Origin of the sequence: Polaromonas sp. SP1 (assembly GCF_003711205.1) — a bacterium.
GTDB lineage: Bacteria > Pseudomonadota > Gammaproteobacteria > Burkholderiales > Burkholderiaceae_C > Polaromonas.
In genome coordinates, this window is sequence record NZ_CP031013.1 from 1,959,643 (window position 1) to 2,017,313 (window position 57,671).

Sequence of the window (57,671 nt, forward strand, 5' to 3'; positions counted from 1 at the left end):
TTCATAAAGAGACGTGTCAATGAAATGCGCTTTGGTCGGTTCCCGTTTTTTCGCAGCCTCGGTATTTGAGGCGCTACGCAAAGAAGAAGGCATTGAGTTCACCAGCATCGTCGCCCCCGCTGAAGACGACAGGCTGGCCGTCGCCGGCCGCGCCGCCGGCATCCCCGTGCATGTGCTGACCAACCCCAAGATCGTGCCCGGCGAAGCGATTGCCGAAGGCACCGAACTCATCATCGCCGCGCACACGCATGCCCGTGTGAGCGACGACGCCCTCGCACGCTCGCGCCTGGGCGGCATCGGCTACCACCCCTCGCTGCTGCCACGGCACCGCGGCATTGCGGCCGTCGAGTGGACGATTCTGGAAGGCGACCCCATCGCCGGTGGCTCCGTCTACCACCTGGCCGACGGCTGGGACGCCGGCGCCATCGCCGCGCAAGACTGGTGCTTTGTCAAAAAAGGCGAAACCGCCCGCGAACTGTGGGAGCGCGCCCTCGCGCCCATGGGCCTGGCGCTGCTCAGCAAAGTCGTTCACCACGCCCGCCTGCAAGGCAACTTGCCCGCCAACGTGCAAGACCCCGCCTTCGCCACCCGCGCCCCCATGCTGCGCAAAGCCGTGGTGCTGACCGAAGAGGTCTCGTCCGCCAACACATCGCTGGTCGTCTCCATCGTCGGCACAGATCGCCAAGGCATCGTCAGCTCATTGGCAGACAAAGCCCAACGCTTCGGCGCCAACTGGGCCGCCAGCCGCATGACACGCCTGGCCGGTGAATTCGCCGGCATGGTCCACTTCGAAGTGCCCCGCGAAAACGCCGACAACCTCGCCATGTCACTGCGCGGCCTGCAATCCAGCGGCCTGCAAGTCGTCGTGGCCAAGAGCGACGGCGCCAACACGCCCGCCGCACTCCGCGTGTTTGAACTCGAACTCGTAGGCGAAGACCGTCTGGGCATCGTCAGCAACCTGACCAAGATGCTCGCCGAGCGCGGCATCAGCATCGAAAGCATTCACACCGACATCGTGCGCAGCGGCGTATCAGGCAAACAGACCTTCAAGGTGGAGGCGCATTTGCTGGTGCCGGCTAAGTTGTCGGTGGAGGCGTTGCAGAAGGAGCTGGGGACGCTGGCCAGCGAGATGATGTTGGATATTGCGTTGGGTGAGAGGCAGGTTGCTGGGCAGTGAGCAGCCCCTATTAGGGGCAGCCAATACGGGGGGTAGTGCTTCCAGGCCCTTTCGCGATCTTTGTGACTAAGCCTTAGAAGTACGGCATTCCCGCCTCACTCATTCCTGTTCTAGCTGACCTGTTTCGATAGTAGTCAACGACTAGATTGGCTGTCACAAGGTAGCGTTCAAAAAACACTCTTAGATTAGTATTACAAATAATTCGCACACACAGTAGTCAGTTAATTGATACAATTCGTCAGATAAATATCCATCTGAATCGAAAAGCACCAATTAAATGTCAAAAACTGACGAAATATCTCAGATAGAGGACGATTTCGCCACTTTAGCGGCGTTGGCGGTTGGGCCGACTCCAGAGAGCGTCCGGCTGATGCTGGCAAAGCTGGTTCGCCGTTATCGCATCACCCATCCAGCCCTCGCTGGCCGTCTGGGCGATGCCCTGCGCACTAGTCAGACTCGCACGGCAGGTCATGCTGTGCTTCGCAAGGCATCCACTTCGCTAATGGGTAATGAGGATCAACTGCCGGTCGACGCCGACTCCCGTAATTCCCTCATTCGAATCTTCGATGATTTGGGCGGCCTGGATGCGCCTTTGCTGACGCCCGAGCTTCAGCAGGGTATCGATGCCATCGTCCGCGAACGGAAGAACCGCAAGCGTCTGGAATCACATGGCATTCCGCCGACCCGATCCGCCATCCTTGTTGGACCTCCTGGTGTGGGAAAAACATTGTCTGCACGCTGGATCGCGTTCCAGCTGGGCAAGCCGTTGTGGGTACTTGATCTCACTACTGTGATGAGCAGCTTGCTGGGAAAGACCGGCAGCAATTTGCGTGCTGTGTTCGATCACGCAAAAGCCAATGAAGCAATTTTGCTTTTAGACGAGGTTGATGCAATCGCTAAGAGGCGCAGCGACGAAGCTGACGTAGGTGAACTCAAGCGACTCGTTACAGCAATTTTGCAAGAAGTTGATGCTTGGCCCGCAACCGGTCTCCTGCTGGCAGCAACAAATCACCCTGAATTGGTTGATCCTGCACTCTGGCGACGCTTCGACCATACCTTCCGTTTTGACACACCTGTTCCGGAGTTAACCGAGGCGGCGATTCGCCGATTCTTTAGAGGTTCGCAGGAGGCGTTCGAAGAAGTCATTCCGCTTCTGTCTCTGGCATTGGAGGGGGTGTCACTGTCAGACGTGGAAAAGGTGGTTGCTTCCTTGCGTCGCCGAGCGCTCCTGGAGAACACAGATCCGGTGGACCTGGCAATGCCGCTGGCAACCGAGTTTGCTCACAAACTGGACAAAAAACAGAGGCTAGTCCTTGCCCTCCGGTTAGCAAAATCACTTCTGCCTCATGAAACGATTCGTGCGCTTACAGGTGTGTCTCGTGACACTATTCGAAAGTACGCTGGCCCGTCTCCAGTACGTGGCCGGCCGCGAAAGGAGAAATGAATGGCAACTCGATTCATCATAGGCCGCGGCGAACTACTGACCTTCGATATTCCACCGCCACTCATGAAGGCCGACAAGGCGCGGCCCTATTCGCTCGAGGATGCGCGATCGCATCTCATGCCGCAAATATTGGAAACAGTCGGGGAGGTTATTCAACTGCCCGATGCGGCATGCCCCGCAGGCTACGCCGTGGCAAAGGTGGACTTGCATCCCACATTCATTGCAAAGAGCTTTTTCCCTCGCGCATTCTTGCGTCAAGCCGGGTTGGTCTCAGTTGGCAGTAAGACGGTGATGACAACGCCGCGCGTGGATCTGCGAAAGACTGCTACCAAGCAATCCGAATCCACGCAGCTTTTCGTAGCGGGCAGACGCGATAGCTTTTCGAGGTTACCAGGAGTCATTGCGGATCTTGCCGAACTCTCGCCACAGGCTTTGCAATTCGCTGAGATTGAGGAATTTTCTTCTGTGCGGCCTACTGACCGGATGCGCACCGGGGTCGCCGACGCAGCAGAGGATGTTTTCGAAGTTGGGTTGCATGTTTTGCCTGATGAAGGCGTGGCATTCACCCAGCAAGCCTTTGTTGAATATGCTCGGGCCTGCGAGTTTCATGTCCACACAGATCTGGCCATTCCGGTGGGCGGCATGCTGTTCGTACCAGTGCGAGGTGAAAAGTCCCGTCTGGCTCAGCTTGCTCTTTTCACCATGATGCGAGTGGTTCGCCCAATGCCACCGTTGCGCAACTTCCGGCCCCTTCTACGTGCCACGTCACTGGCCATCCCTTTCGCTCTTCCCAAGGTAGAACCATTGTCGGACGAGCCATCCGTAGCAGTGTTGGATGGGGGGTTGCCCAACGATCATGTGCTCGACCGATATGTAGGTCAATATGTCAAGTCTGATCCGTCTGCGTCAGACGTCCCCGACTTCCTAGATCACGGACTGGGTGTGACGTCGGCGCTACTGTTCGGAGCAATCGAACCGGGACAGGAGGCGGAGCGTCCTTTTTCTTATGTGGACCATATCCGCATCCTCGATGAAAAAACGGGGCAAGAGGATCATCTCGAGCTTTTTCGCACGCTCGGACATATCGAAGAAGTACTACTGACACGGCAGTACCAGTTCCTTAACCTGAGTCTCGGTCCAGAGCTGCCAATGGAAGATAACGACGTTCATGCATGGACGGCGCTCATCGATGATCTTTTGTCCGATGGAGATACGCTCCTTACTGTGGCCGCGGGGAACAACGGCAAAGAAAGCGCGTTAGGCGGTCTCAATCGAGTGCAGGTGCCTGCGGACAGCGTCAACGCCCTGTCGGTAGGCGCTTGCACGCGCACTGATAACAATTGGGCCCGGGCGGACTATAGCGCCGTAGGGCCCGGCCGCAGTCCCGGCAGGCGCAAGCCCGATGTGGTTGCTTTTGGAGGCAGTCCCAAGGAATATTTCCATGTGGCGGCGCCTGGCAAAAAGGCGACGCTGGCGGCGACGATGGGAACAAGTTTCGCGTCGCCGCTGACGCTGCGTTCGGGCGTTGGTGTGCGTGCTTATCTTGGCGAAGCGATCAACCCTCTTACGATCAAGGGGCTGCTGGTCCATGCTGCGCACGTGCACGGTACCGAATCGCCTGAAGCTGTAGGCTGGGGGCGGATCCCTACGGATATTGGCACCATGATTGTCTGCGGGGATGGCGTGGCGCGCATTATTTATCAGGGCCGGCTAAAACCTGGAAAGTACCTGCGCGCACGCGTTCCCCTGCCCAAGACACCATTGCAAGGCATGGTGACACTGACGGCTACATTCTGCTATGCAAGCCCTGTGGATGTGGAAGATGCTGCAGCTTACACAAAGGCGGGATTGGATATAACGTTTCGGCCGCATACGGGAAAAGCAGCGGGTAAACAGACCAAGTCGCGGTCTTTTTTTTCGAAGAAGGAATTTCGCACAGAGCAGGAACAGCGCGCCGACCTCGGAAAGTGGGAGACCGTCTTGCACGCGAGCGAAAAAATGCGAGGTAGCAGTCTGCATGAGGCCACCTTCGACATCCATTACAACGCACGCGACGGCGGTGCAGTAGCCAGCTCCGGAACCGACCTAATACCGTATGCGCTCATACTGACTGTAGAAGCACCACGCCATCCCGAGATATATTCGGAAATCTTGCGAGCGCACACGGTGCTTAAGGCTGTCGAACCGAGGATCGCTCTGCCAGTTCGGATCAATTCGTAAAGGAGAAAAACATGGGAAAAGCGAAACCTGTGCAACTTCCTAATGGTCGCTTCTGGGAAAAGAAAGGCGATGCGCATCAGCATTTCAAGGACATGCTTGCGCGGTATCCAGTGGGTGAGCGCGTCATGGATGCCCAAGACGAGTCCGATTTGACAGCTCTTCTGCAGGTATATGACAGTGCTGTGCCATCCGGAGCTCCCACAAAGTGTGGCACCGGTGTCGCGTTCTTCTCCAAACAGACCAATCGGGGAGACGGATACTCCACAGATGGGTTTCATGTACACCGCAAGGACGGCACGCAGATCGACTTCAGCTATCCGGATGCACTGACGGTAGCCGCCAATTTGCCGTAGCGGGTCTTCTGGTGGACCTTTAGCCTCTACCTCTTATGGCGCTAACAGATTTCTACGACCTTCGCCAGATTCGCGGAAAGCGCGTATATATCGTTGACGACCACCACAAAGCGCTGGCCGCTTGGGCGGTAGAGCGGCGCGCTTTGGAGCGCCCGCCGACGCTCATCACCGTCGACCACCATATGGACACGGACGATTCCTTCCGAAAGTATGCTTTTCTGAAAACGGAGGGTGCGGGAGAGGACGAGGAGATCGAAGCTATTCGCGCTGAGCAGCTCGCAAAGCTGAATCGGCAGGATGACGCGTCTCTGGCCGCTGCGATTGACATCCTCGCGCACGACGAGCATATCCAAGCGGCGGTGGCGTGCGGCATCCTTGTCCGATCGTTTTCGATCCAGCTTAGTGATGGAGGAGGTTCGGATCTTGGCGAAACACGGCGAGACGGTCTATACGTCATTTCGCATAGGTGCGCGATTGGCTGTGAAAAGCGGACCTATGACGAAGAGTGCGCGCGTCACCACTCGGACCAGATCATCGAGAGCACGTACCTTGAAGATCAGCTCGTCCGCGCAAACGCGCTTGCGGCATCAATTGGTTTGCCCACTGTAGAGACACAGCCATATATCCTAGATATCGATCTCGACTGCTTTCATTCTTGGAGTGCAACGCAGCCGCGCGACGACTCGACGCTTCGGCGACTGATGGCTGGCGCCTTGGCTATTACCATTGCGACCGAGCCAAAGTGCGTTGAAGAACTTTGGCTCGATGACAAATGTGCCCCTGACCATGCTTCGATACTCTCTCGATTGCTGGCAAGGATTTAGGCTTTGGTCGTGACTCACTAAGTCTTACCCCATACTCTTGCGTAGCTAGCTTTTACGTCTGAAATCGCCGGGCGTCATCCCCGCCCAAATTTGAAACGCCCGAATAAAACTCTTCTCATTCCGAAACCCCGAAGCCTCAGCCACCTGCTTGATAGGCTTTGAGGTTCTCAGCAGCAACTCCTTCGCCTTCTCAAACCGCACCTCATCCTTGAGCTGTTGCAGCGAAGCGCCTTCTTCCTGAATTTGGCGGTGCAATGAGCGCGCCGACATATTCAGTGCAGCAGCCAAAGTCTCCGCATTGTGTGAGGCCACCGCAGGGTTCGCCAGCGCTTGGCGCACCTGCTCTACCAGCAACCTGTCGCGCCGGTACTGCAATACCGTTAGCGGCAAGGCTCGCTGCAGCATCTGCTGCAAGGCTTTTTCATCGCGGCGCAGCGGCAAGGCCAGGTAGCGCGCATCAAAGCGGATCTCGGCCTGTGCGGCATTGAATTGCAGCGGCCCGGGGAACATCAGCCCATAGGCTTCCACATGCGGCGGCGTAGCAAACGGAAATCTTGCGCCTTGCAACGGGATGCGCGAGTCCACGTACCAGCAGGCCAGGCCGTGGATGTTGCGCAGTACGTGGACCAGGCCAAACTCTCCGACCTTGCCCGGCTCTTTCTCTTCGACCGTGATGGCCGCTGTGTCGCCGGAGGTGACGACGCGCAGGGTGATGTCGTCGGCAATCAACGCGTGGTGGCGGCACCAGCGTTTGAGGGCCACGCCCAGGTTGGGCGAGCTGATCGATGCGCGGGCGAGCATGCCGTAGCTGCCCCAGGGCAGTTTGCGGCTGAAGGCGCCCAGGCCTTCGTCGCCCAGTTCCTGCATGGCGGCGCCTGAGAGCAGCTCCATCTGGCGGGCGGTGATGTGGGCGTTGGCTTGTTTGAGTTGCGCTGGCGTGATCTGTGCCAGTTTCAGGGCTTCTGTGGGGCTTTGGCTGTGGCGCTTGTAGGCAGCTGCAATGCTTCTAGCAAAGGCCATGGGCGTGGCGGCTTTGGGTGGGCTGGTGGGCTTTGCGGTGGCTTTCGTTGGCATGGTGGCAATTTTCCGCCTCGGTGGCAGGATTTGCAACCTCATTGGCTGTGTCGATGGGGCGGGTTTTCGCTAAGCTGGCTGTTTAGCGCTAAGGTAGGGCACATGCACCCCACGGCCCGGTGCAAGCCGGCCCGATTTCAGCGCCCCTCATTCGTATTTCAGGAACCGCCATGCCCGCTCTGGAGACAAAACTCAACGCCCGTTCCGCCGACTTTCAGGCCAATGCCGCCGCCATGCAGGCGCAGGTAGACGACCTGAACGCGCAAATCGCCAAGGCCGCCCTGGGTGGCGGCGAGGCCACGCGGGCGCGGCATGTGTCGCGGGGCAAGCTGCTGCCGCGTGACCGCGTGCAGATGCTGCTGGACCCGGGCACGCCTTTCCTCGAGCTCGGCCCTCTGGCCGCCAAAGACATGTACCCCGACAGGGACGGCACCGACAGCGCGCCCTGCGCCGGCGTCATCACCGGCATTGGCCGCGTCAATGGGGTGGACTGCATGATTGTGTGCAACGATGCCACGGTGAAGGGCGGCACCTACTACCCGATGACGGTGAAAAAGCATTTGCGCGCGCAGGAAGTGGCCATGCAAAACAACCTCACCTGCATCTACCTGGTCGACTCGGGTGGCGCCAATCTGCCCAATCAGGACGACGTGTTTCCTGACCGTGACCACTTTGGCCGCATCTTTTTTAACCAGGCCAACATGAGCGCGCAGGGCATTGCGCAGATCGCCGTGGTGATGGGCAGTTGCACGGCCGGCGGCGCCTATGTACCCGCCATGAGCGACGAAACCATCATCGTCAAGAACCAGGGCACCATCTTTCTGGGCGGCCCGCCGCTCGTGAAGGCGGCCATTGGCGAAATCGTTTCAGCTGAAGACCTGGGCGGCGGCGATGTGCACACGCGCCTGTCGGGCGTAGCCGACCACCTGGCGCAAAACGACGCGCATGCGCTGGCCCTGGCCCGCCAGGCTGTTGCCAGCCTGAACAAAACCAAGCGTTTCGACCAGGCCCTGCGAACGCCGGTGCCGCCGCTCTACAGCCCGAAGGAGCTGCACGGCGTCATCCCGGTTGATACCAAGAAGCCGTATGACGTGCGTGAGGTGATTGCCCGCATCGTCGACGGCAGCGAGTTTCATGAATTCAAGGCGCGCTTCGGCCCCACGCTGGTCTGCGGCTTTGCGCACATTGAGGGCATGCCCGTGGGCATCGTCGCCAACAACGGCATCCTGTTCAGCGAATCGGCCCAGAAGGGCGCGCACTTCATCGAGCTGTGCTGCCAGCGCAAGGTGCCCTTGATCTTTTTGCAGAACATCACCGGCTTCATGGTCGGCCGCAAATACGAAGCCGAAGGCATTGCCCGCCACGGCGCCAAGATGGTGACGGCGGTGGCCACGGCCCAGGTGCCCAAGTTCACCGTGATCATCGGCGGCAGCTACGGCGCCGGCAACTACGGCATGTGCGGCCGGGCGTATTCGCCGCGCTTCTTGTGGATGTGGCCGAATGCGCGCATCTGCGTGATGGGCGGCGAGCAGGCCGCCGGCGTGCTGGCCACCGTCAAGCGCGACGCCATTGAAGCCAAGGGCGGCAGCTGGAGCGCTGAAGAAGAGGCCGCCTTCAAGCAGCCGGTGCTGGACCAGTTTGGCCACCAGTCGCATCCGTATTACTCCAGCGCGCGCGGTTGGGACGATGGGGTGATTGACCCGGCAGATACCCGGCGTGTGCTGGCGCTGGGCCTCTCGGCCACGCTCAATCAACCGATTCCTGACACGAAGTTCGGCGTCTTCCGTATGTAACCGCAGCAACCACAAAGCACGCCATGGACAACATCTACATCACCCCTGAGCACGAGCTGCTGCGCGACCAGATCGCCCGTTTCATTGCACGCGAAGTCGAGCCCTTTGCTGCTACCTGGGAAGAAGAAGGCTGCGTGCCACGCGAGGTGCTGCGCAAGATGGGTGATGCCGGCCTGCTGGGCCTGATGTATGAATCAGAGTTCGGCGGCGGCGAGGCCGATGCGCTGACCAACCTGGTGTTTGCCGAGGCCTTGTCGCAGTCGACCTTTGGCGGTTTCATCATCACGGTGCTGGTGCATACCGATATGGCCAGCCCGCATTTGTTCCATGCGGGCAATGCGGCGCAAAAGGCGAAGTACATGCCCGACGTGATTGCCGGCAAGACGATCACCGCCGTCGGCATCACCGAGCCCGGCGCGGGCTCCGACGTGGCCGGCATGCGCATGACCGCCAAACGCGAGGGTGATGAATGGGTGCTGAACGGCACCAAGATGTTCATCACCAACGGCGTCCACGCCAACCTCTACTTCGTCGCGGCCAAGACCGGCACGGCGCGGCACCAGGTGTCGATGTTTATCGTCGAGAAGGGCACGCCCGGTTTTACCGTGGGCCGTGCGCTCAAGAAAACCGGCTGGCTGTCTTCCGATACGGCTGAGCTGGTGTTTGACAACGTGCGCATCCCGGCCGGTAACCTCCTGGGCGAAGAGGGTAAGGGTTTCTATTCGGTCATGAAGAACTTCCAGACCGAACGCATCGCCCTGGCGGCCATGGCCGTCGGCCACTGCACGCAGGCGCTGCAGATGACGCTGGACTATGTGCGCCAGCGCCAGGCTTTCGGCGCCACGCTGTGGGACAAACAAACCATTCGCCAGCGCATCGCCATGCTGGACGCCAAGACCCGCGCGGCGCGGCAGTTTATGTACCACTGCGCCTGGTCCGTCACGCAGGGCCGCGACATCGTGCAAGAGGTGTCCATGCTCAAGGCGCTGACGGGCGAGCTCGTCAACGAAGTGCTGCAGACCTGCCAGCAGTTTCACGGCGGCATGGGCTTTATCCGCGAAACGGCGATTGAGCGCCTGTGGCGCGACGCCCGTGTGCTGGGCATAGGCGGCGGCGCGACGGAAGTCATGCTGGAAGAAGTGGCCAAACGTTATTAATGAAATACTGAACATGAATCACTTGACCATCCAAGTCGAGGCGCTGGTCGCCACCGTCACGTTGAACCGCCCCGACGTGCGCAATGCCTTTAACCAGGAGGTGATCGCCGAAATGACGCAGGCCTTTGTGGAGTTGAGCTTGCGCGATGACGTTCGCTGCATCGTGCTCGCGGCCAACGGCCCGGCCTTCTGTGCGGGTGCAGACCTGAACTGGATGCGTAGCATGGCCGACTACACCTATGAGCAAAACCAGGAAGACGCGGGCCGCCTGGCGACCATGATCCAGGCGGTTTACGAATGCCCCCTGCCTGTCATTGCCCGCATACAGGGCGATGTCTACGCGGGCGGCACCGGCCTGGTGGCGGCGTGCGACATGGCCGTGTCGGTCGATACGGCCGGCTACTGCCTCAGTGAAGTCAAGCTGGGCCTGATTCCGGCCACCATCAGCCCGTATGTGATTCGAGCCATGGGCGCGCGGGCTGCGCATCGCTACTTCCTCACGGCCGAGCGGTTTGACGCGGCCGAGGCTTTGCGCATTGGTTTTGTGCACGAGGTGGTGACGGCCGACGCGCTGGACGCAAAGGTGGCCGAGCTGGTGAAAGCCGTCGTCAATGCCGGCCCCGAAGCCGTGAAGCTGTGCAAAAAGCTGGTGCAGGACGTGGCCGGCCAGGCCATCACACCCGAACTCACGCAGATGACGGTGCAAAGCATTGCCGACGTGCGCGTGAGCCCGGAAGGCCGCGAAGGCGTTCAATCCTTCCTGCAAAAGCGCAAGCCTTCGTGGTTGCCAGCCAAACCTGCATGACGTCATGAACACCCTGGACACCGCACAACTCGTTGCCCTGGCCGGCGCGCTGGGCTGGGCAAGCGGCGTGCGCCTGTACCTCGTTGTAATGCTCACCGGCCTGGCGGGGTTTATGGGCTGGGTCGATCTGCCTGCGGGTTTGCAGCTGCTGTCGAATCCGGTGGTGCTGGGTGTTAGCGGCTTTCTGGTGTTCATTGAATTTTTTGCCGACAAGATTCCGGGTCTGGATTCGTTGTGGGATGTGGTGCATGGTGTCATCCGAGTTCCGGCAGGCGCTGCTCTGGCGGCCGCGGTATTCGGCGCCGACAACGGCTTGGGCGCGCTGGTGGCGGCCCTGCTGGGCGGCACGCTGGCCGCCACCAGCTTTGCGGCCAAGGCCACCAGCCGCGCGGCCATCAACACCTCGCCCGAGCCCTTCAGCAATATCGGTGCCTCGCTGCTCGAAGACGGCCTGGTGCCGCTGGGCCTGTGGCTGGCGATTGCACACCCGCTGATTTTTGTCGTGGTGCTGGCCATTGTGTTGGCGCTCAGCGTCTGGCTGATACGGGTTTGCTGGCGCTTCCTGCGTCAACTGTTTATCCGCGTGGCCCGTATCTTTAGCGGCAGACCTGATCCTGGTACCGCTTCCGCTTTCACCTTGAAGTCTCCATTCTCAAAGAACGACCATGTTTAAAAAAATTCTCATTGCCAACCGTGGAGAGATCGCTTGCCGGGTTGCCGCTACTGCCAGGCGCATGGCCATTCAATCCGTCGCGGTGTATTCCGACGCGGATGCAGGCGCCAAGCATGTCGGCTTCTGCGACGAGGCCATCCACATTGGCGGCAGCGCACCCAAGGACAGCTATCTGCGCTGGGAACGCATCATTGAAGCCGCCAAAGCCACGGGCGCTGAAGCGATTCACCCCGGCTATGGTTTCCTCAGCGAGAACGAAGAATTTGCACAGGCTTGCGCCGATGCCGGACTGGTTTTTATCGGCCCGCCGGCCTCCGCCATCAAGGCCATGGGCTTGAAGGCCGAGTCCAAACAGCTGATGGAAAAAGCCGGCGTGCCGCTGGTGCCGGGCTACCACGGCAGTGACCAGGACCCGGCCCTGCTCAAGCGCGAGGCCGATCGCATCGGCTACCCGGTGCTGATCAAAGCCAGCGCGGGCGGCGGCGGCAAGGGCATGCGTGCGGTCGACAAGACCGAAGACTTTGAAGCTGCGCTCGCATCGTGCAAACGGGAAGCCATCAACAGCTTTGGCGACGATGCGGTGTTGGTGGAAAAGTATGCCCAGCGCCCGCGCCACATCGAGATCCAGGTGTTTGGCGATACCCACGGCAATTACGTCTACCTGTTTGAGCGCGACTGCTCGGTGCAACGCCGCCACCAGAAGGTGCTGGAAGAAGCGCCGGCCCCCGGCATGACGGAAGCCATGCGCAAGCAGATGGGCGAGGCGGCCGTGGCCGCAGCGCGTGCCGTGAATTACGTCGGTGCTGGCACTGTCGAGTTCATCGTAGAGCAGCGTGCAGATGGTTCGATGAATTTCTTCTTTATGGAGATGAACACCCGCCTGCAGGTCGAGCACCCAGTGACCGAAGCGATCACCGGCCTGGACCTGGTCGAATGGCAACTTCGCGTGGCCTCGGGCGAAAAACTGCCGATGGCGCAAGACCAGCTGCGCATCAACGGCCACGCCATTGAAGCGCGCATCTGCGCCGAAACGCCCGACAACAACTTCCTGCCAGCCACCGGATCGCTGAATGTCTACAGGAAACCGGTGCACACCGCCTTCGAGCGTGGTCAGGTGCGTGTGGATGACGGCGTGCGTGAAGGCGATGCCATTTCGCCGTACTACGATTCCATGGTGGCCAAGCTCATCGTCCACGGCGCCACGCGCGAGGAAGCGTTGGCCCGGCTGGACGACGCGCTGGCGCAAACCCGCATCGTGGGCCTGAGCACCAATGTGCAGTTCCTGCGTTATGTGGTGCGCAGCCCGTCGTTTGCCAATGCCAACCTCGACACCGCGCTGATCCAGCGCGAAGAAGCCGTGCTCTTCAAACAAGAGCCCGTGGGCCTGGCGATGGCGGCTGCTGCGGCCGTGGCCAAGGCGCTGCTGGATGAGCGTGCGGCTGAGGGAACTGACCCTTTCAGCCGGCGCGATGGCTGGCGCTCACACGGCACGATGCAGCGGCGCTTTGAATTTGAGTTTCATGGCGAGCCCGCCAAGGCCACGCTGACGTATTTGCATGACGGCGCTTTGCAACTGGCGATCGGCGAAGCATCGGGCCCGCTGGTATTCACCGAAACCGCGCAAGGCATTGACGTGCAGTTTGCCGGCCAGCGCATCACCGCGGCGGTGTATGCACAAGGCGAGCTCGACCATATATTTGCCGCCAAAGGCGCGACGCAAATCCTTTCCATTGACCTGCTGGCCCATGCGGGCGAGGCGCATGCCGAGGGCGGCCGCCTCACGGCGCCCATGCCCGGCAAGGTGGTGTCGTTTACCGTCAAGGCCGGTGACAAGGTGAGCAAAGGCCAGCCCTTGGCGGTGATGGAAGCGATGAAAATGGAGCACACGATTGCAGCGCCGGCCGACGGTGTGGTGCAGGAACTGTTGTATGCGCCGGGCGACCAGGTGAGCGAAGGCGCGGAATTGTTGAAAATAGCCGTTTGACGGTGTTTTGACGCCAAACGTAATTTCAGCGGGATTTTTCATGCGCATCAGTTTTTGCTGCTCCGACACCAAACCCCAACCTTGGGTAGACGGCCTCAAGGCCGCGTTCCCCGACGCACAAGTGAGTCTTTGGTCCGCCGGCGATGAACCCGCCGACTACGCCGTGGTCTGGATGCCGCCCCAGCAGTTTTTTGACGAACAGCCGCAAATCAAAGGCATCTTCAATATTGGCGCAGGCGTCGATGCATTGATGAAGCTGCGGCTTCCGGCCGGTGTGCCGGTGGTGCGTCTGGACGATGCCGGCATGTCGGCGCAAATGGCCGAATATGTGTGCCACGCGGTGATTCGCCACTTTCGCGAATTCGACAACTATGAGGCCGATATCGCCGCCGGAAAATGGTCCTACCGCAAGCCCCGGCTGCGCGCCGACTTTCCCATCGGCGTGATGGGCCTGGGTGTGTTGGGTGAACGCGTCAGCCGCGCGCTTGCGCAGTTTGATTTTCCGGTCAATGGCTGGAGCCGTTCGCCCAAGACGATTGAAGGCGTAAAGGGCTTTTCAGGCGAGGCGGGCGGGCAGGGCTTCCAGGATTTCCTGGCGGCCAGCCGCATCCTGGTGTGCCTGCTGCCCCTGACGCCAGACACACAGAACATCATGAATCACGACACCCTGTCGCGCTTGCAGCCTGGTGGCTACGTGATCAACGTGGCGCGCGGCAGCCATCTGGTCGAGGGCGACCTGATCACGCTGATCGACAACGGGCACCTGGCCGGCGCGACGCTGGACGTGTTCCGCACCGAGCCGCTGCCGGCCGACCATGTTTTCTGGAAGCACCCCAGGATCACCATCACACCGCATACCTCGGCCCGCACGCTGCGCGAGGAAAGCATTGCCCAGATTGCAAAGAAGATACGCAGCCTGGCCAATGGCGCGCCGATTTCCACCCTCGCCGGTGTGGTTGACCCGAAAAAGGGATACTGAAGAATGTGGCCCCCACGGTCGCTCACTGCGTGTAGCTTCCTGCCCCCCGAGGGGTCTGCCCGCCTGCGGCCTGGCAAAGCCAGTTCCGCGGCTCATGCTGGCCTGGAAACCGGTGCCCGCATGTGACTACTTGAAAGAGCTCTATGAAACTACCTTCCAAAGTCAAGCTTGTCGATGTCGGGCCCCGCGACGGGCTGCAGAACGAAAAAGCCGAGGTGCCGGCGGCCGTGAAGATTGAGCTGGTGCACCGCCTGCAGGATGCGGGCCTGACCGAAATTGAAGTCACCAGCTATGTGTCGCCCAAGTGGGTGCCGCAGATGGCCGACAACGCGGAAGTGATGGCGGGCATCAAACGCAAGCCGGGTGTGCGCTACTCGGTGCTGACGCCCAACATGAAGGGCTTTGAAGCCGCGATTGCTCCGCCGCGCGAGCTATGGCCTGACGAGATCGTGGTGTTCGGTGCGGCCAGCGAGGCCTTCAGCCAGAAGAACATCAACTGCTCGATTGCCGAGAGCATTGAGCGCTTTCGACCCGTGGTTGAGGCCGCGCGCGAAAAAGGCATTTTTGTGCGGGGCGCCATGTCTTGCACGGTGGGTTGCCCTTATGAAGGCGAGATCGCGCCGGAGCGCGTCGACATGCTGGCCGGCCTGATGAAGGGCATAGGCGTGCAGCATGTGGGTGTGGCCGACACCATAGGCGTGGGTACGCCGCTCAAGGTGCAGCGCGCGATGGACGCGACGCTCAAGCATTTTGACCTCGACGATGTGTCGGGGCATTTCCATGACACCTATGGCCAGGCCTTGAGCAATACGCTCACCTCGCTGCAAATGGGTGTCTGGCAATACGACACCTCGTCGGCAGGCCTGGGCGGTTGCCCCTTTGCCAAAGGCGCCACCGGCAATGTGGCGACTGAAGACGTGGTCTACCTGCTCCACGGCATGGGCATTGAGACCGGCATTGACCTGGAGAAGCTGATCGATGCCGGAAAATTCATCAGCGACTTCCTGGGCCGCAAGCCGAATTCACGCGCTGCGACAGCGCTTCTCAATAAACGAATGAATTGACATGTGCGGTGCCGAACTGAAAACGCTGCCTGAGGGCGTGCAGAGGGTTGTCGCTGTGCTCCAGGAAAGCGGCCATCCGCACATGCCCGTGATGCTCGACGACGCGGCCCGCACTGCGCAACAAGCGGCCGACGCATTGGGCGTGCGCCTGGGCCAGATCGCCAAGAGCATCATCTTTCGCCGCAAGTCGGATGAGGCGGCCATTCTGGTCGTCACATCTGGCGACAGGCGGGTGGATGAACGGAAAGTCGAAGCCCTGGTTTGTACTGACGGGAAGCGCGTCGGCCGGGCCGATGCCGAATTCGTAAAGGCCAAAACGGGCTTCTCCATCGGCGGTGTGTCGCCGCTGGCGCATGTCACCGAGGTCATCGTGCTGATGGACCTGAGCCTGATGCGCTTTGAAGAAGTGTGGGCTGCGGCAGGGCATCCGCATGCGGTGTTCAAGCTGATGCCGCAGGAGCTTGAGCTGCTGACCGGCGCACCGGTGGTCGATGTGGCGGTGGACATGGATGAGGAAAAAATCGCCCGCGAGCAGGCCATCGACATGGTGACTGAACGTGGCCGCACGGTGGAAGCCGAAGGTGACTTTGTGCCCTCGCCCTGCATTTCGGTGTGCCGCATCAATGCAGACTCGGGCCTGTGCGAAGGGTGCTTTCGCACACTGGGCGAGATCACGGCGTGGGCCCGTTCCGGCCCTGATGCGCAACGTGAGGTCTGGCGGACCATAGGCCAACGCATGGCGGCCATGCGCAACTAAACGAGACAGCGGGAGAGCCCATGAAGCAAATTACCTTCTACTTCGACGTCATCTCGCCTTATGCCTACCTCGCGTTCGAGCATCTGCCCGAAGCCCTCAAGGGCCTGAGCTATAGCGTCAGCTACCGGCCAGTGCTGTTTGCCGCCATGCTCAAACACCACGGCCAGCTGGGCCCGGCCGAGATCGCGCCCAAGCGCGACTGGACCTATCGGCAGGCGCTGTGGCATGCGCACAGCAAGGACATTGAAATGAAGATGCCGGCAAGCCACCCCTTCAACCCCTTGCCCCTGCTGCGCCTGGCCAGCGCCTGCGGCACACCGGCCGACCCGGCAAGCATCAACCGCTATGTTTGCGAGGCGATGCTTCGCCACGTTTGGCGGGGTGGTGCCGAAGCGGCCGACGAAGTGCGCCTTGCCGCGCTCACGGCGCAGCTCGCGCCGCAACAGCACCTGAGTGCCGATGAAGCGAAAGCGCAGCTCAAAAAGAATACCGACGAAGCGATTGCCCTGAACGTCTTCGGTGTGCCGGCGATGCATGTTGACGACAAAGTTTTCTGGGGTTTCGACGCGCTGCCCATGCTGCGTGAATACCTGTTGGGCAACGCATGGTTTGAAGGCGACAGCTGGAACAGCGTTACCCAGGTTGCGGTGGGCATCACGCGCAAGGCGTGATGCGCTTAAAGGCCTGACATACCCGTAAGCAAGTTCGTGGGCGTGTAAGCGGGTTTTTTTTCACGCCTAAGAAGGTTCTAAGCGTTTTCCCTGAGCGTATTCGCATGCTGAAAAGTTTCTCAAGGGTTTCCCCTTGAGTTGTCAGCCACGCATAAGTTTCACGCAAGCTCCTGTTATTTTCACGTCAGAGCTAGGTCAGGGATTCCAAAAATAATGAAGGTAGCTTCCATGCCGGAAGCCTCACTATTTTTGGAGACAACATCATGGCAACAGCCGTCGATAACAGACCGATGAGCCCCGAGCAGAAGAAGGTGATTTTCGCCTCCTCGCTCGGCACCGTATTTGAGTGGTATGACTTCTACCTTTACGGTTCACTCGCAGCCATCATCGCCAAGCAGTTCTTCAGCGGACTGGATGCCGGCTCCGCCTTCATTTTTGCGCTGCTCGCTTTTGCGGCCGGTTTCATCGTGCGTCCTTTCGGCGCGCTGGTGTTCGGCCGCCTCGGCGACATGATCGGCCGCAAGTACACCTTCCTGGTCACCATCGTGATCATGGGCTTGTCTACCTTCATCGTGGGCCTGCTGCCCAATTACGCCTCCATCGGCGTTGCTGCTCCGGTGATCCTGATTGCCCTGCGCATGCTGCAAGGCCTCGCGCTCGGCGGTGAATACGGTGGTGCTGCCGTGTATGTGGCCGAACACGCCCCTGCACACAAGCGCGGTGCTTACACCTCCTGGATCCAGACCACGGCAACGCTGGGTCTGTTCCTGTCCCTGCTGGTGATCCTGGGTGTGCGTACCGCCATGGGCGAAGCCGCTTTTGCCGACTGGGGCTGGCGCGTTCCGTTCCTGGTCTCCATCCTGCTGCTGGGCGTGTCGGTCTACATCCGTTTGTCGATGAACGAATCGCCTGCCTTCCAGAAAATGAAGGCTGAAGGCAAGACCTCCAAGGCTCCCTTGTCCGAATCTTTCGGCCAGTGGAAAAACCTGAAGATCGTGATCCTGGCCCTGATCGGCCTGACCGCCGGCCAGGCCGTCGTCTGGTACTCCGGCCAGTTCTACGCGCTGTTCTTCCTGACGCAAGCGCTCAAGGTTGACGGTCCTACCGCCAACATCCTGGTGGCTTACTCGCTGATCCTGGGCACGCCTTTCTTCGTGATCTTCGGTACGCTCTCCGACAAAATCGGCCGCAAGCCCATCATCATGGCCGGCTGCCTGCTGGCTGTGGTCACCTACTTCCCGGTGTTCACCGCGCTGACCAAAGCCGCCAACCCTGACCTTGCTGCTGCACAAGCCAAGAACAAAGTGGTCGTGACCGCTGACCCGAACGAGTGCTCGTTCCAGTTCAACCCGACCGGCACCGTCAAGTTCACCAGCTCGTGCGATATCGCCAAGCAGGTTCTGGCAGGCGCTTCGGTGAGCTATGAAAACGTTGCCGCACCCGCTGGCACCGTGGCCACCATCAAGATTGGTGAAACCGCCATTCCGAGCTACAGCGCCAAGGGCCTGAGCGCCGACGACGCCAAGAAGAAGGACGCCGAGTTCAAGAAGCTCGTTGCGGACGACTTGAAGGCAGCCGGCTATCCCTCCAAGGCTGACCCGGCCAAGGTCGACAAGGTCATGGTCACGCTCATCCTGTTCTACCTGGTGATCCTGGTGACCATGGTGTACGGCCCGATTGCTGCCATGCTGGTGGAACTGTTCCCGACCCGCATCCGCTACACGTCGATGAGCCTGCCGTACCACATCGGCAACGGCTGGTTCGGCGGCCTGCTGCCTACGACGGCGTTTGCCATCGTGGCGCAGACCGGCAATATGTACAACGGCCTCTGGTATCCGATCATCATCGCCGGCATGACGCTGGTGGTGGGAACCTTGTTCATCAAGGAAACGAAAGATGTGGATATCTACGCTGACGACTGATTGATCCCTGATGCCGGCGCGGGCCACTGGCCTTCGCCGGTTCCTTGAGGCTTTAACGCCTTGTGTACTTTGCGGGCCCTCGCCATCCTTTGCCGAGGGCCTGCTTTTTTTTTGGAGCAAAGAAAGATGTGGAAAATTGTTGTGGGTTTTTTGGTGATTGCCGGACTGGCCATATTCCTGTTGAACAAGGGCGGCGATATCGACATGGGCGGTGAAAAGCACGGCGCATTGCCAGCTGTTGCGCCCCTTGTTTCAGCCGCCGTTTTGACGGCCGCTCCCAGCGCCTGACGCGCAAAGCGTCCCCCGCGGGGGACCTTGATGAGACACGCTGGTATGTAGGTCATACCCCCAAGACAGCCCAAAAGAGGTGCATTGCCGCCAAAAATCGGGTAAATTGAATCCGAGGGGCGTTAAACAAAAATATTACAGTCTCTGAATAGTGTTTAGCACCACAGGTGGAAGCACCCCTGGCGTTTTTACTGGAGACATGCGGATGATCTATACCAAGACGGAGCAAGGCCAGGCTGCCTTGACTGACCGTTCCCTTTTGACCCCTAGGCAGCGATCGGCCTTCATCATGTTTGACGGCAAGCGCAGCATGGAAGAGGTTGTCAAGGCAACCACAGGGCTCGGCGTTACGGCGGAAGATATCAACCACCTCATCTCGCTGGGTCTGCTGGCACCTGCCGCCGTTCAGGCCCCCGTCGCCGCTGTGCCTGCCGCACCCGTTTCCGCACAAAATGCCGACGGATCGCCCACGCTGACTGCGCAGGAGCATTACTCACGGGCTTACCCCATCGCCACGCGGCTCACCGCCGGCCTGGGCCTGCGCGGCTTCCGGCTCAATCTTGCGGTGGAGGCTGCAGGCGACATCGACAAGCTCAAGGAGCTTGCGCCCAAAATCAAGGAAGCCGTGGGCCCCGAGAAGTTCAAGGAACTTGAGGCCGCCCTGTACTATTGAACACCCCTGCTGACGCTCACTGCGTGTAGCGTCCCCTCCCCTTGCAGGGAACAGGCGCCTTGCGCCCGGCAGAGCCGGATCGCGGCCCCTGCAAGGGGTGGAGGCGAAGCCTCCACGGGGGTGTGTTATCTCTTAAATTTGCCGTCCGTGCCGATGATGGACAGATCGGCGAAGTCCAGGCCGGTGTGGTCTTCCGGGCTGAAACTCACTTCGAGTCCGCCGATATCCAGCTTGCGTATGCTTTCCAGCGCCGCCTGGATTTTCTCGCGGGTCGGTTTCGCGCCGGCCCTTCGCAGGCCTTCCACCAGCACCTTGGCGGCCGCAAAACCTTCCAGCATGGCCGGGCTGACTTCGCTCACCCCTTTGGCCTTGGCCAGTTCCTGCGCCTCTTTCACCATCGGGTAGGAGATCGAGCGCTCGTAGGGGAAGACCTGGGTCACGATCACGCCGCGCGCGTTATCGCCCAGGCTTTTGACAAAGCCGCCCGACGCATTGTTGGACAGCGTGACGATTTGCGCCGTGGAGCCCGCAGCGCGAAAGGCCTTGACGCCGTCGACCACCGCCTGGCCGGAGGCCACCATGATGACGGCCTGTGCGTTGGACTGGAACACCTTGGGCGCAATCGCCGTGAAGTCGGGTTTGGCGCGGTCAAACTTCTCGAGCACGGCGGGCTGCAGTTTGGCGGTGGTGAGACCCTTCTGCGCGCCCGCGACGCCGTCAGCGCCGAAGCTGTCGTCGGCATACACGATGCCGACGCGCGTGATGCCCATCGAGTGCAGGTGTGTGACGGCTTTTTCGGCTTCGCGCTGGTAGGTGGCGCGCACATTGAAAACGTGCTTCTTGACGGGCTGGTGCAACACCATGGCACCGGTGGACGGGCCGACCAGCGCCACGCCATTTTTATCCAGCAACGGGATGATGGCTTCGGTGTGTGGGGTGCCGCGCGTCAGGAACAGCGCCAGCACGTTCTGCTCTTCAATCAGCTTGCGTGCGTTTTCCGCGGCGAGCTTGGGGTCGAACTTGTCGTCGACCGAGATCAGCTCAATCTTCTGCCCGCCCACGCCGCCCTTGGCGTTGACCGAATCGATGTAGAGCTTGGCGCCTTCCGTGGTTTCCTTGACGCCGGCGCCCACGGGGCCGGTGAAGCCCGCAGTCTGCCCGATCAGGATTTGCGCCTGGCTCATGTGGCTCACGGCCGCGAGGGCGATGGCCGCGCACAGATAGCTTATTTTTTTCACGGTCTCTCTCCTTGGTGAATCAATCCAGACGGCGCCAAGTTAAGCATGAAAGCGAAAAAACCGCGAGCAGGAAAACCAGAATCCGCCCTAATTGGGCGTGTAAAAAGTGGGAAAAAGGGGCATTAATTCCCGGGCCAGGCGCACCTGGTGGCGCTGTCTAGAATGTTTGACCTCTTCAGGAAAGACCGCATTCATGTCCCAGGGAACCATCCGCATCCGCGGAGCTCGCCAGCACAACCTCAAAAACCTCGACCTGGATATCCGCACCGGTGAAATGACGGTTGTTACAGGCCCCAGCGGCTCCGGAAAGTCTTCCCTGGTGTTCGACACGCTGTTCGCCGAAGGCCAGCGCCGCTATGTCGAGACCTTCTCGGCCTATGCGCGGCAGTTCCTGGATCGCATGGACAAGCCGGCCGTCGACAAGGTGGAAGGCGTGCCGCCCGCCATCGCCATCGACCAGACCAACCCGGTGCGCAGCTCGCGCTCCACCGTGGGCACCATGACGGAGCTCAACGACCACCTGAAGCTGCTCTACGCGCGCGCCGCGCAGCTCTTCGACAGGCAGACCGCACAAAGCGTGCGGCACGACACGCCCGAATCGATTTACGCCGAACTGATGGCGCGCACCAAAGAAGGCGACCCGCGTGTGGTGCTGACTTTCCCGGTCGAGCTGCCGGGCAACACCAGCCCCGAGCAGGTTGAGCAGTGGCTGTCCGTCAGCGGCTTCACGCGTGTGCATGCACAGCGCGATGTCGCCACGCCGGCAGGCCCGCACAAGCTGCTCGATGTGGTGGCAGACCGCTTTCGCGCCCATGCGGTGGAAAAGTCCCGTGTGCTGGAGGCGATTGAAACCGCGCTTAAACGTGGCGGGCGTCTCAATATTTACGTGCAACACGCCGAAGACGGTCAGCCTGATGTCATGTGGCGTTTCTCCACAGGCCTGCATTGCCCCGACAGCGACCTGCGCTACACCAACCCCACGCCCTCGCTGTTCTCCTTCAACTCGGCGATGGGCGCCTGCGAGACCTGCCGCGGCTTCGGCCGCGTCATCGGCGTCGACTACGGCCTGGTGATCCCCAACGACAAACTCACCCTGCGCGCCGGCGCCATCAAGACGATCCAGACCCCCGCCTGGAAAGAAGCGCAGGACGACCTGATGCGCCACGCCGAAGCGGCCGGTATCCCGCGCGACACGCCCTGGTACAAACTCACGCCCGAGCAGCAGGGCTGGGTCATCAACGGCACGCCGGGCTACAAGGACGGCAACTGGAACAAGCAGTGGTACGGCATCAAGCGCTTCTTCGAATACCTCGAGAGCAAGGCCTACAAGATGCACATCCGTGTGCTGCTGTCCAAGTACCGCAGCTACACCCCCTGCGAGACCTGCGGCGGCGCACGCCTGAAGCTCGAGTCGCTGCTCTGGCGCCTGGGCTCCAAAGAGGCCGCCGACGCGGTGCTGCCGGCCAGCCAGCGCTTTATGCCGGTCGGCGTGCAGTGGAGCCGCGAGCAGCTCGAGGCCTTGCCGGGCCTGGCGCTGCATGACCTGATGCGCCTGCCCATCGACAGGCTGCGGCAATTCTTCAGCGGCCTCTCGCTCGACGTGATGGGTGACGACGCCGAACTGCAGGCGCTGAGATCCCTGTTCGAGGAAATCCAGACGCGCGTGAAGTACCTCTGCGATGTCGGTATCGGCTATCTCACGCTCGACCGGCAAAGCCGCACGCTCTCGGGCGGTGAAGTACAACGCATCAACCTCACCACCGCACTGGGCACCTCGCTGGTCAACACGCTGTTTGTGCTGGATGAGCCTTCCATCGGCCTGCACCCGCGCGACATGAACCGCATCACCCAGGCCATGCACCGCCTGCGCGACGCCGGAAACACGCTGGTGGTGGTCGAGCACGACCCGGCCGTCATGCTGGCGGCCGACCGCCTGATCGACATGGGCCCGGGCCCCGGCGAGAAGGGCGGGCAGATCGTATTCGACGGCACGCCTGACGACATCAAGCATGCCGACACCCTGACCGGCGCCTACCTCGGCTCACGCAAGCAGGTGGGCATGGGCTTCAAGCGCGCGGTGACCGAGAACACGCCGCGCCTCATCCTCGAAGGTGCACGCGACCACAACCTGAAAAACCTGACGGTCGACTTCCCGCTGCAGCGCCTGGTCTGCGTCACCGGCGTCAGTGGCTCGGGCAAGTCCACGCTGATGCAGGACATCCTGGCGCCGGCACTGCTGCGCCAGTTCGGCAAGGCGACCGAAACGCCGGGGCTGCATGACCGCCTCATGGGCGCCGACCACCTGACCGATGTGGTGTTTGTTGACCAGTCGCCCATCGGCAAGACGGCGCGCTCCAACCCCGCCAGCTATGTGGGCGCGTGGGACGCGGTGCGCGATCTCTTCGCCCTGGCGCCGCTGGCCAAACAGCGCAGTTACACCGCCACCAAGTTCAGCTTCAACAACGGCGACGGGCGCTGCCCGACCTGCGGCGGATCGGGCTTCGAGCACGTCGAGATGCAGTTTTTGAGCGACGTCTACCTGCGCTGCCCCGACTGCGACGGCAAGCGTTACCGCGCCGAGATACTTGAAGTGACGATTGAGCGCAAGGCGATCGGCGACGCGAAGCCGCGCCTGCTCAATGTGTCCGACGTGCTGGACCTTACGGTGAGTGAAGCGGTTGCCCTTTTTGCGCAAGACCGCGAAGTGGTGCGTGCGCTGCAGCCCATCGTGGATGTGGGCCTGGAATACGTGAAGCTGGGCCAGCCCGTGCCCACGCTCTCCGGCGGTGAGGCGCAGCGCCTGAAGCTCGCGGGTTTCCTGGCCAATGCCAGCAAAACCACCAGCGCCAGCAAACAGGCGCTGGCGCTCCGGCAACCGGGCCGCGGCACGCTGTTTTTGTTCGACGAGCCGACCACCGGCCTGCACTTTGACGATATCGCCAAGCTGATGCGCGCGCTGCGCAAGCTGCTTGAAGCCGGCCATTCGCTGATCGTCATCGAGCACAACCTCGACGTGATCCGCTCGTCCGATTGGCTGATCGACCTGGGCCCCGAAGGCGGCGAAGGCGGCGGCCTGCTGGTGGCGCAGGGCACGCCTGAAGAGGTGCGCCAGCACCCGACATCGCACACCGCACTGGCCCTGCGCGAGTACGAGCAGGCCATGGGCAAGGTGCATGGTGTTGAAGAGTCGCGCCCCAAAACCTGGACCACACGCCCGGCTTTTTCCAACCTGATCCAGATCGTCAACGCCAAAGAGAACAACCTCAAGAGTTTGTCGGTCGACATTCCGCGCGGCAAGTTCAATGTGGTGACCGGCGTGTCCGGCTCCGGCAAGTCGACGCTGGCCTTTGACATCCTGTTCAACGAAGGGCAGCGGCGTTACCTGGAGTCCCTCAACGCCTACGCGCGCAGCATCGTGCAACCGGCGGGCCGGCCCGAGGTCGATGCGGTCTACGGCATCCCGCCCACCGTGGCGATCGAGCAGCGCCTCTCGCGCGGCGGCCGCAAGTCCACCGTGGGCACGACCACCGAGGTCTGGCATTTCCTGCGCCTGCTCTACGTCAAGCTGGGCATCCAGCACTGCACCAAAGACGGCGCGGCCGTGATGCCGCAAAGCCCCGAGAGTATCGCGGCCCAATTGATCAAAACCTACCGCGGCCAGCACATCGGCCTGCTGGCGCCGCTCGTGATCGCGCGCAAGGGCGTCTACACCGAGCTGGCCGACTGGGCGCGCCCGCGCGGCTACACGCACCTGCGCATCGACGGCGAGTTTTTGCCGACCACTGGCTTTCCGCGCATCGACCGCTTCAAGGAACACACGGTGGAGCTGCCGATTGCCGACATCAATGTGTCGCCCGACAACGAAGCCGCGCTGCGTGCTGCGCTCACGACGGCGCTGGAGCACGGCAAGGGCGTCGTCCACGTGCTCGCCCCGCTCGACGGCCTGCGCGGCGCGATGATGGCCGGCGCCAGCGCCAAAGGCATCGGCAAGCTGATCGCGTTTTCGACCAAGCGCGCCTGCCCGATCTGCGCCACCTCGTATGCCGAGCTGGACCCGCGCCTCTTCAGCTACAACAGCAAGCACGGCTGGTGCCCCGACTGCGTGGGCACCGGCGTCAAGCTCACGAAAGAGCAGCGCAAGGTGTTTGACGACTCGGTGATGGACGACGACAACAAGGGCCGCGAACAAAGTTTTGCCGAGCCCGAAGTGGAAGACGTGGCCGGCACGGCCTGCCCGACCTGCGAAGGGACACGCCTCAATGCCAAGGCCCGCGCGGTGAAGTTCGCAGGCGTCGGCATTGCCGACATCGCGGCGCTGTCGGTGACCGACGTGCGGCGCTGGGTCGAAAAGCTCGCATTGCTGGGCCGCGAGGCCGGCATCGCACGCGACCTGATTCCCGAGATCAAGAGCCGGCTCGAATTCCTCGAAGACGTGGGTCTGGGCTACCTGACGCTGGACCGCGGCGCTCCCACGCTCTCGGGCGGCGAGGCGCAGCGCATCCGCCTGGCCGCGCAGCTGGGCTCCAACCTGCAGGGTGTTTGTTATGTGCTCGATGAACCCACGATTGGCTTGCACCCGCGCGACAACCAGATTTTGCTGAGCGCCTTGGGCAAGCTCAGCGACCGCGGCAACACGCTGGTGGTGGTTGAGCATGACGAAGACACGATTCGCCGCGCCGACAACATCATCGACATCGGCCCCGGCGCCGGCAAGCGCGGCGGCACGCTGGTGGCGCAGGGCACGGCGGCGCAGCTGTCGGCCGTGCCGGAATCGCTGACGGGTCGCTACCTGGCGAACCCGCTGATCCACCCGCTGCAGGTCCGCCGCGAAACACGCAAGGGCGTGGCGCCGGTGGCGGCCGTGAAGGAGGCGCCCGTTGACGTGAACGCCAAGCCGGTCAGCAAGCAGAAGGCCGCCACGCTGAAAGCCGCGGCGCTCAAGGCCGCGGCAGCCAGCGCCAGCGCGCTGCACAATGCGGCGCCGGCAGAAGCAGGGCCTTTCACGTCCTGGCTCACCGTCGTCAATGCCGACCTGCACAACCTGAAAGACGTGTCGGTCACCGTGCCGCTGTACCGCCTGGTGGCGGTGACGGGCGTGTCGGGCTCCGGCAAGTCAACGCTCGCCCGCGACGTGCTGCTGACCAACGTGCATGCGGGCGTGATGCAGCGCTCCACCAAGTCGGGCCGCGACGCCGACGACAAGGGCAACACGCCCGACTGGACCGGCTGCGAACGCATCGAGGGTTATGCGGCGGTGGACCGCGTGCTCGAAGTCGACCAGACGCCGATCGGCAAGACGCCGCGCTCCTGCCCGGCCACCTACATCGGCTTTTGGGACACGATACGCAAGCTCTTTGCCGATACGCTGGAAGCCCGCGCGCGCGGCTACGGCGCCGGGCGCTTTTCGTTCAACACCGGCGAGGGCCGCTGCCCGACCTGCGAAGGCGCGGGCGTGCGCACCATCGGCATGAGCTTTTTGCCCGACGTGAAGGTGCTGTGCGAAACCTGCCACGGCGCGCGCTTCAACCCCGAAACGCAGGCCGTGACCTGGCGCGGCAAAAACATCGGCGACGTGCTGAAGATGGAGGTCGATGAGGCGGTGGACTTCTTCTCGTCCATGCCCAACATCAGCCACCCGCTGCAGTTGCTGAAAGACGTGGGCCTGGGCTACCTGACGCTGGGCCAGCCGTCGCCCACGCTGTCGGGCGGCGAGGCGCAGCGCATCAAGCTGGTGACCGAGCTCAGCAAGGTGCGCGACGACATCACGCGCCGCGGCCAGAAGGCGCCGCACACGCTCTATGTGCTGGACGAGCCCACGGTGGGCCTGCACATGGCCGACGTCGAAAAGCTGATCCACGTGCTGCACCGCCTCGTCAACGGCGGCCACAGCGTGGTGGTGATCGAGCACGACCTGGACGTGATCGCCGAAGCCGACTGGGTGATTGACCTGGGGCCGGACGGCGGGAATGCGGGCGGGCGTGTGGTGGCATCTGCGCCGCCCGAAGCCGTGGTGAAGTTGGGTACGCACACAGGAAAAGCGTTGCAAAGCGTGCTGGCACGGGTATGAATTGAATGGGCGTGTTCCAATTATTCGTCGAATATTTGCATTCGACGAAAAAATGGAACATACTTCAGGGGTCATGAGCTCTTCTCCCAAGGTCATCCACACCCAGCGCATTCTTGATCTGGCGCGCCAGAAGGGAATGCTTCGCCCTGGCGACCTGCAAGGCGTCGGGGCCGCAAGGGTGCTACTGACCCGGATGACGGCCAGCGGCCAACTTGAAAAAGTGGGGCGCGGCCTGTATCGGATTCCGGGAGCGAATGCCTCGGAGCATGAAACCCTCTCCACGGTCGCGATGAGGGTGCCGCAGGCGGTGTTTTGCCTGCTCACGGCGTTGCAGCTCCATGGCCTGACCACCCAGCTTCCACGCCAGGTGTGGATCGCCATGCCGCGCGGCAGCCATGTGCCCAGACTGGATTACCCGCCGCTAAAAATGGTGCAGTTCACCGGCGAGGCCTATGCCGAAGGCGTGGAGGTCTTCGAGCGGGATCAGGTGTCCCTGCGCGTTTACGGCGTGGCAAAAACGGTGGCCGATTGCTTCAAGCATCGCAACAAAATTGGCCTCGATGTGGCGCTGGAGGCACTGCGGGATGTGCGCTCACAAAAGAAAGCCTCTGCCGACGATCTCTGGCATTTCGCCAAGATTTGCCGCGTGGCTAACGTGATGCGCCCCTACCTGGAGGCGGTTGAATGAGCAAAGACCTGGCCGCATCTGTACGGGCGCGCCTCTTGAACAAAGCGAAGGCCGAGCAATCGGATTTCAACGGCGTGCTGGTCCGTTATGCGCTGGAGCGGCTGCTGTATCGCCTGAGCCAATCTGTGCACGCCGATCATTTTCTGCTCAAAGGCGCCATGTTGTTCACACTCTGGTACGACATGCCGCACCGGCCCACGCGTGACGTGGATCTGTTGGGCTTTGGCGCCAGCGACCCGGCGTCCGTCACGCAAACCTTCAAGGAGATTGCCTCAGTGGTGTCGGAGGACGGCATGCGCTTTGACCCGGAAAGCGTGGTTGCTGAAGAAATTCGCAAGGAGGCAGGCTACGCCGGGGTGCGGGTGTTCATCACTGCGGAACTGGCCGGTGCGCGCGTGAAGACGCAGATTGACATAGGCTTTGGCGACGCCGTGACACCCGGTCCCCAGCAGGCCGTGTATCCCGTCATGCTCGATGACTTTCCGGCACCGACGTTGCAAGCCTACCCGGTGTACACCGTGATTGCTGAAAAGCTGCATGCCATTGCCCTGCTGGGCATGACCAACAGCCGCCTGAAGGACTATCTGGATTTGTCCGTGCTGCTAGAGCGTGAAGCGCTGGATCCAAACACCCTTGCGAAGGCGATTGCCGGGACTTTCCAGCGACGCGGCATGCGGGTACCGGCCACACTGCCCGTGGGCTTGAGCGATGAATTTGCCAACGACACCTCGCGGCAGGCCCTGTGGCGCGCCTTTCTGAAAAAGAACCAGCTCAATGGCGTTCCCTTGCCCGAATTGGTCGCCGCATTGCGCGCCGGATTTGAACCCGCATTGCAACAGGCTGTATCGGAAAAAGGGCGGTGATAAACCGCTGACGCCCGCGCGACAGACTTCAGGTGTTGCCCTGATGCGTCGGCCGGCGGCGGCACGCATGATCTGCGTTGAACCCCAGACTAGGAGACCGCTTCATGAAACGCCGCCATCTATTGCAATCCGCCGCCGCCCTGGCTGCTCCGTCTCTCGCCGTGCCGGCCCAGGCACAGACTTTCCCGGCCAAGCCCATCAAGCTGGTCATCGCCTTTCCGGCGGGCGGGCCGACCGACATCACCATGCGCTCGCTGGCCGACAACGCCGGCAAGATCCTCGGCCAGCCGGTGATTGTGGAGAACAAACCCGGCGCGGGCGGCACCCTGCCGGCCCAGCAACTGCAAAGCGCACCGGCCGACGGCTACACGCTGGCGCAGATTCCATTGGGGGTGTTCCGCCTGGGCTACACCACCAAGATCAACTGGGACCCGGTGAAAGACATCAGCTACGTCATCAACGTGACGGGCTACGCCTTCGGCATCGTGGTGCCGGCCGACAGCCCGCTCAAGACCTGGGCCGACTTTGTCGCCTATGCCAAGGCCAACCCCGGCAAGTTGACGTACGGCTCCACCGGCACGCTGACCAGCCCGCACCTGACGACCGAGCTCATCGCGCAAAAGGCCGGCATCGAGCTGCAGCATGTGCCCTACAAAGGCAGCGCCGATTTGATGCTGGCGCTGGTCAGCGGCCAGCTGATGGCCGGCGCCGACAGCACCGGTTTTGCGCCGCAGGTGGAGGCCGGCAAGCTGCGTGTGCTCAACACCTGGGGCGAAAAGCGGCTCGACAAATTCCCGAATGCGCCCACGCTGAAAGAGCTGGGTTACGACATGGTGCAGAACTCGCCTTTCGGCATTGGCGCGCCCAAAGGCACGCCGCCCGAGGTCGTCAAGCGGCTGCATGATGCGTTCAAGAAAGCGATGGAAGAACCCAGCTACGTGGCGGCGCTGGCCCGTTACGACATGCTGCCCAACTACCTGAGCTCGGCGGACTACACGAAGTTTGCGCAAGACACGGTTGGGCGCGAAAAGGTGCTGATCGACAAACTCGGGTTAGCGAAACCATAGCTAGGGCACACCCCTATCGGGGCTCACTGCGTGTAGCCTCTTTTCCCCTTGCAGGGGACGGCGCTAGCGGCCCGGCAAAGCCGGTTCCGCGGCGCCTGCTGGATCAGGCAGGGCCGTTCGGATTGGCCAGCACGAATAGTTCGTCGGCCAGCTGCCCGGCCAACTCCGGTTCCACGCCCGCCCCAAAAATCAGACGGTAAATGATGGGCGCCATCATGTGGTCCAGTACCTGCTGCACGGTGGGTGTGGCGTCGCCGCGGGCCTGGGCGCGTTGGACGAGCACCGTGGCTTCGTTGCGGCGGTTTTTCAGGCAGTTGGTCTCTTCTGACCCGGCCAGTGCGGCCGCCGCCTTCAGCAAGGAGGCATTGCCTGGCTTGTTGAGGTGGGTGATCAGTTCCTGGGCCCAGGCCGTGAGTTCGGCTTTCAGGTCGCCGGTCTCCGGCAGCGGGCGGTTCGGGTCCAGCCGGTTGCTGGCGGTTTCGTCGAGCAGGCCGTTCACGTCGCCCCAGCGCCGGTAAATGCTGGAGGCGCTCACGCCGGCGCGCTCGGCCACGGCCGGCACGGTCACCTTGTCGCGGCCTTCCTGGGCAATCAGCTCTTCCAGTGCCTTGCGCACCACAAATTGCACCTGCGCGCTGCGGCCGCCGGGGCGTTTGTTCTGGGGTGTGGGTGAAGTGCTCATCAGGGCGAATTTTATCCTAAAAGCAATGATCTTTGCGTTAATTTTAAAACCGGCGTAGAATTCACAAACGCAAATAAATTCGCTTTAAGAAAGTTGAGCGTTCCCCATGACCGCACCCGCCGCCCCTTCATTGCAATCCTCTGCCTCTTCGGGGGCCACCCGCTGGAAATTGCCGCCCGCAGCCGCCTTCCCGCTGCTGGCCATCTTGCTTTTCGCCTTTTTTGTGGCCGGCAGTGCGCCTTCGCCGCTGTTTGTCGTCTTCCAGCAGCAGTGGGGCTTTTCACCGGCGCTGCTGACGGTAGCGTTTGCGATCTATGCGATTGCACTGCTGGCCTCGCTGCTGGTGGCCGGCTCGCTGTCTGACCACATCGGCCGGCGGCCGGTGGTGTTTACCGCCTTGCTGCTGCAGGCCGGCGCGATGCTGACCTTTTTGCTGGCCGAAAGCATCCACGGCATCATCGCCGCGCGCATCGTGCAGGGCATTGCGACCGGCATGGTCAGCGGTGCGCTGACGGCCGCGGTGGTCGAAGCCGCCCCGGCCGCGCAAAAACGCCTGGGCGCCATGATCGGCAGCGTCTCGCCGCTGGCGGGGCTGGCCGTGGGCGCGCTGCTGACCGGCATCGCCGTCAAGTTCGCATTGCACCCGGTGCCGCTGGTGTTCGGTGTGCTGGTGGCCATCTGTGTGGTCGGTGCGGTGGCTACGCTCTTCCTGCCTGAAAGCGCCACGCCGCGCCCAGGCGCGCTCGCCTCGCTGGTGCCGCGCATTTCGATCCCGGCGCAGGCGCGCGCTGAATTCTTCCGTGGCGTGCCGACGATGCTGGCCGTGTGGTCGCTTGCGGGGCTTTACCTGTCACTGGTGCCGTCCATGCTGCAGCAGATCTTTGGCATCCACGACGGCGTCGTCAACGGCCTGGCTATTGCGACCTTTTTCGGGTTGGGTGCTGCGTCGCCAACCTTGCTGAAAAACCTGTCGCCTGTGCGCATGAGCGCCGTCGGCATGAGTTTGCTGGCCGTGGGCGCGGGCCTGGTGGTGCTGGCGCTGGCCACGCGCTCTGTGGCGTTGTTTTTTGCGGGCACGGCGCTGGCGGGTTTTGGCGGCGGCTCGGCTTTCTCTGCCCAGGTGCAGACGCTGGCGCCGCTCGCGCAGCCGCATCAACGGGCGGAGCTGTTTGCCGCGCTGTATGCCACCAGCTACCTGGCTTTCAGCGTGCCCGCCATGCTGGCTGGCCGCTTGATCGCGCCGCTGGGTTTGCCTGCCACGGTAGAGGGCTATGCGGGGTTGGTGCTGGCTGTGGCCGCCCTGGGCGCCTGGCTACGCTGGGGCTCGGTCCGCCGCGGATAGGTGCTCACCCCTGCTGACGCTCACTTCGTGTAGCGTCCCCTCCCCTTGCAGGGGACGGCGCCTGCGGCCGGGCAGAGCCCGATCCGCGGCACCCGCTGAATCAATGGAGGGCAGCCGCGCGGATGGGTTGGCTTAATCCAGCAGCGCGCGGACTACCTCGGTGAACCCTGCGCCGCGCTCACCGCGTGTCACGTAGGTTGGCAAATGCGCCAGCTGCGGCACAAAGCGCGCGATATTGGCCACGCCCACGCTGTTCGCAAAGGTCTTGAACATCAGCTGGTCGTTGGTCGAATCGCCCACATACACCCAGCGATCCATCTCGGTGTCCAGATCGCGCTGCCAGAGCTGCCGGACAATCCAGCGCGCGCCTTCCAGCTTGTTGTGCCCGCCGTACCAGCCGTTGATGTGGATGCTGCTGACGGTGGCGTGCATGCCTTCGCTTTTCATCAGCGCCACTACGGCAGCGATCTGCGCCTCGCTCAAGTGCACAAATTCGCTGTGGTCGATGGCGATGTCGGTTGCGCGGCCCGGCGAGTCGGTGGCGCGGGCCACGCCTGGCATCTCGCGCTCAATGCGCGCCAGCACGGCCTGCATGCGGGCGAAGTTGGCGCTGCGTGTGGCGGCGTCCTGTTGATATAGTTTTGATAGCGGCCTGCCCACGTCCTGTATGGGCTGCAGGCCTTTTTTATGCTCAGGGCGCAGGGCGACGGCGCCGTTCTCCGCCACGATGGCATCCACCGGCCAGCTTGCCGCAAAAGGCTCACTCCAGCCGACCGGCCGGCCGGTGATGGCCACCACTTTGAGCCCGGCCGCTTTCAGTTCACCCAATGCCTGCAGCGCATCCGGGGTGATTTCGCCTTCCGTGGTGAGTGTGTCGTCGATGTCGGTGAAGACGCCGGTAATCTGCGCGCGCTCGGCGGGCGGCCAGGCGTTGAGGTCTTTCATCATCGCTTTCTCAATACCTCAATGCCCATCAACAGGGCGCTGACTGTGATCACCAAACCCGCGATCCCCTGGATCCAATCGTTGAACGACAGTTTCCCGGGCTCAAGCACCGCTTCGGATGGATAGCCGGGATCGTAGTAAACGGCCACCGTGTCGCCTTTTTTGAACGCAGCCTGGAATTGCTCGGACTCACTCCTGGAAAGGCAGCTGTCCGATGCGCGCACATTCTGGCCGGTGAAGTGCCGGCCTTGCACCTTGTAGCTGTAGGTGGCAATCGGCTCATAACAATCGTCTTGCCTGTCCGAAGCGGGCTTCACGCCGGAAGAAAGTATTTGCGCGCTGCCGGTTTCCCAATCGAGGGTTTCTGAGGCCCGGTAGGCCTTGGAGGCAAAGTTGGCGCTCATGCCCGCGCCCATGAGCAGGAACAGGGCACAGTAGACGGGCGTCAGAGGGGGATACCTCATCAGGCCGCCTCGTAGCCGCAATGCCTGACGGCAAGGGGAAAGTGGCGCGCGTCGAAGTCTTGCATGGTGAAATTCTCGCATGTATGGCCCCCACGGTCGTGCACTTCGTGTCACTCCCTGCCCCCCGAGGGGGCCGCCCGCCTGTGGCCCGGCAAAGCCGGTTCCACGGCTCATGCTGGCGTGAAGAGTCAGGGGCGTAACGAGGGGAGGTCTTCACCAGTGGGGGCCGAGGGTCCGGCTTCGCCGGCCCCAGGCGCCGCCCCCTGAGGGGGGAGCAGGCTACACGAAGTGAGCCTGAACGGGGGGGTATAATCAGCCCTCCTGAGGAGCGTTGCAAGCCACGTCATGTGGACCAGGCTCAGGACTTCATTGCAACCACGCTCACCCGCATGTGCTCTCAAGCCGGGTGAATGACTGAATTCTCCCTTCCCTTGACTGCCGCATGCCCGTGGCGATTTTGCCCAGTTGACGTTTGATATTTGGAGAACCGTATGAGCGCCGTCCTGAAACCTTCCACCGACCACATCATTGCCGACATTTCGCTTGCCGCCTGGGGCCGCAAGGAACTGAACATCGCGCAAACCGAAATGCCCGGCCTGATGGCCATCCGCGAAGAGTTCGCGAAAGCGCAGCCGCTCAAGGGCGCGCGCATCACCGGCTCGCTGCACATGACGATCCAGACCGGCGTGCTGATCGAAACCCTGCAAGCCCTGGGCGCCGACGTGCGCTGGGCTTCGTGCAACATCTTCTCGACGCAAGACCACGCCGCCGCTGCGATCGCCGCCGCCGGCACGCCTGTCTTCGCCATCAAGGGCGAAACCCTGGCCGACTACTGGGACTACACCCACCGCATTTTTGAATTCAACGGCGCCAAGGGCACGCCTGAAGAAGGCCCCAACATGATCCTGGACGACGGCGGCGACGCGACGCTGCTGATGCACCTGGGCACCAAGGCCGAAAAAGACGCCAGCCTGATCTCCAAGCCCGGCAGTGAAGAAGAAGTCTGCCTCTTCAACTCGATCAAGGCCAAGCTCGCGCAAGACCCGACCTGGTACAGCCGCCGCCTGAAAAACATCATCGGCGTGACCGAAGAAACCACCACCGGCGTGCTGCGTTTGAATGAAATGTCGGCCAAGGGTACGCTGGCCCTGCGCGCCATCAACGTGAACGACTCCGTCACCAAGAGCAAGTTCGACAACCTGTATGGCTGCCGCGAATCGCTGGTCGACGCCATCAAGCGCGCCACCGACGTGATGGTTGCCGGCAAGGTTGCCCTCGTGGCCGGTTACGGCGACGTGGGCAAGGGCTCGGCCCAAGCCCTGCGCGCCCTGAGCGCCCAGGTCTGGGTGACCGAGATCGACCCGATCAACGCCCTGCAGGCCGCGATGGAAGGCTACAAGGTCGTGACCATGGAATACGCTGCGGACAAGGCCGACATTTTTGTGTCCGCCACCGGCAACAAGAACGTCATCACCTATGAACACATGGCCGCGATGAAAGACCAGGCCATCGTCTGCAACATCGGCCACTTCGACAACGAAATCGACGTTGCCGCGCTCGAAAAATGCAAGTGGGAAGAGATCAAGCCGCAAGTCGACCACGTGATCTTTCCGGATGGCAAGCGCATCATCCTGCTGGCCAAGGGCCGCCTCGTCAACCTGGGTTGCGGCACCGGCCACCCCAGCTTCGTGATGTCGTCCAGCTTCGCCAACCAGACGATTGCACAGATCGAGCTGTTCACCAAGAAAGACGCTTACGAAGTGGGCAAGGTCTATGTGCTGCCCAAGCACCTCGACGAGAAGGTGGCGCGTTTGCACCTGAAGAAGGTCGGTGCCATGCTGACTGAATTGAGCGATGAGCAGGCTGCGTACATCGGCGTGTCGAAGGCCGGCCCGTACAAAGCCAACACCTACCGCTATTAATTTTCCTGGCTACTGCGCGACCCGGTAGCGGCGTTGCGGATCCCGATCAGGTAATCCTCATGCACCTCAAGTGCATTCCGGTTGCCTGACGCCCGCGCCTTGCTCTCGGGCCGCTCGCTACGCCCTTGAGGCTGTTGTTGGAATACCGGAACACACACCATGCGCGCTGACCTATTCCTCGTCGACCACGGCCATGCCGCCACCCGCTCCCAGGCCCAGCGCCTGATTGCGTCGGGTGTGCAGTGGCGCGCGGAAACCGACGCGCCCTGGAAGAAGGTCGCCAAGAACGGTGACGAGATTCCGCCGGGCGCCCAGCTGCAATTGCTGGACACCACCGAAGCCAAATACATCTCGCGCGGCGGGCTCAAGCTGGAAGGCGCGCTCAAGGCCACCGGCCTGAAGGTCGCCGGCCTGCGCTGCCTGGATATCGGCCAGTCCACCGGCGGTTTTACCGACTGCCTGCTGCAGCACGGCGCCGCGCAGGTGGTGGGCGTGGACGTGGGCCACGGCCAGCTGCATGCCAGCCTGCGTGAGGATCCGCGCGTCATTTGCATTGAAGGCGTGAACGCCCGGTCCATGACTGCTGCAGATTTGATAGCGGGACATGCAGGCGATACGGGGGCTACAGGCTATTTTGATGACGAATTCGAAGACGATGAGGACGTGCAGGAAGAACCCGCCGTCGAAGCCGGCTTTGACTTCCTGACCGGCGATTTGTCCTTCATCTCGCTCACCCTGGTGCTGCCGGCGGTCGTTCGCCTCCTCAAGCCCGGCGGCGATTTGCTGATGCTGATCAAGCCGCAGTTCGAGTTGCAGCCCGGCCAGATCGGCAAGGGCGGCATTGTGCGTGACGCGGCACATTTTGAGTTTGTGGAAAAGCGTTTGCGTGATGCCTGCGCGGCCTTGGGCCTGGACGTGAAGGCCTGGCTGGCGTCGCCGATTGAAGGCGGCGACGGCAACCGCGAATTTTTTATCCAGGCCGTCAAGGGTGCTGATGTGGCGGGCGAAGACCAGCCGCTGCCGGCCGCGCCGCAGCGCAAGGTTGCCAAGCGCGTGCCCCGCAGCGAGCTGCGTGCCGCCCGTGCGCCGCACGAAGACTCTGAACTCGCGCATGCCGGCCAGCCTGGCCCTGCACGTGGCAAGCGGCGCGAGAAGAAAAACGACAACGACGAATAAACGACGAGTGAGATCCGAGATGAACCTGCCCCTCAGCTTTGAATTCTTTCCGCCCAAGACGCCTGAAGGCGCTGAAAAACTTCGCGTCACGCGCCAGGCGCTGTATGCGCACAAGCCCGAGTTCTGCTCGGTCACCTTTGGCGCCGGCGGCTCCACGCAAGACGGCACCTTCGGCACGGTGAAAGAAATCCTGGACGAAGGCGTGGCCGCGGCCTGCCATTTCTCCTGCGTGGGCGCGACCAAAGCCACGGTACGCGAACAACTCGCCACCTTGCGCGCCATGGGCGTCAAGCGCCTTGTCGCGCTGCGCGGCGACTTGCCCAGCGGCTACGGCGCCGGCGGCGAGTTTCATTACGCCAGCGACCTGGTGGCCTTTATCCGCGAAGAAACCGGCGACGCCTTTCACATCGAAGTGGCGGCTTACCCCGAAATCCATCCGCAAGCCAAATCGGCCGATGCCGACCTGCAGGCCTTTGTCAAAAAAGTGAACGCCGGCGCCAACTCGGCCATCACGCAATACTTCTTCAACCCCGACGCCTACTTTCGTTTTGTCGACGACGCGCAGGCGCTCGGTGTCGACGTGCCGGTGGTGCCCGGCATCATGCCGATCACCAGCTCCACGCAGCTCATGCGTTTTTCGGATGCCTGCGGCGCCGAGATCCCGCGCTGGATACGCCTGCGCCTGCAGGGCTTTGGCGACGACACCGCCTCCATCAAGAGCTTCGGCCTGGATGTGATCACCGGCCTGTGCGAGCAGCTTTATGCCGCCGGCGTGCCCGGCATCCACTTCTACACGATGAACCAGGCCGCGGCGACGACCGAAATCATCCGGCGCTTGAACCGGGCCTGAGCCCTGGCACCCATGCGGCAGGGTGTGGTCCGGTTTGCTTTTATTGCCGCTGCCATGGCGGGGCTGGCCCTTCTGTCGGCCTGCACGACAACAGCGCCCACCACACCGCAAGGTGTTCGCACCGAAGCGGCAAAACCCCGGCCGGCTGTGGCGCCGTCGCCGGCCGCTCCCGAATTGCCCACCGACGAAGTGGCGACTATCCCTTCCGTCTTCCCCAGGCCCGAGTTACTCGCCGGTGAAGTCCCGCGCGAGTTCCAGCGCGGCACCGCGTCGTGGTACGGCCCGCGCTTTAACGGCAGGCGCACTGCCAGCGGCGAGCGTTTTGACATGACCGAATTCACCGCCGCCCACCGCACCTTGCCCTTCGGCACCCTGGTACGTGTGCACAGCCTGGTCAATGGCCGCGACGTGGACGTGCGCATCACCGACCGCGGCCCCTACGCCGGCAACCGCATCATCGACCTGAGCCGCGCCGCCGCCGAAGAGCTGGGCATGCTGGGCCTGGGCTTCAAAGAGGTCGTGCTGATGGTGCCCGAGTCCACACCCGATGTGGCCGTGACGCCGCCGCCGGCCCGCAAGCCAATGCGCAAACCGCGCCGGCCTGCGCCTGCCGCCAGGAACTAGTGCAGCGGCAACAGAATCAAGGCCAAATCAGCCTGCAGCCCAATCGCCGCCTTGGCAGGTAGCTCCTGAATTGATAGCAAGCGGCGGGTTTAGACCAGCAGCCCGAAGCGGCGCAGGCGTTCCAGCAATGCTGCGCTGTCCTGCGCCGGCGGCGGCTTGCCTTGCTGCAGCTGCATCAGCAGGTCGTACTCCGCCGCACTCAGGTTGACCAGCTGGTGCCAGATGTTGCAGGCCGCGCCGGGCTGCAGCGCCGCCGCGGGATGCACCACCGCCTGGCCGGCCGCCACCTGCGCCGCCGACGCACATGCGAGCGGCCTGCGCACGTAGCGCACACGGCCGGTGATGATCAGCTCTTCCACGCAGGCCGTCACCGCGGAGGGGTCTGCCACGGTGTGCAATTCTGCGAATGACAGCGTCGCCGGAAACGCGGCATCCAGCGCGGCGTGCACGGCGGCCATGGCGGAGAACAGCGCCGCGCGCGGCAAACCCGTCTGCGTCTGCGGGTCTTCGGCCCAGGCGTAATGCAGCTTGTCCATGCACTGCACATCGAGCCGGTACTTCACGTTCTTCTTGTGGGCGGCATGCACCAGCAGGCTGCGGCGAAAGCTGCGGTTGGTCAGGAAGTCGAGGTACTGCTCCATCAACACCTGGTCGTTGCCGGCTTCTTTCATCAGGGGCTCGGCCGCCTGTGCGCCGTGGTTGCTGACGAACATGGTCTGGGGATCGGCATCGCCCAGGTAGTCCAGCCCCTGCGCCCGGGCCGAGGCGACGAAGTCGCGGAAATACATGGGCTGGTTGCAGTGCTCCAGGAATTCATGCATCAGGTAAGCCGGCCCTGCGGCCTCAATGGTGGGCATCACCTCGTCGAGCGCCCTGCGCAGCAGGCTGCCCTCGGCCGACATTTGAACGAGGAACTCCAGCATGCCGCGCGCATACCCGAGTTTTTCATCGGGCGTGCTGCGCGCTTCAGAGCGAAACAGCATGGCGTCACGCACGATCTCGCGTGCCTTCCAGCCGGGGTAGGTGTTGAAGCTGATGTAGGCCATGCCGGCAGGCGCCAGGTGCGCGCTGCAAATGCGCATGATGGCCTGCCGCACGGAATCAGGCACCCAGCTGTAGACGCCGTGGCAAATGATGTAGTCGAAGCTGCCGAGGGACGCGTCCACGTCTTCCAGGTTCATCTGGCGCAGCGAGAGGTTGGTGATGCCCTGCTGCTGCACACGCTCAATGCCTTGCGCAATCTGCACTGCCGACAAGTCCAGGCCGACCACATGCGCCTGTGGATGCCGCAGCGCAAACGGGATGATGTTGCCGCCGGAAGCGCAGCCCAGTTCCAGAACGCGCGCGTTGGCCGGCGGCGCCGGCGCCAGGCCGAACAGCGTTGCAATGCCTTCCAGCCGTTCGGGCGCGGATTGCGGAAACGGGTGCGAGGTATAGGGCACCTCGTCGTAGCTTTGCCGGAGGAGGTCGGTCAGGTGTTGGGACATGGGGCGGTTTGCCTGATTCTCGGTGGAGTCCGCATTGTGCCCGGCGCTTCCGATGGGCTTACAGGGTCAATCAAGGCGCTGGCGCAAATTGCCTGAATTTATTAGAATTTCAGTAATTCCTGAAAATTCAAGAAGTCAAAGACGCCAGAAAGGCAGCAAAAACCATGAACCTCGCCCCCTTGACCCAGCGTTTTGTCCTGCATTTCGGTGAAATGGGCAGCCGTTGGGGCATCAACCGCACCGTGGGGCAGATTTATGCCCTTTTATATGTATCTCCCCGCGCGCTCAATGCCGACGAAATCGGCGAGGCGCTGGCGTTTTCGCGGTCCAACGTCAGCATGGGCCTGAAGGAGCTGCAGTCGTGGAACCTGGTGCGGCTGCAACACCTGCCGAATGACAGGCGCGAGTACTTTCAGGCGCCTGAAGACGTATGGGCCATCTTCCGCACCCTGGCGGAGGAGCGCCGCAAACGCGAGATCGACCCGACGCTGTCGATGCTGCGCGATGCGCTGATGGAGCACCCTTCGCATGCGGACGACATCCATGCCCAGGCGCGCATGAAGCAGATGCACGACTTGATTGAGCTGATGACAGGCTGGCTGGCCGATGTGCAAAAAATGGATTCGGCCACGCTGATGAGCCTGATGAAGATGGGCGCAAAAGTACAGAAGCTGCTGGAGATGAAAGGCAAGGTCACCAGCACCGTGAAGGCCGGTTTGACAGGCCGCGCGGCATCCCCCACAGTGACGGCAAAGCTTTCTGAAGCGCCCGAGCCCGCAGCACAGCCTGCCCACCTTCCCGATGAAAACAGGAGTTGATGATGGACGGACTTGACGCATTCCTGTTGGCCCGTATCCAGTTTGCCGCCAACATCACCTTTCACATCCTCTTCCCCACCATCAGCATCTCGCTGGGCTGGGTGCTGCTGTACTTCAAGCTGCGCTTCGTCAAAAGCCAGGACCAATTCTGGATGGACGCCTACCAGTTCTGGGTGAAGATTTTTGCGCTGACGTTTGCGCTGGGTGTGGTCAGCGGCATCACCATGAGTTTCCAGTTCGGCACCAACTGGCCGGGCTATATGGAAAAGGTCGGCAACATCGCCGGGCCGCTGCTGGCGTATGAAGTGCTCACGGCCTTCTTCCTGGAGGCCACCATGCTGGGCGTGATGCTGTTTGCGCGTGAACGCGTGAGCGAGACCATGCACACCGTGGCCACGCTGCTGGTGGCGGGCGGCACCACGCTGTCGGCCTTCTGGATCCTGGCGCTCAACTCGTGGATGCAGACGCCGGCGGGTTTTGAAATGATCAACGGCCAGGCGCATGTGACGAGCTGGTTCGAGGTGATCTTCAACCCGTCCTTCCCCTACCGCCTCACGCACATGCTGCTGGCTTCGGGCCTCACGGTGGCCTTCCTGGTGGCGGGCATCTCGGCTTACCGCTGGCTGCGCGACGACCGCAGCGCGGAAGTCATCGCCAGCCTGAAGACCGGCATCTACATGGCCGCCATGCTGATCCCGCTTCAGATCATCGCGGGCGACCTGCACGGCCTGAACACGCTGGAGCACCAGCCGGCCAAGCTGGCCGCGATGGAAGGCATCTGGAAAACCGAAAAAGGCGTGCCGGCCGTGCTGTTTGCCTTGCCCGACGAGAAGGCCAAAGAGAACCGCTACGAGATCGCGATTCCCAAACTCGCGTCGCTCTACCTCACGCACTCGCTGGACGGTGAAGTCAAAGGCCTGGACCAGTTTGAAGGCAAGCATCCGCCGGTGGCGCCGGTGTTCTGGGCCTTCCGCATCATGGTCGGTGTGGGCATGCTGATGCTGCTTGTCAGCTGGGCCAGCGTGCTTCGGTTGGCGCCATGGAAGAAGGACCCGTCGCGCGAACTCACGGTGTGGCATGCCCGCCTGCTCGTGGCCATGACCTTTGCGGGCTGGATTGCGCTGGTCGCCGGCTGGTACGTGACCGAGATCGGCCGCCAGCCCTGGCTGGTGACGGGCGTGCTGACGGCGGCCGATGCGGCCTCGAAAGTGCCGGCGCCGCGCATCGCGCTCACGCTGGCGATGTACCTGGTGCTGTATGCGGTGCTGCTGGTGTCATACATCTCGGTGGTGTTTTACCTGGCGCGCCACAAGAAGCATGCCGACAAACCGTTCGGCGACGACGGCACGGCCGGCGATACCGAGAAGGCGCTCAACGTCGTGAATTACCCCGAGAAGGAAGGAGCTGCCCATGCTTGATCTTGCCCCCGACCTGACGCAAGCCGCCGGCTGGATGCCCATCGTCTTCCTGGTGGTGATGGGGCTGGCGATGCTGGCCTATGTGGTCCTGGACGGCTACGACCTCGGCGTGGGCGTCCTGATGCGCCGCGCCGGCGACGACGACAAGGACACCATGATCGCCAGCATCGGCCCCTTCTGGGACGCCAATGAAACCTGGCTGGTGCTGGGCGTGGGCATCCTGCTGACGGTGTTCCCGATGGCGCACGGCGTGATTCTGGGCGCGCTGTATCTGCCGGTGGCCTTCATGCTGATAGGCCTTACGCTGCGCGGCGTGGCATTCGACTTCCGCGTGAAGGCGCGCGCCAGCCACAAGCCGCTGTGGAACCGCATGTTCTACACCGGCTCGCTGCTGGCGAGCTGGTCGCAGGGCTACATGCTGGGCTCGCTGATCACCGGTTTTGCCTCGGACTGGTGGACGATTGTGTTCAACGCCGTGATCGGCGCCGCGCTGGTGGCGGCGTACTGCCTGCTGGGCGCGGGCTGGCTCATCATCAAGTCGGAAGGCGAGCTGCAGCTTCGCGCGGTGCGCTGGGCGCGCGGCAGCCTGTGGTTCACCATGGCCGGTGTGGCCGCGATCTCGATCGCCACGCCGCTGGTCAGCCCGACGATTTTTGCCAAGTGGTTTTCGTTTCCCAACATCGTGTTGCTGCTGCCGATCCCGGCGGCTACGGCGGTGCTCTTCGGCGTGATCTTCCGCAGCCTGCAGCGCCTGCCGGTGCGGCTGGGGCAGGGCAACGAGTACGGCGCCTGGGTGCCCTTCGGCGCGACGGTGGGCGTGTTCTTGCTGGCCTTCTACGGCCTGGCGTACAGCCTCTTCCCCTGGCTGGTGATCGACAAGCTCACCATCTGGCAGGCTGCCACGGCGCCGGAGGCGATGGGGGTGATTTTGGTGGGGGCCTTGGTGGTGTTGCCGATGATTGTTGGGTACACGGTATTCGCATACCGCGTCTTCTGGGGCAAGAGCACTGCTCTGAAATATTGACCCTGTCTCCGTTCGCCCTGAGGTATCGAAGGGCTGGCGCAGCACAGGCTTCGATACCTCAGCCCGAACGGAGGGAGGTTGCGCGTCGGGCCCTTCCTTTCGATACCTCAGGGCGAACGGGGAAGGTTCCGCGGCTCATGCTGGCCTTGGCGCGGCTCGCTTCGCCTCGCGTTTGGCGGTAGGCGCTATCAAATTAGTAGCTGCTTGCTCATGCTCCGCTTGGGCTGGAGGCTGATTTGATGTCTAACCAATCTCCGGTGGAGGTGGTGCGACCAGCGCCAGGTCCTGGAGGAAAGCCGCAGCCGACTCATACCGGTGATCCGGATTTTTCGCCATGAGCTTGTTGACGATGCCCTGCATGGCGACATGCGCCGGCGGCAGTGCGGGCGTCTCGGCGTTCAGGTGTTTGGCCAGCAGCAGCTCGAGTGATTCGGCGATGTAGGGCCGCCGGTGCGCCAGCATCTCGAAGAACATCACACCCAGGCTGTAAAGGTCGGACTGCGCCGTCACCTTGCGGCCGGTGGCCTGCTCGGGGCTCATGTAATAGGGCGTTCCCACGACGTCGCCGTGATGGGTTTGCGTCAGGCCCATGTTTTGCGCCTGCAGCATGGACTTGGCGATGCCGAAGTCGGCCAGCGCCACGCTGCCGTCGGCGCGCAGCATCACGTTCTCGGGTTTGATGTCGCGGTGCACGATGCCGTGTTCGTGGATGGCCGACAGCGCCTCCGCGATCTGGCGCACCACCGTCACGGCCTGCTCGCGTGCCAGGCTGGGGCCGAACAGGCCGCGCAGGTCGCCGCGTTCGAAGTACTCCATCGCGATGTAGGCGTGCTCGTCGGTGAAGCCCTGGTCATAGATCTTGATGACGTGCGGGTGGTCGATCTTGCAGAGCAGCGCGTATTCCTGGATGAAGCGCACCAGGTGCTCGGAGGCCTCCTTGCCGCGCGAGTCCAGCACCTTGAGCACGATGGGGATGCCGTCGGATTCGCGCTCGCTCAGGTAGACCTCCGTCATGCCGCCTGCACCGATCTTGCGTGTGATGCGGTAGCCCTTGAGCCGCACCGGCTCGGCGCTGGCGTCAAAGCGCAGGTCTTTCAGCGCCGACAGCTTGGAGTCCAGCGCGCCCTTGACGGCGCGCGCGGTGATGTCGGAATTGGCGCGCACGGCGTCGCTGATTTCGCTGGCGCGTTCCGTCAGGCTGGCCATGCCGTGGATCTTGTCTTCCATGGTGGTGACCAGGCCCGTGACTTCGGCCACGTCGATGGCCAGGTTGCGGCCGGTCAGCGTGAGCGAGGTGTGCACGCCGGTCTGGATACCGGCGCCGGCCACGAGCAGCGATTCCTCGCTGGCCATCACCGTCCAGCCTTTTTCTTCCGTGGCGCTTTGCAGGCGGGCGGCCAGGGTCACCGTCTCGCCGACGGGCGTGAGTTCGCGGTTCTGCTGCGTGCCGAGCTGGCACAGCGTCACCGCCCCGCTGTGGATGCCGACGCCCATGGCAAAGGGCGGCAGCGCGCGTTCGCCGAAGTGCTGCTCCAGCCAGTCGCGGAATTCGTGCGTGGCCAGGGCCATCCCCAGCGCGGCGGAGATGGCGCGACGCGACGCGGGCAGCGGTGAGCCGGTCAGCGTGTCGGAGAACACGGCCATCAGGCCGTCGCCGATGAACTTGATGTGCCTGCCGCTGTTCTTGAGCACCGGCTCGGAGGTGCGCTCGAAGTATTCGGTGAGCAGGCGCGAAACTTCCGCCGCGCTGAGCTTTTCGGCCAGCGAGGTGAAGTTGCGGATGCTGGCCACCAGCACCGTGGCGCTGGAGAGCTCCTCGGTCTCGGCGCTGGCCGGAATCGGGATGGGCACCGGCACGGCCACGGGCGCGCCGCCGCTGATGCGGCTGGAGAAGTCGGCGCGCAGCCGCGCCTCGCCCGCGGCCACTTCGGAGTCGATGGCTTCGCGCACCCGCGCTTTTTTCTTCAGCTGCGCGCTGACGGCGTCCAGCAGTTCGGCGCGGCTGAAGGGCTTGGACAAATAATCGTCGGCGCCGGCCGTCATGCCGCGGCGCATGCTCTCGCGGTCGTCCAGCGCGGTCAGCAGCATGAAGGGCGTGTTGGCCAGTGCGCGGTCGGCGCGCAGGGCGGCCAGCAGTTCAAAGCCGTTCATGCCGGGCATGCCGACGTCGGAGATGATCAGGTCGGGCTTGCTGGCGCGGGCCTGCTCCAGGCCCTGGCGGCCGTCGGGCGCGGCGGCGGTTTCAAAGCCTTCGAGCTTGAGCAGCCGCACGATGTTATTGCGGATGGCGTCGTCGTCTTCAACGATCAGGATCAGGGTCATGGGGTTCCTCGGGAAAGGGGCAGGCTGACGGTGAAGCGGGTGCCCGCCCCGGGCGTGCTCGCCACATCGATTTTGCCGTGGTGCAGGTCGACCGCATGTTTGACGATGGCCAGGCCCAGCCCCGAGCCTTGCCGGTTCCCCACGTTGGAGCCTCGGTGAAAACTCTCGAACAGGCGCGGCAGGTCGGTCGCCGGGATGCCGATGCCTTCGTCGCTGACCTGCAGGATCAGTCGGTCGCCGTCCGGGCTTTGCCGGCGCTCCAGTGTCAGCACCACCACGCTGCCGGCGGGCGAATATTTGCAGGCGTTGGCCAGCAGGTTGCTGGCGATATGGCGTACCAGGCGCTCGTCGAGCATGACCATCTGCGAAAACGCATCGTGGCCCACCGGCGCTTCAAATTCGATGGCGTGCTGGCCGGCGTCGCTGGTGTGCACTTCAGTCACCAGCTTGCGGCACAGCGCGGCGATGTCCAGCGGCTTGGCGTTGAGCCTGAGCTTGCCTGCATCGGCCTGGCCGACGGTCAGCATGTCTTCGAGCATGCCCTGCATGCGTTTGACCGCCACCACCAGGTCGGCCATGATGTCCTGGCGTTCGCGGTGGGTGATTTTTTCGCCGTAATGCTCGATCAATTCGGCCGACGAAAGAATCGTGGCCAAAGGCGTGCGGAACTCATGCGAGGCCATCGAGACAAAACGCGTCTTGAGTTCACCCAGCTCGCGCTCGCGCACCAGCGTGCGCCGGGTTTCCTCGTCGGCCTCCTTGCGGCGGGTGATGTCGACGTAGGTCCACACAGAGCCTTCTTCGGGCCGGCTGCGGTCCAGCGCCGAGCCGTCGAGCTGCACCCAGATCAGCTCGCCGTTTTTGCGGCGCATGCGCGCCTCGGCCGAGAACAGGCCGGTCTGCATGATCTGCGCATAGGCGATGGCGCCTATGCGTTCGAAGTCCTCGTCGTTGGGGTAGTGCACCCTCGTTTCCTGGCCCAGCAACTCGCCCGGGCTGTAGCCCAGCATGTTGGCCAGCGTGCGGTTGAGCCACTGGTGGCGCCGGTTTTTGAGGAAGGTGACGCCGACCGCGGTGGTCTCCAGGATGGCTTCGCGCTGCGTCAGCGCGCTCTTGAGCTCTTCATCGAGGCGGCGGCGCTCGCTGATGTCGGACATCAGCACCAGCAGCGCCGGCTCGCCGTCCCATTCAATGCGTGTGCCGTAGATGCTGGCCCAGCCGGTGCGCAGCCCGTCGGCCATGGCCTCTCCCGGCGGCGAGATGAAGCGGGCCTCGTAGGCGCTGACCATGGTGCCCGCCTGCATCAGCTCGCGCTGGCGCTGCACCATGGGGCGGTCGTCGGGGTGGATCAGGTGCAGCGACGGCAGCCCGGTGAGCGTGTGGCCGAACATGGCCTGGGCGCTGGTGTTGGAAAAGCGGACGACGCCTTTTTGCACCACCAGGATGACGTCGTTGACGTTTTCGACCACGGCCCGGTAGCGCTCGGCGGCCGAGCGGGTCAGTGCTTCGAGCTTTTTGCGCTCGGTGACATCCTTGAGGAAAAAGAGGTCCGCCGGCGCGCCCTCCCAGTCCACCAGCACGCCGTTGATTTCAACCCAGGACACCGTGCCGTCGCCCCGCTGGAACCGGGCCTCAAAGGCCGGCACCACATTGCCGGCGGCGCGCAACTGGTGCTTGCCGGAGACAAACTCGCGGTCGTCCGGGTGGATGAACTCGATCATGGGCCGGTCGGCCATGGTGGCGGCCTGGGTGCCCAGCAGGGCCAGGCAGGGCGGGTTGGCAAAACGCAGCAGGCCGCCCTGGCCGACGCAGATGTTCTCGGTCGCCAGGTCGACCATGGTCTGGTAGCGCGCCAGCGAGGCGGCCAGTTCGCGTGTGCGCAACGCGACCCGGCGCTCGATCTCGGCTTCCATGCCGTCCGCGTCGCCCGCAGTGCCCGTGCGCAGTCCGCGGCCGGGTGCGCCCGGGTCGGCAGGGGAGGTCGGATGTGCCTGAGCGGGCATGGAGGGTCTTGGAGCGCCGTGGAGGGTCAAGTCTGCGGGAAAGTGCGAGGTGACTGGCAACCTTGCCACAACTCACTGCGGTGGTAAAGACAGGAAAACATGTTGGGGCCGGCGCGCAAACCCGCTAGGGCGGCCGTGTTTCCGCTACGCCCGCAGCGCGCTTCAGCCGCCGTGTTCCAGCGTGAAGCCGGCGTTGCGGTCCTGCCCCAGCAGCGCGACCATTTGCGGCAGCGCCGCCTGCAACTCGGCTTTGAGGGTGTGGGGCGGGTTGATGACAAACATGCCGCTGGCCGGAAGCCCGGGGCGAATCACCTCGCCGGCGGTATCTGTCGTTAACTTGCTTGATTTCACCGTTAACGCGGCATTTAGCCAGCTTCGGCCCGCCTTTACCGCAAGGGTTTTGAGTTTTCGCGGCAAATCGTGGGCTTCAGGCCGCGGAATGATGGGGTACCAGACCACATAGGTGCCGGTGGCAAAACGCTTGAGGGCATCGGCCATGCAGGTGGCGACCCGCCCGTAATCGGTCTTCATCTCGTAGCTCGGGTCGCACAGCACCATGGCCCGGCGGGCCGGCGGCGGCAAAAAGGTCTTCAGGGCTTCAAAGCCGTCTTCGCGGCTCACCGCGACCTGGCGGCCCACGCCGAGCTGCTCGATGTTGCCGGAAAGCGACTTGAAATCGGTCGGGTGCAGCTCAAACAGCTTGAGCTTGTCGCGCCCGCTCAGGAACTGCTGCTCAATAAAGGGGGAGCCGGGGTAGATCTTCAGGTGCGCGATGTTGCCTGATTCGGCGAACTGGGGGTTCAGGCCGCGCAGGACGTCGATGTAGTCCTGCAAGGCCGGCGCCCAGCCGGCGGCCGCAGGCTTGGCGGTGGCGGGTTTTGCTATTGTTTTGATAGCCTCCTGCCCAGGTTTGGTCTGGGCTGGAGGCGCTTTTGGCTCAGAAAGCAGCCTGAAAACGCCTTCCTGGGCCTCACCGCTGGTTTCGGTGTAATCGCCGTCCAGCCGGTAGAGGCCGGCACCCGCGTGGGTGTCGATCACGGTCAGCGCCGTGTCTTTTTGGGTCAAATACTTCATCAACGCGATCAGCGTGGTGTGCTTGAGCACGTCGGCGTGGTTGCCTGCGTGGAAGGCGTGGCGGTAGGAAAACATGCGGCTATCGTACCTTCTTGCCGCCTAAATACGGCATTTGGGGGCCGCAATATTGACGCAAGTCCTTGATTTTTCATATAATCGTGGGCTCTGCAGCGCCTAGTGGTTCCGCGGCGGAGCTCGAAAATACTGCCTAAGAGGTTCTCATCAGAAGAACACCGACCGCAGAAAAGAACCCGACAAACCATTTTTTCGAAAGAAAACTCATGAAAACGTTCAGCGCAAAACCCGCTGACGTGACGCACGAGTGGTTTGTGATTGACGCGACCGACAAGGTCCTCGGACGAGTAGCCAGCGAAGTTGCTCTCCGTTTGCGCGGCAAACACAAGGCCATTTATACGCCTCACGTCGATACCGGTGACTTCATCGTCATCATCAATGCAGCCCAGCTGCGTGTCACCGGCGCCAAGTCGACCGACAAAATCTACTATCGCCATTCCGGTTATCCAGGCGGCATCACTGCCACCAATTTCCGCGACATGCAAGCCAAGCACCCCGGCCGCGCTTTGGAAAAAGCCGTCAAGGGTATGCTGCCCAAGGGCCCGCTCGGCTACGCCATGATCAAGAAACTCAAGGTGTACGGTGGTGCAGAACACCCGCACACCGCCCAACAGCCTAAAGTGCTGGACATCTAAGGAGCCATTGATGATTGGTGAATGGAACAATGGCACCGGCCGTCGCAAATCCAGCGTCGCCCGTGTGTTTATCAAAAAAGGCACCGGCAAGATCACGATCAACGATCGTGACATCCAGGTGTTCTTCGGTCGTGAAACCTCGATCATGATCTGCCGCCAACCCCTGTTTCTGACGAACCACGTCGAGACGTTTGACATCATGGTCAACGTCCACGGCGGCGGCGAGTCCGGTCAGGCCGGTGCAGTGCGCCACGGTATCACCCGTGCCCTGATCGATTACGACGCAACGCTCAAGCCGGCCCTGAGCCAGGCCGGCTTTGTGACCCGCGATGCACGTGAAGTCGAACGTAAAAAAGTCGGTTTCCGTTCAGCTCGCCGCCGCAAGCAGTTCAGCAAGCGTTAATCCGCTTTCTGCCAAAAAAGAAAAAGCCGCCTGGTTTGCGCCAGGCGGCTTTTTTCATGGACCCCTGGTTTTCGGGCAAAAACACCCGGATGCAAACGCTTACCCCTGCTTTACCGGCGTGGTCGGGTTTTTGGCCTCTACCGGGCCTGTCTGCGTGCACAATGCACGCTCTCGAACCGAAAACTGCAGGGCCTCTCTTTGAAATTTCGCCTGTTTCGCCGTCGCCTGACCATCAGTTCCCCGCGCATGGCGGTGCGCAGCTCGCTCCCCTGGCCCCTGCGCTGGATCGCCGGGGCCCTGATGCTGGGGTTTTCCGGCGCCATCGCGCTCTGGGCCTTTGAGTTCGGCAAGGGCATCACCGGCACGGACACCGGCTCCAAAGAAGAGATCGTGATGCTCCGGCAGGAGCTGGCCACCTTGCGTGCGGACCGCGACAAGGCCCAGTCGATTGCCAATACTTCCGGCAGCCTGCTGACCGCCGAAAAAGCCGCCCAGGAAAAAATGATGAGCCAGATCCGGCAGCTGGAAAGCGACAACCGCAGCCTGCGCGACGACCTCGGCTTCTTCGAGAAGCTGTTGCCTGCCGGAAGCACCGAAGTCGCCACGATCCGCAGCCTGCAGGCTGAAAAGTTGTCGGACACCCAGCTCAAGTGGCAGGTGCTGGTGATCCAGCCGGTGAAAGACGCACCCAATTTCAACGGGAAACTCGAGCTGACCGTCCACGGCACCGAGGCCGGAAAGCCCTGGTCGTTAACTTTGCCCGGAGGTCCGCAAACTTTACAGTTCAAACAGTACCGGCGCGTGGAAGGCGTCCTCGACTTGCCCCCCCAAGCCGTGGTACAAACTGTTACAGCTAAGGTCATCGAGGGAACGGCGGTACGCTCTGTCCAGACCTTCAAGCTCTGATTCCAGCCAACCCGACGCCCACCCCTTCGTCCTCCACCCGCGTTTACCGACGCCCCTGCCACAGGAAATCTGTTTATGTTTGGAAAAAAGAAGCAGCCGCCCATCAAAAGCCTGATTGCCCAGGGCAGCTGTATTGAAGGCAACCTGAAGTTCACCGACGGCCTGCGCATCGACGGCGAAGTCATCGGCGACATCCGTGCCAATGAAGGCAGCTCCAGCATCCTGGTGATCAGCGAATCGGCGGTCGTGACGGGTTATATCCACGCCGACCACGTGATCATCAACGGCCGTGTCATGGGCCCCGTGCATGCCTCCGAGCTGCTCGAGTTGCAGCCCAAGGCCAAAATCGAAGGCGACGTGTCTTACAAGGCGCTTGAAATGCACCAGGGCGCCGTCATCTTTGGACAGTTACGCCCCACGGCCCATCCCGAGCTGGAAGAAAAGCCCACGCTCAAGCTGGCCGCCAACAATATCTGACCGATCAGCTGAAGCAGGGTAGTGAGCGCTCACAATGACGTGCCCGGCCTAACACGCATGGGCGGTATGGTTGATCGAATTGCTGTACTATTTGTGCACAAGTGCCGCCAGAGCCTGCCGGCGCTAACCGCCCGGAACCGCGAACCTTGATTCGCCCCTCGATCCGCTTTAAGTATTGGAGTCCCCCATGAGTGCCGTTGCCGAAAATATACAGACCGAAATGCCCGCGCCTTTTGTCTTCACCGACAGCGCCGCATCCAAGGTGGCCGAGCTGATTGCCGAAGAAGGCAATCCCGACCTGAAGCTGCGTGTGTTTGTGCAGGGCGGCGGCTGCTCCGGTTTCCAGTACGGTTTCACGTTTGATGAAATCACCAACGAAGACGACACCACCATGACGAAAAATGGCGTGTCGCTGTTGATCGACGCCATGAGCTACCAGTACCTGGTCGGCGCAGAGATCGACTACAAGGACGACCTTGAAGGCGCCCAGTTCGTGATCAAAAACCCGAACGCGACCAGCACCTGCGGCTGCGGATCCAGCTTCTCAGCCTGAGGCCCGCCCCGGCGCCCCGCTTTAAAAGCCGCCCCCGAGGCGGCTTTTTGCTGCCTGTCCCTTTCGCGCTCTGAAGCCACTGAACCCACTGAACCAAACGCCGCCTTTTCACCTCTGTCATTGATGCAGGCCGAAGAAAAATCATTGCGCATGTTGCTGTGGCTGGTGGCCATCGGCTTTTTCATGCAGACGCTGGACGCCACCATCGTCAACACCACCTTGCCGGCCATGGCGCGCAGCTTCGGCGAAAGCCCGCTGCGCATGCAATCGGTCGTGGTGGCGTATTCGCTCACCATGGCCATGCTGATCCCTGCCTCCGGCTGGATCGCCGACCGCTTCGGCACCCGGCGCGTGTATGTGGCGGCGATTTCGCTGTTTGTCATCGGCTCCATCGCGTGTGCGCTCTCGGCCAACCTGATGCAGCTGGTGGCGGCGCGGGTGGTGCAGGGCATGGGTGGGGCCTTGCTGCTGCCGGTGGGGCGGCTGGCCGTGCTGCGCGCTTTTCCGCGCGAGCGGTTTTTGCAGGCCATGAGTTTTATCGCCATCCCGGGCCTGGTCGGCCCGCTGATCGGCCCCACGCTGGGCGGCTGGCTGGTCCAGGTGGCCTCCTGGCACTGGGTGTTTCTGATCAACATTCCGGTCGGCCTGCTGGGCTGCGTGGCGACGCTCTTTTATATGCAGGACAACCCGCGGCTCAAGATGCCGCGCTTTGACCTGCCGGGTTACCTTTTGCTGGCCTTCGGCATGGTGGCGGTGTCGCTGGCGGTCGACGGCTTGTCGGGCCTGGGCCTGAAGCAGGCCAGCGTACTGGTGCTGCTGGTGTTCGGCATGGCCAGCCTGACGGCCTACTGGCTGCACGCGGCCAAACGGCCCGACCCGTTGTTTTCGCCCAGGCTGTTTTCCATTCCCACGCTCAGCATCGGCTTGCTGGGCAATTTGTTCTCGCGGCTGGGCAGCTCGTGCATGCCTTTCCTGGTGCCCCTGCTGCTGCAGGTCAGCCTGGACTATTCACCGCTGCAGGCCGGGATGATGATGGTGCCGGTCGCAGTCGCCAGCATGCTGACCAAACGCGTCACCACGCCGCTGATCACGCGTTACGGCTACCGCCGCGTGCTGGTGACCAACACCGCGCTGGTGGGCCTGACGATGGCGAGTTTTGCCTTCGTGACGCCGGCCCAGCCGCTGTGGCTGCACATCCTGCAGCTGGCCTGCTTTGGCGCCGTCAACTCGATGCAGTTCACCGCGATGAACACCGTCACCTTGCGCGACCTGGACAGCAGCATGGCCAGCAGCGGCAACAGCCTGCTGTCGATGGTGCAGATGCTGGCCATGAGCATGGGCGTGGCCGCGGCCGGCGCGGTGTTGGCGGGTTTTACCGGTTTCTTCGGCGCCGGCGAAGCGGTGCACACGCTGCATGCCTTCCAGGCGACGTTTGCCGCGATGGGGCTGATCACGCTCGCGTCGGCCGGGATTTTCTGGCAGCTGTCGCCGGAGGTGCGGGCAGTGAAGAAGGCCGAGGCGACCGAGGCTTCCGGCCAGGGCTAGCAATCTTTAGAGCCAAATAGGCCTCTAGCCCATGTACTGCCTGGGGATATCGCTATTAAAATAATAGCAACCGCAAACTCAGGCCGGGTAAATCGCGCCCAGCGCCCGCAAGCCCCTGGCTCCCGTCACACTTGGCAGGTTGCCGGGTTTTCGCAAGACGAGCTGCTGCGCCAGCCAGGCAAACGCCGCCGCCTCCACCTGCAGGGGCGGCAGGCCGTGGGCGTCTGACGTGCTCACGCGCAATTGCGGCAACCCCGCCTGCAGGCGCCCCAGCAGGTGCTTGTTGAAAGCGCCGCCGCCGCACACGATCAACGCCGTGCTTTCCTTGCCGTAGCGCTTCACGCTGTTGATGCAGGCGCCGGCGGTGAATTCGGCCAGCGTGTTCTGGACGTCTTCTGCCCGCGCCGACGCAAAGGGCCCCAGCTTGCCGGCCAGCCACGCCAGGCTGAACAGGTCGCGACCGGTGCTTTTGGGAATCGGCTGTGAAAAGTAGGGCTCGTCCAGCAGGCTGGCCAGCAGCGCCGGCAGCAGCGTGCCGCTGGCCGCCCAGGCGCCGCCGTCGTCGTAGGGCCGTCCGGTGTGTTGCTCGCACCAGGCGTCCATCAGTGCATTGCCCGGCCCGCAGTCAAAGCCCAGCACCGGCGACGCGGCTTCGTGCGTCTCTTGCGGCAGCACGCTGAGGTTGGAAATGCCGCCCAGGTTGAGCACGCACACCGTGGCATCAGCACGGCCGAACACACCCTGGTGAAACGCCGGCACCAGCGGCGCGCCCTGTCCGCCGGCCGCCACATCGCGGCTGCGAAAGTCGGCCGCCACGTCGATGCCGGTCAACTCGGCCAGCAAGGCCGGGTTGTTGAGCTGCAGCGTGTAGCCCGCGCCTGCGGGGTCGTTCGACGTTCTTTGGGGCTGGTGCCGCACCGTTTGCCCGTGGCCGCCTATGGCTCGTATTTGCGATGCTTGAACGCCGGTCTGGGTGAGCAGGGCGTGCACGACCTTGGCATACACCGCGGCGATCTGGTTGCCGGCAACTGCGGCGCGGTGCAGCTCGTTGTGGGTGGGGGAGTTGAGCGCCAGCAGCTCGGCACGAAAGGGGCTGCTGAAGGGCTCGGTGGCGGCAGCGACCACACGCAAGGCGCCGCCCGAAAAATCCACCAGCACGCCGTCAGCGCCGTCGAGCGAGGTGCCGGACATCAAACCTATGTACAAATCAGTCATCGGACCATTCTGCCGCAGTCAACAAGGGGCCTTCGATACGGGCTGTCTTCGCCAGCATGAGCCGCGGGACTGGCTTTGCCAGACCGCAGGCGGGCGCCCCCTCGGGGGGCAGGAAGCTACACAAAGTGAGCGACCGTGGGGGCTTAATTACTCAGCGCGGGTTTGGGTGATCGTTGCGGCTGCGAGCAGCTGGGTCTTCACACCAGCCGCAAGTTCGCGGAACAGCGGCATGGACGTCGCTGCAACAGGAATGGTCTCGCTCTGCTTGGCGATCATCATCGGGTCCTGGTGGACGCCGTTGACGCGGAACTCGAAGTGCAGGTGCGGGCCGGTGGCCCAGCCGGTGCTGCCGACGAGGCCGATGGTCTGGCCCTGGCTGACGGTTTGGCCTTTTTGCACCATGAGTTTGCTCAGGTGGGCGTACACGGTTTCGTGGCCGTTGCGGTGCTTGACGAAGACCACATTGCCGTAGCCGTTCTGCACGCCGGAAAACTCGACCACGCCGTCGCCCACGGTGCGGGCGGGGGTGCCGGTGGGCGAGGCAAAGTCGGTGCCGAGGTGGGCGCGCCACTTTTGCAGGATGGGGTGAAAACGCATCGAAAAACCGCTGCTGATGCGCGAGAACTCGACCGGCGAGCTCAGGTAGGCGCGGCGCAGGCTCTGGCCGTCGAGTGTGTAGTAGCCGCCCTTGTTGGCGGCGCCGGTGGCGTCTGTGCCCGGGGGCTGGAACCACATGGCCTGGTAGGCCTTGCCGGCGTTGACGAATTCGGTCGACAGCACGCGGCCGGTGCGCAGCGGCTCGCCGTCGGCTTCCAGGCTTTCGTAGACCACGTTGAAGCGGTCGCCCTTGCGCAGCGCGCGGCGGAAGTCGATGTCGCTGGAGAAAATTTCGGCGACCTGCACGGCCACGCCGTCGGGGATGCGGGCTTCGTCGGTGGCGGCAAACAGCGATGTCTGGATGACGCCGCTCGACAGGCGCGTGGTGGCGACGTAAGGCGCGGTTTCAATGCGCGAGGTGAAGCCGGCAGCGCCGCGTTCAACCACCAGGCGCTTGAACATCGTTTCGTCGTCGGTGGGCCAGCGCATGCTCAGTTTGAGCAGTTGCTGGCTGTCGCTGGCTTCCGCGGTGACGTTCTTGCCGGCGCGGCCCGTGAGCAGCAGGCGCGCGTTGGCGTCGCTGCGCAGGAAGGCGGCGGCCGCGCTGTCGTCGATGTTCAGGCGCTTGAGCAGGGTGTCGGCGGTGTCGCTGCTGCGCGTGCTCTCGGTGCGGAACAGCTTGAAGCGGAAATCGCTCAACAGGTCGGTCTGGGCCTGCGTGGGAAGTGGCTCCACGGCCTCCAGCACCTGGCGCACCGGCAACAGTGCTGCATCGGGGGCAAGTGGCGCGACGCCGAAGGCGGTGACACCCGTGCCCAGCAGCAGGACCGCAAGGCTGGCGGCGACCCGTTTGGGGTGGCGGCGAAGGGAGTCGGCAAGTGGAAGCAGGATCTGGGAGGGTTCTGGCAGGCGCAAAGCAAAATTCCCAACTAAAGTGCATCGGGCGCTGCGGGAGCACCGGACTGCTGTATAAAACATGGAGAGCTTTGATGGCCAGCCCTGTCCTGCATGGAGGAGAAGGGGTGGGGCCGGAGCCATCCAGACGATGTGGTTCCAGATCAGCAATTTGCAGGCCAACTAAAATGGCCGGCTGATGCAGGAGAGCCGCCAGTATATCTGTCGGACAAACCCCCGACATGTGAAAAACCCTTATGAATCAAGCGCTTGTTACAAAATACCCCGTCACCGACCGTGTAAAGATGGCCCTCGCGACCACCCTGCGGGGCTGCGAAGAGCTGATTCCCCATGACGAATGGTTACAAAAACTGGCCAAATCCGAAGCGACGGGCGTGCCGCTGCGCGTCAAGCTGGGCCTGGACCCGACCGCACCTGACATTCATGTCGGCCACACCGTGGTGCTCAACAAAATGCGTCAGCTCCAGGATCTGGGCCATACAGTCATTTTTCTTATAGGCGACTTCACCAGCCTGATCGGCGACCCGTCCGGGCGCAACACCACCCGCCCGCCGCTCACGCCCGAGCAGATCAAGGTCAACGCCGAAACCTACCGTGCCCAGGCCGACAAGATCCTGGACCCGGCCAAAACCGAGCTGCGCTACAACAGCGAATGGAGCGAACCGCTGGGCGCCACCGGCATGATCAAGCTGGCGTCGCACTACACGGTGGCCCGCATGATGGAGCGCAACGACTTCAACGACCGCTACAAGGCCGGTACGCCCATCAGCGTGCATGAGTTTTTGTACCCGCTGATGCAGGGCTACGACTCGGTCGCGCTCAAGAGCGACCTCGAGCTCGGCGGTACCGACCAGAAGTTCAACCTGCTGATGGGCCGCCACCTGCAGCAGGAGTACGGCCAGGAGCCGCAGTGCATCCTGACGATGCCGCTGCTCGAAGGCCTGGACGGCATCGAGAAGATGTCCAAGAGCAAGAACAATTACATCGGCATCAGCGAAGACGCCAACACCATGTTCGCCAAGGTGTTGTCGATCTCCGACGTGCTGATGTGGAAGTGGTACACGCTGCTGTCCTTCAAGAGCGAAGCCGACATCGCCGCGCTGAAGGCCGAAGTCGAAGGCGGGCGCAACCCCAAGGACGCGAAAGTCGCGCTGGCCAAGGAAATCACCGCGCGTTTTCACTCGGCCGCCGCGGCCGACGCCGCCGAGCAGGACTTCATCAACCGCAGCAAGGGCGGCGTGCCTGACGAGATTCCCGAGGTGTCGCTGACGGGCGCGCCTATGGGCATTGGTGCGTTGCTGAAAGCCGCGGGCCTTGCGCCCTCGGGCAGCGAAGCCACGCGCCTGATCGACGGCGGCGGCGTGCGGGTGGATTCGAGCGTCGTGAGCGACAAGGCGCTCAAGCTGGCGGCCGGCACCTATGTGCTGCAGGTCGGCAAGCGCAAGTTTGCGCGTGTGACGCTGGGCTGACGAAGCTCAGCCCAGCGCGCTCAGCGCATGAAATCGCCGTTCGGCCCCACCACCGTGATCTCGACGAAGCTCGAGCCGTGGTGGTTCTGCGGGCTGTAGGCCAGGGTGTAGCCGCCCAGGTCCAGCGGGTTCATTTTTTCCATGGCCTGCGTCAGGCTTGCTGGCGTGGGTTTTTTGCCGGCGTTTCGCAGGCCCTCTATCAGCACCCGGCCGTTGATGTAGCCGGCGTAGTGGTCGTAGTCGACGGGCTTGCCGGCTTTGTCCATCAGCACCTTGAAATTGCGCGCCAGCGGCGTCGTGGCGCGCCACGGATAAGGCGTTGCACGCGAAACCGCCAGGCCGCGCGCATCGTCGCCCAGGGCTTGCAGCACCGATGAGCCGACCGACAGTGAGAAGGTGTAAACCGGCACGCCGAGCGCCGCGCGGTTGGCTTTCACGTACGACACCACCGCAGGGCCGGCCACCACCATGATCACCGCCTGCGGGCGGGCCGCCGCCAGGCTTTGCGCCACGGCGACCGAGTCGGCGCCGGCCGGGTCCAGCGCGCGGGAGGCCACCAGCGTGGCGCCTTCCGCGGTGATCACTTTTTCTGCCAGGGGCAGCAGCAGCTTGCCGAAATCGTTGTTCTGGTAGACCACGGCGATGCGGCTGGACTGCACCGATTTGAGGTTGCGCACCATCTTGACCAGCTCTTCGGCGTAGCTGGACTGCGTGGTGAAAAAGTAAGGGTTGGGTTGCGCGCGCAGGGCCGGGCTGCCGCTGTAGGCTGAAATCAGCGGCACGCGTTTTTCGGCGATGTAGGGCAGCACCGCCGCGGTCTGGGCCGTTCCCACGGTGCCGAACAGGGCGACGACCTCCTGTTTTTCCACCAGCGTCTGCGCGTTTTCCAGCGTGCGTTTCGGATCAAACCCGTCGTCCAGGATCACCAGCCTGACCTTGTGCCCCTGGA

Annotated in this window: 48 protein-coding genes and 1 riboswitch (1 of these 49 running past the window's edge); of the genes, 36 read left to right on the forward strand and 12 right to left on the reverse strand. The window is 62.7% G+C overall.

The genetic code is table 11. The annotated features are described in order from the left end of the window. Window positions 1-19 precede the first annotated feature (19 nt). From DT070_RS09280 to DT070_RS09300, 5 genes are all read left to right on the forward strand, one after another. Window positions 20-1,177, forward strand: a complete 1,158-nt coding sequence (locus DT070_RS09280) for a formyltransferase family protein (protein WP_122955127.1) — start codon at window positions 20-22, stop codon at window positions 1,175-1,177. A gap of 277 nt (window positions 1,178-1,454) precedes the next feature. Further along, a complete protein-coding gene (locus tag DT070_RS09285; protein ID WP_122955128.1) occupies window positions 1,455-2,621 on the forward strand; it encodes an AAA family ATPase in 1,167 nt (388 codons plus the stop codon). Then, window positions 2,622-4,841 (forward strand): S8 family peptidase, encoded by a 2,220-nt coding sequence (locus tag DT070_RS09290; protein ID WP_122955129.1) that lies wholly within the window; start codon window positions 2,622-2,624, stop codon window positions 4,839-4,841. An 11-nt stretch (window positions 4,842-4,852) separates the two neighbouring features. Continuing rightward, the gene (locus DT070_RS09295) at window positions 4,853-5,194 is read left to right on the forward strand and encodes a DUF3223 domain-containing protein (RefSeq protein WP_122955130.1); all 342 of its coding nucleotides are present in this window, start codon (window positions 4,853-4,855) and stop codon (window positions 5,192-5,194) included. A 35-nt stretch (window positions 5,195-5,229) separates the two neighbouring features. Beyond that, entirely contained in the window at window positions 5,230-6,018 is a 789-nt protein-coding gene (locus tag DT070_RS09300) for a UPF0489 family protein (protein WP_122955131.1), read from the forward strand. 45 nt (window positions 6,019-6,063) lie between these two features. Here DT070_RS09300 and DT070_RS09305 read toward each other — a convergent pair whose 3' ends face one another. Continuing rightward, on the reverse strand, window positions 6,064-7,092 hold the full coding sequence (locus DT070_RS09305; RefSeq protein WP_122957338.1) for an AraC family transcriptional regulator: 1,029 nt from the start codon (window positions 7,090-7,092) through the stop codon (window positions 6,064-6,066). A gap of 170 nt (window positions 7,093-7,262) precedes the next feature. Between DT070_RS09305 and DT070_RS09310 the strand changes: the two genes are divergently transcribed. The 12 genes from DT070_RS09310 (at window position 7,263) to DT070_RS09360 (ending at window position 19,858) form a co-directional block, all read left to right on the forward strand. Further along, window positions 7,263-8,885 (forward strand): carboxyl transferase domain-containing protein, encoded by a 1,623-nt coding sequence (locus DT070_RS09310; protein ID WP_122955132.1) that lies wholly within the window; start codon window positions 7,263-7,265, stop codon window positions 8,883-8,885. 23 nt (window positions 8,886-8,908) lie between these two features. Then, entirely contained in the window at window positions 8,909-10,042 is a 1,134-nt protein-coding gene (locus DT070_RS09315) for an acyl-CoA dehydrogenase family protein (protein ID WP_122955133.1), read from the forward strand. A 13-nt stretch (window positions 10,043-10,055) separates the two neighbouring features. Beyond that, on the forward strand, window positions 10,056-10,847 hold the full coding sequence (locus tag DT070_RS09320) for an enoyl-CoA hydratase/isomerase family protein (RefSeq protein ID WP_122955134.1): 792 nt from the start codon (window positions 10,056-10,058) through the stop codon (window positions 10,845-10,847). A gap of 4 nt (window positions 10,848-10,851) precedes the next feature. Next, window positions 10,852-11,520, forward strand: coding sequence for a DUF4126 domain-containing protein (locus DT070_RS09325; RefSeq protein WP_122955135.1), 669 nt, complete (start codon window positions 10,852-10,854; stop codon window positions 11,518-11,520). After that, entirely contained in the window at window positions 11,513-13,504 is a 1,992-nt protein-coding gene (locus DT070_RS09330) for an acetyl/propionyl/methylcrotonyl-CoA carboxylase subunit alpha (RefSeq protein ID WP_122955136.1), read from the forward strand. The genes DT070_RS09325 and DT070_RS09330 overlap by 8 nt, the downstream gene beginning before the upstream one ends. Window positions 13,505-13,544: 40 nt before the next feature. Then, window positions 13,545-14,483, forward strand: coding sequence for a glyoxylate/hydroxypyruvate reductase A (locus tag DT070_RS09335; RefSeq protein WP_122955137.1), 939 nt, complete (start codon window positions 13,545-13,547; stop codon window positions 14,481-14,483). Between the two features lie 143 nt (window positions 14,484-14,626). After that, on the forward strand, window positions 14,627-15,547 hold the full coding sequence (locus DT070_RS09340; RefSeq protein ID WP_122955138.1) for a hydroxymethylglutaryl-CoA lyase: 921 nt from the start codon (window positions 14,627-14,629) through the stop codon (window positions 15,545-15,547). A gap of 1 nt (window position 15,548) precedes the next feature. Beyond that, a complete protein-coding gene (locus tag DT070_RS09345) occupies window positions 15,549-16,304 on the forward strand; it encodes a YbaK/EbsC family protein (RefSeq protein WP_122955139.1) in 756 nt (251 codons plus the stop codon). A 20-nt stretch (window positions 16,305-16,324) separates the two neighbouring features. Then, a complete protein-coding gene (locus DT070_RS09350) occupies window positions 16,325-16,975 on the forward strand; it encodes a 2-hydroxychromene-2-carboxylate isomerase (RefSeq protein ID WP_122955140.1) in 651 nt (216 codons plus the stop codon). A 263-nt stretch (window positions 16,976-17,238) separates the two neighbouring features. Beyond that, the gene (locus DT070_RS09355; protein WP_122955141.1) at window positions 17,239-18,897 is read left to right on the forward strand and encodes an MFS transporter; all 1,659 of its coding nucleotides are present in this window, start codon (window positions 17,239-17,241) and stop codon (window positions 18,895-18,897) included. Between the two features lie 111 nt (window positions 18,898-19,008). Then, window positions 19,009-19,185 (forward strand): hypothetical protein, encoded by a 177-nt coding sequence (locus DT070_RS21290; protein WP_153976245.1) that lies wholly within the window; start codon window positions 19,009-19,011, stop codon window positions 19,183-19,185. A gap of 205 nt (window positions 19,186-19,390) precedes the next feature. Further along, window positions 19,391-19,858, forward strand: coding sequence for a hypothetical protein (locus DT070_RS09360; RefSeq protein ID WP_122955142.1), 468 nt, complete (start codon window positions 19,391-19,393; stop codon window positions 19,856-19,858). Between the two features lie 125 nt (window positions 19,859-19,983). On the opposite strand, the gene DT070_RS09365 is transcribed toward DT070_RS09360, so the two are convergent. After that, entirely contained in the window at window positions 19,984-21,042 is a 1,059-nt protein-coding gene (locus tag DT070_RS09365; RefSeq protein WP_122957339.1) for an ABC transporter substrate-binding protein, read from the reverse strand. A 247-nt stretch (window positions 21,043-21,289) separates the two neighbouring features. Here DT070_RS09365 and uvrA point away from each other — a divergent pair, with 247 nt between their 5' ends. The 4 genes from uvrA (at window position 21,290) to DT070_RS09385 (ending at window position 29,781) form a co-directional block, all read left to right on the forward strand. Continuing rightward, window positions 21,290-27,163, forward strand: coding sequence for an excinuclease ABC subunit UvrA (uvrA, locus tag DT070_RS09370; protein ID WP_122955143.1), 5,874 nt, complete (start codon window positions 21,290-21,292; stop codon window positions 27,161-27,163). Window positions 27,164-27,236: 73 nt separating this feature from the next. Then, window positions 27,237-27,851 carry an AbiEi antitoxin N-terminal domain-containing protein gene (locus DT070_RS09375; RefSeq protein ID WP_228778531.1) on the forward strand — a complete coding sequence of 205 codons (615 nt, stop codon included), beginning with the start codon at window positions 27,237-27,239 and terminating at the stop codon, window positions 27,849-27,851. After that, window positions 27,848-28,714 (forward strand): nucleotidyl transferase AbiEii/AbiGii toxin family protein, encoded by an 867-nt coding sequence (locus DT070_RS09380; RefSeq protein ID WP_122955145.1) that lies wholly within the window; start codon window positions 27,848-27,850, stop codon window positions 28,712-28,714. Before DT070_RS09375 ends, DT070_RS09380 begins: the two co-directional genes overlap by 4 nt. Window positions 28,715-28,818: 104 nt before the next feature. Beyond that, entirely contained in the window at window positions 28,819-29,781 is a 963-nt protein-coding gene (locus DT070_RS09385; RefSeq protein ID WP_122955146.1) for a tripartite tricarboxylate transporter substrate binding protein, read from the forward strand. Window positions 29,782-29,884: 103 nt separating this feature from the next. On the opposite strand, the gene DT070_RS09390 is transcribed toward DT070_RS09385, so the two are convergent. Continuing rightward, the gene (locus DT070_RS09390; protein ID WP_122955147.1) at window positions 29,885-30,463 is read right to left on the reverse strand and encodes a TetR/AcrR family transcriptional regulator; all 579 of its coding nucleotides are present in this window, start codon (window positions 30,461-30,463) and stop codon (window positions 29,885-29,887) included. Window positions 30,464-30,569: 106 nt separating this feature from the next. Here DT070_RS09390 and DT070_RS09395 point away from each other — a divergent pair, with 106 nt between their 5' ends. Beyond that, on the forward strand, window positions 30,570-31,805 hold the full coding sequence (locus tag DT070_RS09395) for an MFS transporter (protein WP_122955148.1): 1,236 nt from the start codon (window positions 30,570-30,572) through the stop codon (window positions 31,803-31,805). Window positions 31,806-31,937: 132 nt separating this feature from the next. Here DT070_RS09395 and DT070_RS09400 read toward each other — a convergent pair whose 3' ends face one another. Together DT070_RS09400 and DT070_RS21295 are read right to left on the reverse strand one after the other, a co-directional pair. Continuing rightward, entirely contained in the window at window positions 31,938-32,750 is an 813-nt protein-coding gene (locus DT070_RS09400; RefSeq protein WP_122957340.1) for an HAD-IIB family hydrolase, read from the reverse strand. Then, window positions 32,750-33,388, reverse strand: coding sequence for a DUF3592 domain-containing protein (locus DT070_RS21295; protein WP_122955149.1), 639 nt, complete (start codon window positions 33,386-33,388; stop codon window positions 32,750-32,752). Before DT070_RS21295 ends, DT070_RS09400 begins: the two co-directional genes overlap by 1 nt. A 143-nt stretch (window positions 33,389-33,531) precedes the next feature. After that, window positions 33,532-33,604, forward strand: a riboswitch (S-adenosyl-L-homocysteine riboswitch). Window positions 33,605-33,705: 101 nt separating this feature from the next. On the opposite strand from DT070_RS21295, the gene ahcY reads away from it, so the two are divergent. The 4 genes from ahcY to DT070_RS09425 all read left to right on the forward strand — a co-directional run bounded on the left by ahcY (window position 33,706) and on the right by DT070_RS09425 (window position 37,786). Next, entirely contained in the window at window positions 33,706-35,136 is a 1,431-nt protein-coding gene (ahcY, locus tag DT070_RS09410) for an adenosylhomocysteinase (RefSeq protein WP_122955150.1), read from the forward strand. Between the two features lie 159 nt (window positions 35,137-35,295). After that, window positions 35,296-36,312 carry a TlyA family RNA methyltransferase gene (locus DT070_RS09415; protein ID WP_122955151.1) on the forward strand — a complete coding sequence of 339 codons (1,017 nt, stop codon included), beginning with the start codon at window positions 35,296-35,298 and terminating at the stop codon, window positions 36,310-36,312. A gap of 19 nt (window positions 36,313-36,331) precedes the next feature. Beyond that, window positions 36,332-37,162 carry a methylenetetrahydrofolate reductase [NAD(P)H] gene (gene metF, locus DT070_RS09420; protein WP_122955152.1) on the forward strand — a complete coding sequence of 277 codons (831 nt, stop codon included), beginning with the start codon at window positions 36,332-36,334 and terminating at the stop codon, window positions 37,160-37,162. A gap of 12 nt (window positions 37,163-37,174) precedes the next feature. Beyond that, window positions 37,175-37,786 (forward strand): septal ring lytic transglycosylase RlpA family protein, encoded by a 612-nt coding sequence (locus DT070_RS09425; RefSeq protein ID WP_122955153.1) that lies wholly within the window; start codon window positions 37,175-37,177, stop codon window positions 37,784-37,786. A gap of 89 nt (window positions 37,787-37,875) precedes the next feature. Here the strand turns inward: DT070_RS09425 and DT070_RS09430 are convergent, their stop codons facing one another. Continuing rightward, window positions 37,876-39,273 (reverse strand): class I SAM-dependent methyltransferase, encoded by a 1,398-nt coding sequence (locus DT070_RS09430; RefSeq protein ID WP_122955154.1) that lies wholly within the window; start codon window positions 39,271-39,273, stop codon window positions 37,876-37,878. Between the two features lie 164 nt (window positions 39,274-39,437). Between DT070_RS09430 and DT070_RS09435 the strand changes: the two genes are divergently transcribed. From DT070_RS09435 to DT070_RS09445, 3 genes are read left to right on the forward strand one after another with little or no spacing between them, the layout of a single operon-like run. Then, on the forward strand, window positions 39,438-40,091 hold the full coding sequence (locus DT070_RS09435) for a GbsR/MarR family transcriptional regulator (protein ID WP_122955155.1): 654 nt from the start codon (window positions 39,438-39,440) through the stop codon (window positions 40,089-40,091). A 2-nt stretch (window positions 40,092-40,093) separates the two neighbouring features. Then, window positions 40,094-41,509, forward strand: a complete 1,416-nt coding sequence (locus DT070_RS09440; RefSeq protein ID WP_122955156.1) for a cytochrome ubiquinol oxidase subunit I — start codon at window positions 40,094-40,096, stop codon at window positions 41,507-41,509. Beyond that, window positions 41,502-42,533 (forward strand): cytochrome d ubiquinol oxidase subunit II, encoded by a 1,032-nt coding sequence (locus tag DT070_RS09445; protein ID WP_122955157.1) that lies wholly within the window; start codon window positions 41,502-41,504, stop codon window positions 42,531-42,533. The genes DT070_RS09440 and DT070_RS09445 overlap by 8 nt, the downstream gene beginning before the upstream one ends. Before the next feature lie 243 nt (window positions 42,534-42,776). Here DT070_RS09445 and DT070_RS09450 read toward each other — a convergent pair whose 3' ends face one another. The 3 genes from DT070_RS09450 to DT070_RS09460 form a co-directional block, all read right to left on the reverse strand. Next, a complete protein-coding gene (locus DT070_RS09450; RefSeq protein ID WP_122955158.1) occupies window positions 42,777-44,855 on the reverse strand; it encodes a protein kinase in 2,079 nt (692 codons plus the stop codon). Next, window positions 44,852-46,858, reverse strand: coding sequence for a PAS domain S-box protein (locus tag DT070_RS09455; protein ID WP_122955159.1), 2,007 nt, complete (start codon window positions 46,856-46,858; stop codon window positions 44,852-44,854). The genes DT070_RS09450 and DT070_RS09455 overlap by 4 nt, the downstream gene beginning before the upstream one ends. 162 nt (window positions 46,859-47,020) lie before the next feature. Then, window positions 47,021-48,007 carry a 23S rRNA (adenine(2030)-N(6))-methyltransferase RlmJ gene (locus tag DT070_RS09460; RefSeq protein ID WP_122955160.1) on the reverse strand — a complete coding sequence of 329 codons (987 nt, stop codon included), beginning with the start codon at window positions 48,005-48,007 and terminating at the stop codon, window positions 47,021-47,023. A gap of 206 nt (window positions 48,008-48,213) precedes the next feature. Between DT070_RS09460 and rplM the strand changes: the two genes are divergently transcribed. The 6 genes from rplM (at window position 48,214) to mdtD (ending at window position 52,526) form a co-directional block, all read left to right on the forward strand. Continuing rightward, window positions 48,214-48,642 (forward strand): 50S ribosomal protein L13, encoded by a 429-nt coding sequence (gene rplM / locus DT070_RS09465; protein WP_007867557.1) that lies wholly within the window; start codon window positions 48,214-48,216, stop codon window positions 48,640-48,642. A 10-nt stretch (window positions 48,643-48,652) separates the two neighbouring features. Then, on the forward strand, window positions 48,653-49,045 hold the full coding sequence (gene rpsI, locus DT070_RS09470) for a 30S ribosomal protein S9 (RefSeq protein ID WP_007867568.1): 393 nt from the start codon (window positions 48,653-48,655) through the stop codon (window positions 49,043-49,045). 198 nt (window positions 49,046-49,243) lie between these two features. Then, the gene (locus DT070_RS09475; protein WP_122955161.1) at window positions 49,244-49,951 is read left to right on the forward strand and encodes a DUF6776 family protein; all 708 of its coding nucleotides are present in this window, start codon (window positions 49,244-49,246) and stop codon (window positions 49,949-49,951) included. 75 nt (window positions 49,952-50,026) lie between these two features. Further along, window positions 50,027-50,428, forward strand: a complete 402-nt coding sequence (locus DT070_RS09480; protein ID WP_122955162.1) for a polymer-forming cytoskeletal protein — start codon at window positions 50,027-50,029, stop codon at window positions 50,426-50,428. A 187-nt stretch (window positions 50,429-50,615) separates the two neighbouring features. After that, a complete protein-coding gene (erpA, locus tag DT070_RS09485; protein ID WP_122955163.1) occupies window positions 50,616-50,981 on the forward strand; it encodes an iron-sulfur cluster insertion protein ErpA in 366 nt (121 codons plus the stop codon). 123 nt (window positions 50,982-51,104) lie between these two features. Continuing rightward, entirely contained in the window at window positions 51,105-52,526 is a 1,422-nt protein-coding gene (mdtD, locus tag DT070_RS09490) for a multidrug transporter subunit MdtD (protein WP_369973939.1), read from the forward strand. A 78-nt stretch (window positions 52,527-52,604) separates the two neighbouring features. Here mdtD and DT070_RS09495 read toward each other — a convergent pair whose 3' ends face one another. Both DT070_RS09495 and DT070_RS09500 read right to left on the reverse strand, forming a co-directional pair. Continuing rightward, complete coding sequence (locus tag DT070_RS09495) at window positions 52,605-53,741, reverse strand: anhydro-N-acetylmuramic acid kinase (RefSeq protein ID WP_122955165.1); 1,137 nt, start codon at window positions 53,739-53,741, stop codon at window positions 52,605-52,607. 147 nt (window positions 53,742-53,888) lie between these two features. Next, the gene (locus DT070_RS09500; RefSeq protein ID WP_122955166.1) at window positions 53,889-55,253 is read right to left on the reverse strand and encodes a M23 family metallopeptidase; all 1,365 of its coding nucleotides are present in this window, start codon (window positions 55,251-55,253) and stop codon (window positions 53,889-53,891) included. Window positions 55,254-55,489: 236 nt separating this feature from the next. Here DT070_RS09500 and tyrS point away from each other — a divergent pair, with 236 nt between their 5' ends. After that, window positions 55,490-56,722 carry a tyrosine--tRNA ligase gene (gene tyrS, locus DT070_RS09505; RefSeq protein ID WP_122955167.1) on the forward strand — a complete coding sequence of 411 codons (1,233 nt, stop codon included), beginning with the start codon at window positions 55,490-55,492 and terminating at the stop codon, window positions 56,720-56,722. A 20-nt stretch (window positions 56,723-56,742) separates the two neighbouring features. On the opposite strand, the gene DT070_RS09510 is transcribed toward tyrS, so the two are convergent. Continuing rightward, window positions 56,743-57,671, reverse strand: partial view of an ABC transporter substrate-binding protein gene (locus DT070_RS09510; protein ID WP_122955168.1) — the 3' portion only. It continues 229 nt past the right edge of the window; 929 of the gene's 1,158 nt are visible here — the last part of the coding sequence; the start codon falls outside the window, past its right edge; it ends in the stop codon at window positions 56,743-56,745.

Bases quoted from the DNA above. Each gene is read 5' to 3' on its own strand.
- DT070_RS09290 (WP_122955129.1), top strand. From the start codon at position 2,622: ATGGCAACTCGATTCATCATAGGCCGCGGCGAACTACTGACCTTCGAT.
- rpsI (WP_007867568.1), top strand. From the start codon at position 48,653: ATGATTGGTGAATGGAACAATGGCACCGGCCGTCGCAAATCCAGCGTC.
- DT070_RS09345 (WP_122955139.1), top strand. From the start codon at position 15,549: ATGTGCGGTGCCGAACTGAAAACGCTGCCTGAGGGCGTGCAGAGGGTT.
- DT070_RS09335 (WP_122955137.1), top strand. From the start codon at position 13,545: ATGCGCATCAGTTTTTGCTGCTCCGACACCAAACCCCAACCTTGGGTA.
- metF (WP_122955152.1), top strand. From the start codon at position 36,332: ATGAACCTGCCCCTCAGCTTTGAATTCTTTCCGCCCAAGACGCCTGAA.
- DT070_RS09425 (WP_122955153.1), top strand. From the start codon at position 37,175: ATGCGGCAGGGTGTGGTCCGGTTTGCTTTTATTGCCGCTGCCATGGCG.
- DT070_RS09380 (WP_122955145.1), top strand. From the start codon at position 27,848: ATGAGCAAAGACCTGGCCGCATCTGTACGGGCGCGCCTCTTGAACAAA.
- DT070_RS09325 (WP_122955135.1), top strand. From the start codon at position 10,852: ATGAACACCCTGGACACCGCACAACTCGTTGCCCTGGCCGGCGCGCTG.
- DT070_RS09280 (WP_122955127.1), top strand. From the start codon at position 20: ATGAAATGCGCTTTGGTCGGTTCCCGTTTTTTCGCAGCCTCGGTATTT.
- DT070_RS09285 (WP_122955128.1), top strand. From the start codon at position 1,455: ATGTCAAAAACTGACGAAATATCTCAGATAGAGGACGATTTCGCCACT.
- DT070_RS21295 (WP_122955149.1), bottom strand. From the start codon at position 33,388: ATGAGCCGTGGAACCGGCTTTGCCGGGCCACAGGCGGGCGGCCCCCTC.
- DT070_RS09455 (WP_122955159.1), bottom strand. From the start codon at position 46,858: ATGCCCGCTCAGGCACATCCGACCTCCCCTGCCGACCCGGGCGCACCC.
- DT070_RS09460 (WP_122955160.1), bottom strand. From the start codon at position 48,007: ATGTTTTCCTACCGCCACGCCTTCCACGCAGGCAACCACGCCGACGTG.
- DT070_RS09375 (WP_228778531.1), top strand. From the start codon at position 27,237: ATGAGCTCTTCTCCCAAGGTCATCCACACCCAGCGCATTCTTGATCTG.
- ahcY (WP_122955150.1), top strand. From the start codon at position 33,706: ATGAGCGCCGTCCTGAAACCTTCCACCGACCACATCATTGCCGACATT.
- mdtD (WP_369973939.1), top strand. From the start codon at position 51,105: ATGCAGGCCGAAGAAAAATCATTGCGCATGTTGCTGTGGCTGGTGGCC.
- DT070_RS09310 (WP_122955132.1), top strand. From the start codon at position 7,263: ATGCCCGCTCTGGAGACAAAACTCAACGCCCGTTCCGCCGACTTTCAG.
- DT070_RS09415 (WP_122955151.1), top strand. From the start codon at position 35,296: ATGCGCGCTGACCTATTCCTCGTCGACCACGGCCATGCCGCCACCCGC.
- DT070_RS09400 (WP_122957340.1), bottom strand. From the start codon at position 32,750: ATGAAAGACCTCAACGCCTGGCCGCCCGCCGAGCGCGCGCAGATTACC.
- rplM (WP_007867557.1), top strand. From the start codon at position 48,214: ATGAAAACGTTCAGCGCAAAACCCGCTGACGTGACGCACGAGTGGTTT.
- DT070_RS09355 (WP_122955141.1), top strand. From the start codon at position 17,239: ATGGCAACAGCCGTCGATAACAGACCGATGAGCCCCGAGCAGAAGAAG.
- DT070_RS09365 (WP_122957339.1), bottom strand. From the start codon at position 21,042: ATGAGCCAGGCGCAAATCCTGATCGGGCAGACTGCGGGCTTCACCGGC.
- uvrA (WP_122955143.1), top strand. From the start codon at position 21,290: ATGTCCCAGGGAACCATCCGCATCCGCGGAGCTCGCCAGCACAACCTC.
- DT070_RS09300 (WP_122955131.1), top strand. From the start codon at position 5,230: ATGGCGCTAACAGATTTCTACGACCTTCGCCAGATTCGCGGAAAGCGC.
- DT070_RS09450 (WP_122955158.1), bottom strand. From the start codon at position 44,855: ATGACCCTGATCCTGATCGTTGAAGACGACGACGCCATCCGCAATAAC.
- DT070_RS09295 (WP_122955130.1), top strand. From the start codon at position 4,853: ATGGGAAAAGCGAAACCTGTGCAACTTCCTAATGGTCGCTTCTGGGAA.
- DT070_RS09440 (WP_122955156.1), top strand. From the start codon at position 40,094: ATGGACGGACTTGACGCATTCCTGTTGGCCCGTATCCAGTTTGCCGCC.
- DT070_RS09340 (WP_122955138.1), top strand. From the start codon at position 14,627: ATGAAACTACCTTCCAAAGTCAAGCTTGTCGATGTCGGGCCCCGCGAC.
- DT070_RS09360 (WP_122955142.1), top strand. From the start codon at position 19,391: ATGATCTATACCAAGACGGAGCAAGGCCAGGCTGCCTTGACTGACCGT.
- DT070_RS09495 (WP_122955165.1), bottom strand. From the start codon at position 53,741: ATGACTGATTTGTACATAGGTTTGATGTCCGGCACCTCGCTCGACGGC.
- DT070_RS09305 (WP_122957338.1), bottom strand. From the start codon at position 7,092: ATGCCAACGAAAGCCACCGCAAAGCCCACCAGCCCACCCAAAGCCGCC.
- erpA (WP_122955163.1), top strand. From the start codon at position 50,616: ATGAGTGCCGTTGCCGAAAATATACAGACCGAAATGCCCGCGCCTTTT.
- DT070_RS09330 (WP_122955136.1), top strand. From the start codon at position 11,513: ATGTTTAAAAAAATTCTCATTGCCAACCGTGGAGAGATCGCTTGCCGG.
- DT070_RS09385 (WP_122955146.1), top strand. From the start codon at position 28,819: ATGAAACGCCGCCATCTATTGCAATCCGCCGCCGCCCTGGCTGCTCCG.
- DT070_RS09350 (WP_122955140.1), top strand. From the start codon at position 16,325: ATGAAGCAAATTACCTTCTACTTCGACGTCATCTCGCCTTATGCCTAC.
- DT070_RS09320 (WP_122955134.1), top strand. From the start codon at position 10,056: ATGAATCACTTGACCATCCAAGTCGAGGCGCTGGTCGCCACCGTCACG.
- DT070_RS09480 (WP_122955162.1), top strand. From the start codon at position 50,027: ATGTTTGGAAAAAAGAAGCAGCCGCCCATCAAAAGCCTGATTGCCCAG.
- DT070_RS09445 (WP_122955157.1), top strand. From the start codon at position 41,502: ATGCTTGATCTTGCCCCCGACCTGACGCAAGCCGCCGGCTGGATGCCC.
- tyrS (WP_122955167.1), top strand. From the start codon at position 55,490: ATGAATCAAGCGCTTGTTACAAAATACCCCGTCACCGACCGTGTAAAG.
- DT070_RS09395 (WP_122955148.1), top strand. From the start codon at position 30,570: ATGACCGCACCCGCCGCCCCTTCATTGCAATCCTCTGCCTCTTCGGGG.
- DT070_RS09435 (WP_122955155.1), top strand. From the start codon at position 39,438: ATGAACCTCGCCCCCTTGACCCAGCGTTTTGTCCTGCATTTCGGTGAA.
- DT070_RS09430 (WP_122955154.1), bottom strand. From the start codon at position 39,273: ATGTCCCAACACCTGACCGACCTCCTCCGGCAAAGCTACGACGAGGTG.
- DT070_RS09315 (WP_122955133.1), top strand. From the start codon at position 8,909: ATGGACAACATCTACATCACCCCTGAGCACGAGCTGCTGCGCGACCAG.
- DT070_RS09390 (WP_122955147.1), bottom strand. From the start codon at position 30,463: ATGAGCACTTCACCCACACCCCAGAACAAACGCCCCGGCGGCCGCAGC.